56 protein-coding genes and 1 pseudogene (1 of these 57 only partly in view) are annotated in these 56,960 nt (G+C 57.5%); 9 read left to right on the top strand and 48 right to left on the bottom strand.

What is annotated here, in order from left to right; all coding sequences use genetic code 11:
* The 5 genes in view from CDH48_RS05710 to CDH48_RS05690 are tightly spaced (each overlapping or abutting the next) and all read left to right on the top strand, a layout consistent with a single transcriptional unit that may run on beyond the window.
* Positions 1-790 carry the 3' portion of a DUF58 domain-containing protein gene (locus CDH48_RS05710; protein ID WP_100687776.1) on the top strand. 143 nt of this gene lie to the left of the window's left edge, so only the last 790 of its 933 coding nucleotides appear in the window; its start codon lies beyond the left edge, outside the window; the stop codon is at positions 788-790.
* Positions 787-1,257: a DUF4381 domain-containing protein gene (locus tag CDH48_RS05705; protein WP_100687775.1), complete on the top strand. Its 471-nt coding sequence runs from the start codon at positions 787-789 to the stop codon at positions 1,255-1,257. Before CDH48_RS05710 ends, CDH48_RS05705 begins: the two co-directional genes overlap by 4 nt.
* A complete protein-coding gene (locus CDH48_RS05700; protein WP_100687774.1) occupies positions 1,251-2,291 on the top strand; it encodes a vWA domain-containing protein in 1,041 nt (346 codons plus the stop codon). The genes CDH48_RS05705 and CDH48_RS05700 overlap by 7 nt, the downstream gene beginning before the upstream one ends.
* Positions 2,284-4,098, top strand: coding sequence for a VWA domain-containing protein (locus CDH48_RS05695; protein WP_100687773.1), 1,815 nt, complete (start codon positions 2,284-2,286; stop codon positions 4,096-4,098). Before CDH48_RS05700 ends, CDH48_RS05695 begins: the two co-directional genes overlap by 8 nt.
* The gene (locus tag CDH48_RS05690; RefSeq protein ID WP_100687772.1) at positions 4,092-5,849 is read left to right on the top strand and encodes a BatD family protein; all 1,758 of its coding nucleotides are present in this window, start codon (positions 4,092-4,094) and stop codon (positions 5,847-5,849) included. Before CDH48_RS05695 ends, CDH48_RS05690 begins: the two co-directional genes overlap by 7 nt.
* A gap of 35 nt (positions 5,850-5,884) precedes the next feature.
* On the opposite strand, the gene ccmI is transcribed toward CDH48_RS05690, so the two are convergent.
* The 9 genes from ccmI to ccmA form a co-directional block, all read right to left on the bottom strand.
* The gene (gene ccmI / locus CDH48_RS05685) at positions 5,885-7,171 is read right to left on the bottom strand and encodes a c-type cytochrome biogenesis protein CcmI (protein WP_100687771.1); all 1,287 of its coding nucleotides are present in this window, start codon (positions 7,169-7,171) and stop codon (positions 5,885-5,887) included.
* Between the two features lie 81 nt (positions 7,172-7,252).
* Entirely contained in the window at positions 7,253-7,732 is a 480-nt protein-coding gene (locus tag CDH48_RS05680) for a cytochrome c-type biogenesis protein (protein WP_100687770.1), read from the bottom strand.
* The gene (locus CDH48_RS05675; protein ID WP_100687769.1) at positions 7,732-8,268 is read right to left on the bottom strand and encodes a DsbE family thiol:disulfide interchange protein; all 537 of its coding nucleotides are present in this window, start codon (positions 8,266-8,268) and stop codon (positions 7,732-7,734) included. Before CDH48_RS05675 ends, CDH48_RS05680 begins: the two co-directional genes overlap by 1 nt.
* A complete protein-coding gene (locus CDH48_RS05670; protein WP_100687768.1) occupies positions 8,265-10,277 on the bottom strand; it encodes a heme lyase CcmF/NrfE family subunit in 2,013 nt (670 codons plus the stop codon). Before CDH48_RS05670 ends, CDH48_RS05675 begins: the two co-directional genes overlap by 4 nt.
* 39 nt (positions 10,278-10,316) lie before the next feature.
* The gene (gene ccmE, locus CDH48_RS05665; protein WP_100687767.1) at positions 10,317-10,790 is read right to left on the bottom strand and encodes a cytochrome c maturation protein CcmE; all 474 of its coding nucleotides are present in this window, start codon (positions 10,788-10,790) and stop codon (positions 10,317-10,319) included.
* A gap of 15 nt (positions 10,791-10,805) precedes the next feature.
* Positions 10,806-11,045, bottom strand: coding sequence for a heme exporter protein CcmD (gene ccmD, locus CDH48_RS05660; RefSeq protein WP_100687766.1), 240 nt, complete (start codon positions 11,043-11,045; stop codon positions 10,806-10,808).
* Between the two features lie 3 nt (positions 11,046-11,048).
* On the bottom strand, positions 11,049-11,792 hold the full coding sequence (ccmC, locus tag CDH48_RS05655; RefSeq protein ID WP_100687765.1) for a heme ABC transporter permease CcmC: 744 nt from the start codon (positions 11,790-11,792) through the stop codon (positions 11,049-11,051).
* 32 nt (positions 11,793-11,824) lie between these two features.
* Complete coding sequence (gene ccmB / locus CDH48_RS05650) at positions 11,825-12,550, bottom strand: heme exporter protein CcmB (RefSeq protein ID WP_100687764.1); 726 nt, start codon at positions 12,548-12,550, stop codon at positions 11,825-11,827.
* Positions 12,540-13,181 (bottom strand): cytochrome c biogenesis heme-transporting ATPase CcmA, encoded by a 642-nt coding sequence (ccmA, locus tag CDH48_RS05645; RefSeq protein WP_100688087.1) that lies wholly within the window; start codon positions 13,179-13,181, stop codon positions 12,540-12,542. The genes ccmB and ccmA overlap by 11 nt, the downstream gene beginning before the upstream one ends.
* Positions 13,182-13,306: 125 nt before the next feature.
* On the opposite strand from ccmA, the gene fliK reads away from it, so the two are divergent.
* Together fliK and CDH48_RS05635 are read left to right on the top strand one after the other, a co-directional pair.
* Positions 13,307-14,668 carry a flagellar hook-length control protein FliK gene (fliK, locus tag CDH48_RS05640; RefSeq protein ID WP_100687763.1) on the top strand — a complete coding sequence of 454 codons (1,362 nt, stop codon included), beginning with the start codon at positions 13,307-13,309 and terminating at the stop codon, positions 14,666-14,668.
* Positions 14,665-14,997 carry an EscU/YscU/HrcU family type III secretion system export apparatus switch protein gene (locus tag CDH48_RS05635; RefSeq protein ID WP_100687762.1) on the top strand — a complete coding sequence of 111 codons (333 nt, stop codon included), beginning with the start codon at positions 14,665-14,667 and terminating at the stop codon, positions 14,995-14,997. Before fliK ends, CDH48_RS05635 begins: the two co-directional genes overlap by 4 nt.
* Here CDH48_RS05635 and CDH48_RS05630 read toward each other — a convergent pair.
* The 16 genes from CDH48_RS05630 to flhA all read right to left on the bottom strand — a co-directional run bounded on the left by CDH48_RS05630 (position 14,983) and on the right by flhA (position 32,571).
* The gene (locus tag CDH48_RS05630; protein ID WP_100687761.1) at positions 14,983-16,086 is read right to left on the bottom strand and encodes an ATP-binding protein; all 1,104 of its coding nucleotides are present in this window, start codon (positions 16,084-16,086) and stop codon (positions 14,983-14,985) included. The two genes, CDH48_RS05635 and CDH48_RS05630, sit on opposite strands and share 15 nt — an antisense overlap.
* Positions 16,083-18,365: an ATPase, T2SS/T4P/T4SS family gene (locus CDH48_RS05625; protein WP_100687760.1), complete on the bottom strand. Its 2,283-nt coding sequence runs from the start codon at positions 18,363-18,365 to the stop codon at positions 16,083-16,085. Before CDH48_RS05625 ends, CDH48_RS05630 begins: the two co-directional genes overlap by 4 nt.
* Positions 18,366-18,391: 26 nt before the next feature.
* The gene (locus CDH48_RS05620) at positions 18,392-18,784 is read right to left on the bottom strand and encodes a DUF2802 domain-containing protein (RefSeq protein WP_100687759.1); all 393 of its coding nucleotides are present in this window, start codon (positions 18,782-18,784) and stop codon (positions 18,392-18,394) included.
* A gap of 66 nt (positions 18,785-18,850) precedes the next feature.
* Complete coding sequence (locus tag CDH48_RS05615; RefSeq protein WP_100687758.1) at positions 18,851-19,339, bottom strand: chemotaxis protein CheW; 489 nt, start codon at positions 19,337-19,339, stop codon at positions 18,851-18,853.
* Positions 19,340-19,469: 130 nt separating this feature from the next.
* Positions 19,470-20,201, bottom strand: coding sequence for a chemotaxis protein CheW (locus CDH48_RS05610; protein WP_100687757.1), 732 nt, complete (start codon positions 20,199-20,201; stop codon positions 19,470-19,472).
* Positions 20,194-20,991, bottom strand: a complete 798-nt coding sequence (locus tag CDH48_RS05605; protein ID WP_100687756.1) for a ParA family protein — start codon at positions 20,989-20,991, stop codon at positions 20,194-20,196. The genes CDH48_RS05610 and CDH48_RS05605 overlap by 8 nt, the downstream gene beginning before the upstream one ends.
* A 175-nt stretch (positions 20,992-21,166) precedes the next feature.
* A complete protein-coding gene (gene motD / locus CDH48_RS05600) occupies positions 21,167-21,949 on the bottom strand; it encodes a flagellar motor protein MotD (protein WP_100687755.1) in 783 nt (260 codons plus the stop codon).
* A 19-nt stretch (positions 21,950-21,968) separates the two neighbouring features.
* Positions 21,969-22,709 carry a flagellar motor protein gene (locus tag CDH48_RS05595; protein WP_100687754.1) on the bottom strand — a complete coding sequence of 247 codons (741 nt, stop codon included), beginning with the start codon at positions 22,707-22,709 and terminating at the stop codon, positions 21,969-21,971.
* On the bottom strand, positions 22,709-23,845 hold the full coding sequence (locus CDH48_RS05590; RefSeq protein WP_100687753.1) for a protein-glutamate methylesterase/protein-glutamine glutaminase: 1,137 nt from the start codon (positions 23,843-23,845) through the stop codon (positions 22,709-22,711). The genes CDH48_RS05595 and CDH48_RS05590 overlap by 1 nt, the downstream gene beginning before the upstream one ends.
* 19 nt (positions 23,846-23,864) lie before the next feature.
* Positions 23,865-25,982: a chemotaxis protein CheA gene (locus CDH48_RS05585; protein WP_100687752.1), complete on the bottom strand. Its 2,118-nt coding sequence runs from the start codon at positions 25,980-25,982 to the stop codon at positions 23,865-23,867.
* Between the two features lie 18 nt (positions 25,983-26,000).
* Positions 26,001-26,786, bottom strand: a complete 786-nt coding sequence (locus tag CDH48_RS05580) for a protein phosphatase CheZ (RefSeq protein WP_100688086.1) — start codon at positions 26,784-26,786, stop codon at positions 26,001-26,003.
* Positions 26,787-26,806: 20 nt separating this feature from the next.
* A complete protein-coding gene (gene cheY, locus CDH48_RS05575; protein WP_100687751.1) occupies positions 26,807-27,190 on the bottom strand; it encodes a chemotaxis response regulator CheY in 384 nt (127 codons plus the stop codon).
* A gap of 161 nt (positions 27,191-27,351) precedes the next feature.
* Positions 27,352-28,095 (bottom strand): RNA polymerase sigma factor FliA, encoded by a 744-nt coding sequence (locus CDH48_RS05570; protein WP_100687750.1) that lies wholly within the window; start codon positions 28,093-28,095, stop codon positions 27,352-27,354.
* A gap of 29 nt (positions 28,096-28,124) precedes the next feature.
* The gene (locus CDH48_RS05565; protein WP_100687749.1) at positions 28,125-28,937 is read right to left on the bottom strand and encodes a MinD/ParA family protein; all 813 of its coding nucleotides are present in this window, start codon (positions 28,935-28,937) and stop codon (positions 28,125-28,127) included.
* Positions 28,938-29,009: 72 nt separating this feature from the next.
* Complete coding sequence (gene flhF, locus CDH48_RS05560) at positions 29,010-30,329, bottom strand: flagellar biosynthesis protein FlhF (RefSeq protein ID WP_100687748.1); 1,320 nt, start codon at positions 30,327-30,329, stop codon at positions 29,010-29,012.
* Positions 30,330-30,390: 61 nt separating this feature from the next.
* On the bottom strand, positions 30,391-32,571 hold the full coding sequence (gene flhA, locus CDH48_RS05555; RefSeq protein WP_100687747.1) for a flagellar biosynthesis protein FlhA: 2,181 nt from the start codon (positions 32,569-32,571) through the stop codon (positions 30,391-30,393).
* A 233-nt stretch (positions 32,572-32,804) separates the two neighbouring features.
* Here flhA and upp point away from each other — a divergent pair, with 233 nt between their 5' ends.
* Complete coding sequence (gene upp / locus CDH48_RS05550) at positions 32,805-33,443, top strand: uracil phosphoribosyltransferase (protein ID WP_100687746.1); 639 nt, start codon at positions 32,805-32,807, stop codon at positions 33,441-33,443.
* Positions 33,444-33,445: 2 nt separating this feature from the next.
* Positions 33,446-34,702 carry a uracil-xanthine permease family protein gene (locus CDH48_RS05545; protein ID WP_100687745.1) on the top strand — a complete coding sequence of 419 codons (1,257 nt, stop codon included), beginning with the start codon at positions 33,446-33,448 and terminating at the stop codon, positions 34,700-34,702.
* Positions 34,703-34,966: 264 nt separating this feature from the next.
* On the opposite strand, the gene flhB is transcribed toward CDH48_RS05545, so the two are convergent.
* The 23 genes and pseudogenes from flhB to CDH48_RS05430 all read right to left on the bottom strand — a co-directional run bounded on the left by flhB (position 34,967) and on the right by CDH48_RS05430 (position 56,895).
* On the bottom strand, positions 34,967-36,103 hold the full coding sequence (flhB, locus tag CDH48_RS05540; protein WP_100687744.1) for a flagellar biosynthesis protein FlhB: 1,137 nt from the start codon (positions 36,101-36,103) through the stop codon (positions 34,967-34,969).
* Between the two features lie 22 nt (positions 36,104-36,125).
* Entirely contained in the window at positions 36,126-36,911 is a 786-nt protein-coding gene (gene fliR, locus CDH48_RS05535; RefSeq protein WP_100687743.1) for a flagellar biosynthetic protein FliR, read from the bottom strand.
* 3 nt (positions 36,912-36,914) lie between these two features.
* On the bottom strand, positions 36,915-37,184 hold the full coding sequence (fliQ, locus tag CDH48_RS05530; protein ID WP_096781298.1) for a flagellar biosynthesis protein FliQ: 270 nt from the start codon (positions 37,182-37,184) through the stop codon (positions 36,915-36,917).
* Between the two features lie 9 nt (positions 37,185-37,193).
* Positions 37,194-37,958, bottom strand: coding sequence for a flagellar type III secretion system pore protein FliP (gene fliP, locus CDH48_RS05525; RefSeq protein WP_100687742.1), 765 nt, complete (start codon positions 37,956-37,958; stop codon positions 37,194-37,196).
* Positions 37,959-37,966: 8 nt separating this feature from the next.
* Entirely contained in the window at positions 37,967-38,422 is a 456-nt protein-coding gene (fliO, locus tag CDH48_RS05520) for a flagellar biosynthetic protein FliO (RefSeq protein ID WP_100687741.1), read from the bottom strand.
* A gap of 1 nt (position 38,423) precedes the next feature.
* Positions 38,424-38,942, bottom strand: a complete 519-nt coding sequence (gene fliN, locus CDH48_RS05515) for a flagellar motor switch protein FliN (protein WP_100687740.1) — start codon at positions 38,940-38,942, stop codon at positions 38,424-38,426.
* Positions 38,935-39,933 (bottom strand): flagellar motor switch protein FliM, encoded by a 999-nt coding sequence (gene fliM, locus CDH48_RS05510; RefSeq protein WP_100687739.1) that lies wholly within the window; start codon positions 39,931-39,933, stop codon positions 38,935-38,937. The genes fliN and fliM overlap by 8 nt, the downstream gene beginning before the upstream one ends.
* Before the next feature lie 23 nt (positions 39,934-39,956).
* Entirely contained in the window at positions 39,957-40,466 is a 510-nt protein-coding gene (locus tag CDH48_RS05505; RefSeq protein WP_100687738.1) for a flagellar basal body-associated FliL family protein, read from the bottom strand.
* A 172-nt stretch (positions 40,467-40,638) separates the two neighbouring features.
* Positions 40,639-41,817 (bottom strand): flagellar hook-length control protein FliK, encoded by a 1,179-nt coding sequence (locus CDH48_RS05500; RefSeq protein WP_100687737.1) that lies wholly within the window; start codon positions 41,815-41,817, stop codon positions 40,639-40,641.
* Positions 41,818-41,941: 124 nt separating this feature from the next.
* Entirely contained in the window at positions 41,942-42,298 is a 357-nt protein-coding gene (locus CDH48_RS05495; RefSeq protein ID WP_100688085.1) for an Hpt domain-containing protein, read from the bottom strand.
* 44 nt (positions 42,299-42,342) lie between these two features.
* The gene (locus tag CDH48_RS05490; RefSeq protein ID WP_100687736.1) at positions 42,343-44,070 is read right to left on the bottom strand and encodes an ATP-binding SpoIIE family protein phosphatase; all 1,728 of its coding nucleotides are present in this window, start codon (positions 44,068-44,070) and stop codon (positions 42,343-42,345) included.
* Between the two features lie 24 nt (positions 44,071-44,094).
* A complete protein-coding gene (locus tag CDH48_RS05485; protein WP_100687735.1) occupies positions 44,095-44,400 on the bottom strand; it encodes an STAS domain-containing protein in 306 nt (101 codons plus the stop codon).
* Between the two features lie 112 nt (positions 44,401-44,512).
* Positions 44,513-44,956, bottom strand: a complete 444-nt coding sequence (gene fliJ, locus CDH48_RS05480) for a flagellar export protein FliJ (protein WP_100687734.1) — start codon at positions 44,954-44,956, stop codon at positions 44,513-44,515.
* A complete protein-coding gene (gene fliI, locus CDH48_RS05475) occupies positions 44,956-46,392 on the bottom strand; it encodes a flagellar protein export ATPase FliI (protein ID WP_100687733.1) in 1,437 nt (478 codons plus the stop codon). The genes fliJ and fliI overlap by 1 nt, the downstream gene beginning before the upstream one ends.
* A complete protein-coding gene (locus tag CDH48_RS05470; RefSeq protein ID WP_100687732.1) occupies positions 46,373-47,266 on the bottom strand; it encodes a flagellar assembly protein FliH in 894 nt (297 codons plus the stop codon). The genes fliI and CDH48_RS05470 overlap by 20 nt, the downstream gene beginning before the upstream one ends.
* Positions 47,266-48,312: a flagellar motor switch protein FliG gene (gene fliG, locus CDH48_RS05465; protein ID WP_100687731.1), complete on the bottom strand. Its 1,047-nt coding sequence runs from the start codon at positions 48,310-48,312 to the stop codon at positions 47,266-47,268. The genes CDH48_RS05470 and fliG overlap by 1 nt, the downstream gene beginning before the upstream one ends.
* A pseudogene (gene fliF, locus CDH48_RS19570) lies at positions 48,305-50,002 on the bottom strand (flagellar basal-body MS-ring/collar protein FliF). The gene fliG and the pseudogene fliF overlap by 8 nt, the downstream one beginning before the upstream one ends.
* Before the next feature lie 15 nt (positions 50,003-50,017).
* Entirely contained in the window at positions 50,018-50,386 is a 369-nt protein-coding gene (gene fliE / locus CDH48_RS05455; RefSeq protein WP_100687730.1) for a flagellar hook-basal body complex protein FliE, read from the bottom strand.
* Between the two features lie 248 nt (positions 50,387-50,634).
* Positions 50,635-52,092 carry a sigma-54-dependent transcriptional regulator gene (locus CDH48_RS05450; RefSeq protein ID WP_100687729.1) on the bottom strand — a complete coding sequence of 486 codons (1,458 nt, stop codon included), beginning with the start codon at positions 52,090-52,092 and terminating at the stop codon, positions 50,635-50,637.
* Between the two features lie 12 nt (positions 52,093-52,104).
* Positions 52,105-53,367, bottom strand: a complete 1,263-nt coding sequence (locus CDH48_RS05445) for a sensor histidine kinase (protein ID WP_100687728.1) — start codon at positions 53,365-53,367, stop codon at positions 52,105-52,107.
* Between the two features lie 220 nt (positions 53,368-53,587).
* The gene (locus CDH48_RS05440; protein WP_100687727.1) at positions 53,588-55,039 is read right to left on the bottom strand and encodes a sigma-54 dependent transcriptional regulator; all 1,452 of its coding nucleotides are present in this window, start codon (positions 55,037-55,039) and stop codon (positions 53,588-53,590) included.
* Between the two features lie 70 nt (positions 55,040-55,109).
* Entirely contained in the window at positions 55,110-55,463 is a 354-nt protein-coding gene (locus tag CDH48_RS05435; protein WP_100687726.1) for an SOS cell division inhibitor, read from the bottom strand.
* A 73-nt stretch (positions 55,464-55,536) separates the two neighbouring features.
* Positions 55,537-56,895 (bottom strand): DUF1329 domain-containing protein, encoded by a 1,359-nt coding sequence (locus CDH48_RS05430; protein WP_100687725.1) that lies wholly within the window; start codon positions 56,893-56,895, stop codon positions 55,537-55,539.
* Positions 56,896-56,960: the final 65 nt, after the last annotated feature.

Here is a 56,960-nt window from a genome sequence, read left to right as displayed (position 1 = left end):
CGGGCGTGGAATGGCTTTTGCCGAAGTACGGCTGTATCAGCCGGGTGACGATATCCGCAGTATCGACTGGCGCGTTACGGCCCGGCGTCAGGCCCCCCACACCAAACTCTACGAAGAGGAGCGGGAGCGACCGGTGCTGCTGCTGTGTGACCTGGGCCCCACCCTGTTCTTTGCCAGCACTGGTGCCTTCAAGCAGGTACGCTGCGCCCAGCTTGCCGCCATTCTCGCCTGGCTTGCCCTGTCCGCAGGAGACCAGGTAGGTGGTATTGTATTTAACGGCAGCACCCTGACGGTTCAACGCCCGGCCCGGAGAAAAAAATCCGTGCTGCGACTGCTGGATACCCTCGCCACACAACAGCGCCTGTCGCTAGACAACGCATCGTCTGAAATCACACTGGATACCGCCCTCACTGAGGCACGGCGGGTTGCCCATACCGGCAGCCGCATCTTTGTTATCAGCGACTTTCTCGGTATTTCGGAGAACACCGCCTCTTTGCTCGGAGCGCTGGCCAGCCATAACAGCGTCAGCGCCCTGCGGGTTGTGGACCCGCTGGAACAATCCCTGCCGCAAAGCGGTCGCTTTGCCGTGGCCGGACCCGAAGGTCCGGTCTGGTTTGATGCGTCAAACCGCAATTTTCAGCAGGCCTGGCGTAAGAAGGTCAGCGAACATGACGCCAGGTTAAAAAACTGCTTCCGGTTGTCCGGCGTTAATGCAGTGGACATATCAACCCGGGAAACGCCAGCTGGCAGCCTCCAAGCCATACTTGGGCCCGGAGGGCGAATCGGATGATGCCAGACAACCCTCTGAGCCAGCTTCGGGATATTCACCTGCCACAAACCGGCGGTTTCTGGCCGCCGGCACCCGGCTGGTGGTTGCTGGCTGCGGTTTTTCTGATTGTCATGGCGGCCCTGGCCTGGCTGGTTCACCGGCATTATCGCCGAAACCTCTGGCTGAAACTGGCAAAAGCGGAACTGTCCGGACTTGAACGCTCGGCTGTAAAAGAGCCTCAGTGGTTCGCTATGGTGAACTCGCTGCTTAAACGGGTTGCGCGGGAACGTTACCCGGGGGAACACCCGGAAGCGCTGTCGGGCGAACAGTGGGGAGCCTTTCTGTTAAACCATCTCCCGGACGGAAAGATTGCACACCAGCCCACTGTTGAAGCACTGGTCAACAGCACATGGCAACGGCAGCCGACAGCCGAACCGGTACAGGTTCTGGACTTTGCGCGATCCTGGCTGGAGGCACAAAAATGCTGAGCCTCGCGTATCCCTGGGTACTGCTGCTGACTCTGGTGCCTGTACTGCTGCAGTGGAGAAAACCGGCGGCGCATACGGTCGATGCACCGGTATTACCCGTTGGCCACTGGCTCCCGGATCTTCCCGGCGTAACCCGTCAGGGCAACGCCGTGCCGCGCTGGCAACTGCTGGTGCTGTTTCTGGCCTGGGCGTTACTGGTGCTGGCGCTGGCGCGGCCACAGCACGTCGGCGAACAGGTTCAGATGCCCGTGTCCGGGCGCGACCTTATGCTGGTTGTCGATATTTCACCGAGTATGGAAGAACAGGACATGATCCTCCAGGGCCGCAGCATTAACCGCTTGCAGGCCGTCAAGAAAGTGTTGAACGAGTTCATCGCCCGCCGCGAAGGGGACAGGCTCGGCCTTATTTTGTTCGGTACGGAACCTTACGTACAGGCGCCCCTGACTTTTGACCTTGCAACCCTGGAAACGCTGCTTCAGGAATCGGGCATTGGAATGGCAGGCCGTGCAACCGCCATTGGTGATGCCGTGGGCCTTGCCACAAAACGCCTGAGAGACCGCCCCCAGCAGCAGCGGGTGGTGGTGCTGCTGACAGACGGCGCCAACACCGCAGGCGAAATCACACCCGATAAAGCCACGGAAATCGCGGCAGCCGCCGGGGTGCGTCTTTACACCATCGGCATTGGAGCAGAATCCATGGTACGCCGGGGTCTGCTGGGTTCGCGCCGGATTAATCCCTCACGGGATCTGGATGAAAACCTGCTTACCCGCATGGCACAGCAAACCGGCGGCGAATATTTTCGTGCCCGCAACCTGCCGGAACTGGAGCTGATTTACGAAACCATCAACCAACTGGAGCCCATTGAACTGGATGGCAAGTTTTACCGCCCGGTGACGGATCTCTTTTTCTGGCCAGCCGGCCTGGCCGTTGCCCTGTGGATCGGTCTGTTTGTGTACCGGCGCAGCGCCGGCAGACTGGGCCGGGGCCACCAGCCCGGGACCACGTCCGGTGAAGGGAGCATAAACCATGGCTGACTTTCACTTCCTCCGCCCCCTCTGGCTTCTGCTGCTTATACTGGCACCGGTGCTTTACGCGGTTCTCAAGCGCAAAAGCTCCGGCGACAGTGGCTGGTCCGGGCTTATCCCCGAACCCTTTTTATCCCCGGTCATCCGTCGTTATGGTGGTGCGGTACAAAAGCGCGGCTCCATGCTGGTTCCCGCGATCAGCGCCATTGCCATTCTCTCTGTAGCGCTGGCAGGGCCAGCCTGGCGTGAGGCCCCCACGCCCCTGAAAAAGCCCGGAGATGGCCTGGTAATTGCTCTCGACCTGTCCCTGTCGATGCTTGCTACGGACCTGGAACCTGATCGCCTGACACGGGCAAAACGCAAAATCCGTGACATTCTGGCGCTTCGGGAAGGAAGTCTCACCGGGCTGGTGGTGTATTCCGGCGATGCCCATGTGGTGACCCCACTGACCGACGACAGCAACACACTCACCGGCATGCTGAATGTACTCGACCCGGTCATCATGCCGGCGCAGGGCAACCGGGCCGATCTGGCGGTGGCCAAAGCCCGGGAGCTTCTGGAACAGGGCGCTCCCGGCGCGGGTCGTATCCTGTTGATTACCGATGGTGTATCCGAACGCTACCGGGACTCCATAAACAGCACACTGTCGGGCACCGGCTTTACCCTGAGCATCCTGGCAGCAGGCACCCCTGATGGCGGCCCTATTCCCCTGGCCCGGCGTGGTTTTATCCGGGACAACGGTAATGTGGTTATATCACGCACCAACCCGGACAAGCTCGCGCAACTTGCCAACAGCAATGGCGGCGCAAGCCGTGAGTTAACACTGGACGACAGTGATATATCCGCGCTAAAACTCGGCCCCGTGGAATCCGCAGAGTGGCAGGACACAGACACCGGGCTTACCATAAATCGCTGGAAAGACGATGGTTACTGGCTGCTATGGCTGGCCCTGCCGCTTTTGTTACTGGGTTGGCGGCGCGGAGCCCTTACCGCCATGGCATTGATTCTTTTACCCGCCATGCCACAGCCTGCCGCAGCCATGGATTGGGACAGCCTCTGGCAAAGAGAGGACCAGAGAGGTGCCGAACTGATCAGCAAGGACCCCGCCGTGGCCGCCAGGCAACTTGAATCACCGGAATGGCGGGGTTCCGCTCTTTATCGGGCAGAGCAGTATGAAGATGCGGCCAGGGCTTTTTCACAAGCCGATACACCGCGGGCAGATTACAACCGTGGCAACGCCCTGGCCAGGGCAGGCAAACTGGAGGAGGCGATCAAGGCCTATGATGAGGCTTTGGTTCGTAAGCCGGATATGGACGATGCCCGGATAAACCGGGAAATTGTTCAGGACCTGCTCAGGCAGCAGGAGCAGAATTCTGATCGGAACCAGGGCGACAGCGATCAGATGCCTTCCGATTCAAACAGCAGTAACAACCAACAGCAGCAACGCAATTCCGACTCAGCCTCCGGTAACTCAAGCCAGGACCCGTCGGGACAGTCTGACCGGAATGGCGATCAGACACAGGAGCAGAACGGCGAACAGAACAGGGGCAATGAAAAAGACAACACCGGCGCACAGGAACCGGAACATACAGCGGAGAGCGGTGAAACAGCAGGTCAAGGCATGGATACCGAGACCGACGGTGAAGAACCCCTGGGCCAGGCACCAGCTCCGGTGTCAGAAACACCCCTGACCCAAAGCCAGGAGCAATCACTGCGCCGGGTGCCGGATAACCCCGGCGGGCTGCTGCAACGCAAATTCCTGCAGCAATATCAGCAACGCCAGACACCATCCGATGAGGGCGATACACCATGGTAAAACGACTTATCACTGTGGCAACCCGGTTGGCAGTACTGGTGGCCCTGGCGATGCTCTGGTTGCCAGCCCAGGCGAACGAACTCACCGTCGAGCCAGACCGGACCCGGCTTTACGAGGGCGAGGTCCTGACGCTCACCGTCAAGGGCAGCACCAGCATTGATATCAATCTGAGCAATCTGTTTGATTTTGATATCTCCAGCCTGCCCTCACCGGACATTGAAAAGGTGAAGCCGGATTTTGAAATACTGGGCCGTAATCAGCAGTACAGCATTCGCACCGTTAACGGTGACATGGTGGGAGAAATAACCTGGACATACCAGCTTGCTCCCAAATCAACCGGTGAGCTCACCATTCCATCTCTCACGTTCAAGGATTCGGTTTCCAGGCCTGTGACCATCGAAGTGGTGGCCGGCACCCCTCCCGACCAGGCGAACACCGGCCGGGACAGTTTCATAGAACTGGAGACAGACAAAGCCGAAGTTTACGTTCAGGAGCAACTGGTACTGACGGTGCGATTATTCTTCAGGGGCAATCTTATCCGGGGTGAATTGTCTGACCCCCAGCACCCTGATGCGATCATAGAGCCCCTGGGCAAGCAACGGGAATTTTCACGTCAGCGTGATGGCGTGCGCTACCGGGTTGTGGAACGGCGTTATGCCCTGTTCCCGCAAAAGCCACGCCCGCTGAACCTGCCCCCCATTCGTTTTGAAGGCCAGGCGCGGGATGCCGACGGCTCACTGAAGTTCCTGCGGGACAGCGCAACCCTGTTTGAAGTGCCGGTGAAAGACGTACCGGCTGAATTCAGCGGTTCAACCTGGCTACCGGCTACCAGCCTCAGCCTTGCGGAATCCGGCATGCCGCCGGTTCTCAACCTGACTGCCGGAGACAACCTCACACGGACCCTGAGCCTGCAGGCAACAGGGCTGCCCGCAGAAGCCCTTCCACCCCTGCCGGAGTCAGTTCCTGACGGGATTCGAAGCTATCCCGAGGAGCCGCAGCGGAACACCAGCATTGGTCCTGATGGCATTACCTCAACCCTCACACAGACCAGAGCCCTGGTGCCGGTGCAGGCGGGGCAGCTCACGCTGCCGGCAATCCGAATTCCCTGGTGGGACACAGAATCCGACAGCGAAAAAGTGGCGGTTATCCCTGCGCAAACCCTCAACGTAACCTCGACAGAGGGCTCATCGGCGCCGGTTGCAGAGGCGCCCAACGGCAGCCAGGGCACGCCACCGGAAACCGCCAGCAAAGAGGGCCCGGGCAATACCGGCTCGGCACCCGGCAGTAAATTCTGGCAATGGGTCAGTATAGTGCTGGCCGGCATCTGGGTTCTGACCATGCTGGCCTGGTGGCGAAGCCGCAGGATGGCATCGGCGGCTTTGACAAGCACTGACTCTGCGGATGGCGAGAACGAGCGCGACGCCTTTGAACAGGTGCTCGGCGCCGCTAAGAGCGGCCACGCCTCTGCGCCCGGGCTGTTTGTACATTGGGTAAATCTGCATCAGCCCGGCCACGACTTCCGCTCTGCAAGCGACGTTTTTCGCCTTTTCCCTGCACCCGATCTGGAAATGGAACTTCGCTCATTGCAGGCGCACCTGTTCAGTCAGGATCGTTCCGGTGGCAGGAACAGTGCAGAACCGTGGAACGGGACAAACCTGGTCAAGGCACTGCGGCAATTCCGTGAACACATGGGCAGGTCACCGTCGGAAAACGGTTTGCCGCCACTCTACCCCGGCAGTCTTTCGGTGTAGGGGCACAGCTGGCGACTCAGGCAATCAATTGCGGATCAGCTATCGGTCAGTTGCTTGTCAATCACAACCACTACCGGCGACCCCTGCTCTTCCGAAACCGTAACAGGCGAATCCGTGCTGCCCTGCCAGTCGCCAGGCTGGGCGTTGATGTTGCCTGAACGTGTCAGGCGGGCTGTTACAACCACTTCTTCGGCACTGGATATCACCGCCTGAGGTGACATGGCATGGCGGTCATCCAGGCGCATCTCAATGGGCAGCGCGCCTGCCGTCAACCGCACAACGGCCAGGGGTGGCCCGCTCTGGGCATTAGCTGCCCGGGCGAACAGAAACAGGGTGGTGTCGTCAGGGACATCCTGCTTGAAGGCTTCATCGAGCGTTACCCGTACCGTTACGCCTGCCCCTCCGGCATCACCGTCCGGAGCCCGGGAGGCTGCCTGTGCCGCCGGTGGCTGCTCCCCAAGGCGCGTGTATGCCTCCCTTATACCACCCTGAATTGCAGCCAGCTGTGGATGATCAGGTGCTACTTCCTGAATCCGCTCCCAGTACCCGATAGCCTCGCGATAGTTACCCTGGCTGAATGCGTGAATACCCAGTAAGCCAAGGGAGTTAACCTCATCGGGGTTCAGCGCCCGCGCCTCTTCTATGGTGGATGTCACTGCCGCTGTCATGGCGCCCTGGCTGCGAAAAAACTCGGCCTGAGCTGCCAGACCCAGGGCTACGGCCCGGGACCTGTCATCAGAACTGACCGTGTCCGCCAGCTTGCGGAATGCCTGGGCCGCATCATCGTAGCGTTCCAGCCGCATGTACGTTTGCCCGAGCATGGCCCAGCCGTCGGGGTTATCGGGGCCGGCCTCCAGTCGCGCACGCAATTGCTCCGCCAACTGATTCATCTGCGCTGCGCGGGCATCATCCGAGTTGCCCAGCTCCTGCATGGCAATGAATGCCTCAACACTGTCCAGTGCTCCCCACTCTTCATACAGCAGCACGGTGGCGGCAGGAATCAGGAGTATAGATACCAGACCAACCGCCATGGCAGCTTTGCGACCGGGAACCGATTTTGCGGGAGATTCGTTCTCGGGAACGTCATCCAGCATGGAGCCGGCAAGTTCATCGTGAAGCTGGCGATAGGCTTCTTCATCAATAATGCCGGCTTTATGCTCTTTTTCCAGCTCCGCCATGCGGCTGCGATAGGCCACCAGGTTCTGATTTCGCAGGTCCATCTGTTGCCGGTCGCCCCGGCGGTGGAACATTACCGGATAGATGACAAAAGCCAGGGCGAGAATGATCAGTACCGTTGCGGCAATCCAGAAAGTTTGGGTCATGGAGATATCATCACAGGTTTCGAAAATGGATAAAGCAGTACAGGTTACGGTCGGGCGAGCTGTCAGTCCTGGCCAGGGGGATCAGCCGTTACCATTCTGATTTCGCTGGGCGAGCATCCTTTCAGCCCGCTCCTGCTCTTCGGCAGTCAATTCAGGCCCGGCCTTGCCCGAGCGGCGGGAGCGAACGACTACCCCAACCACAACAAGGAGGCCGCCCAGAACTGCAATTGCTGGTGTTGCCCACAGAATAAAGGTTCGGCGGTCCAGATCAGGCTTGTATTTAACAAACTCCCCGAAGCGATCCACCAGAGAGTCGACAATTTCCTCGTTGCTGGCGCCATCCAGCATCATCTGGTAGACAACGTTCCTCATGTCCTTGGAAATGGGCGAGTTTGAATCCGCAATGTTCTGATTCTGGCACTTGGGGCAGCGCAGCTCCGAAATCAGCTCCTGGTAGCGCTGCTCCTCGCTCCGGCTTTCAAACCCGTAAACGGCAGAAACATCGGCAAAGGACATACCGGAAGCCATGGTGGCCAGAAGGAAACACACAATACGGAACATTATCCTTTCTCCCGCGCTTCATTGATCACCGGCAAAAGAACCTGTTCCCACACCTCGCCGTTCACCACACCCACATGGCGATAACGGACAATGCCCGAGGCATCAATCACAAAGGTTTCAGGCGCGCCGTAAACTCCGAGATCAAAGCCCAGCGTACCTTTGGGGTCATAGATAACCGTGCTGTAAGGGTCACCCAGGCGGTCCAGCCACACCAGCGCATCGTCGCGATTGTCCTTGTAATTCAACCCGATAATCGAAACCTTCTTTTCCCGGGCCAGCCACATCAGGTCATCATGCTCATCCCGGCAGGAGGGACACCAGGTGCCCCAGACGTTGAGCAGGGTTATTTCGCCCCGGAACAAACTCTCGTCCAACATACTCTCGGGCTGTTTCAGGTCACGCAGACTGAATGCCGGTACCTGCTTGCCGATTAAGGCCGAGTCCAGCTTTGTGGGATCCTTGCCAATTCCGGCAAACAGAAACACACCCACTGCAACGGCTACCAGGAGGGGCAAGAACAGCAAAAACCGCTTCATGATACCGCTCCGGCGGTGCCCTGGGCACCCGCTTGTGCCGGCGACGTTTCTGGTGAGGCAGTGGCGCTCTCCGCAGCCCGTTCACGGATCCGGTAGCGGCGATCCGATATGGCCAGGAAACCACCTGCCGCCATAAACAGGGCTCCCAGCCAGAGCCAGCGCACCAGCGGCTTGTACTGCAGCCGGATAGCCCAGGCGTTATCAGAAACTCTCTCACCCACGGCAACAAAAATGTCCCGGAACAGGCCGGCATCAATATCGGCCTCGGTCATCACACTCATACCAACCGAATACTGTCGTTTCTCCGGGTGCAGCTCGGCAACACGTTCGCCGTCCAGCATCACATCGAAGCTACCGTACTGGGCGGTGAAGTTCTGCCCGCGCCGCTCGCCGATATCCACAAAGACAAATTGATAATCGCCAACTTCCGCCACATCGCCGGGAACCATGCGCACATCACGTTCAATCCCGTAGTTCGACACAACCGTTGCGCCCGCCATTGTAATGGCCAGGCCGAGATGCCCAAGCACCATGCCGTAGTAACTGCGGGACTGCCGCCTGAGACCATGGATTCTTCCCTTTTTGGATGAGGACTTGTCCCAGAGATCGCGGAATGTTGCAGTGGTGACCCACACGGCTGTAAACACGCCCAAAAAGGCCCAGGGTGTGAACCCGCCGTAACCTGCCATAATGGCCGCAGTGGCCAGCGTACTGATGGCGAGAGGCCAAAGAAGCTTGCGCGCCAGCCAGCCGGCATCGGTTTTTTTCCAGCGTGAAAACACACCCACGCCGAGCAGGAGCCCGGTTGCCACCGCCAGCGGGCTGAAGGTCAGATTGAAGAAGGGCTCGCCAATGGAGATCTTCCCGAGGCCAAAGAAATCGAGAACCAGGGGGTAGAGCGTACCAACGGCCACCAACAAGGTTGCAGACACCAGCAAAACGTTGTTCAACAGCAGGAAGATTTCCCGCGAAAGTGAGCCGTAGCGGGAGCGCACATGAACCACAGGCGCCCGGAAGGCATAGAGCATGAGGCTGGCCAGAACAGTGATCGCCAGTAATACAAGCAGGAAGGTGCCACGCTCCGGATCAGACGCAAAGGCATGAACCGACGTAAGTACCCCTGAACGAACCAGAAAGGTGCCCAGCAGGCTCAGGGCAAACGTGACAATCGCCAGCAGCACCGTCCAGCTTTTAAACACACCACGCTTTTCCGTTACTGCCAGTGAATGCATCAGGGCAGTGCCAGACAACCAAGGCAACAGGGATGCATTTTCTACCGGGTCCCAGAACCACCAGCCGCCCCAGCCTAGCTCGTAGTAGGCCCACCAGCTTCCCAGCGCGATCCCGATGGAGAGAAACGCCCAGGCTACAGTGGTCCAGGGCCGTGACCACCTGGCCCACGCGGCATCCAGACGACCGTTAATCAAGGCTGCAATGGCAAATGCAAAGGCGACTGCAAAGCCGACATAGCCCATGTAAAGCATGGGCGGATGAACAATCAGCCCGAAGTCCTGCAGAAGCGGGTTCAGATCCGCCCCATCGGCAGGCACGTTGGGCAGCAAGCGGTCAAAGGGATTCGACGTAACCACAATAAAAAGCAGGAAACCAACGCTGACCATGCCCAGAACTGACAATACCTGTGAAATCATCACCGAGGGTAAACGCCGGCTGAAAATGGCAACGGCCATGGTCCAGCCGGTCAGCATCAGTATCCAGAGCAGCAGCGACCCCTCATGACCGCCCCACACAGCGCTGAACTTGTAGTACCAGGGCAACATGCTGTTACTGTTGTTGGCCACGTAAGCTACGGAGAAATCGTCGGTTAAAAATGCATGGGTCAGCACTGCAAACGCCAGCCCGACAAACACAAACATGCCCGTGGTCAGGGGCCTGGCAAATGCCTGAAGATTGTCTCTGCCAGTGAGCGAGCCAACCAGGGGTACAACCGCCAGAAGCACTGCCAGCAACAGCGCGAGTATCAGTGCAAGCTGTCCGAGTTCGGGATACATTAAAGCTCTCCAGGAATCAGGCTGTTGGTTGTTACGTGTTTAGTAGCTGGCCGGTTTGACACTGCCAGTTACTGACTTGCCCTCGGCTTTCGATGCCTTTTCCAGGGCGCCGGCAACTTCCGGGGGCATATAATTCTCGTCGTGCTTGGCCAGAACCTGGTCCGCCACAAAGCGGCCCTCGGTGTTGAGCCTGCCCATAGCAACAATTCCCTGCCCTTCCGCAAACAGATCCGGCAGGATGCCAACGTACTCGACCGGTACCGAGGCACTGTAATCGGTGACCAGAAACTCCACTTTCAGGCTGTCGGGATCCCGGATAACCGAACCTTCTTTCACCATGCCACCCGCGCGAATCCTTACATCCACGGGTGCTTCACCGGCGGAAATCTGGGTGGGGTCATAAAACAGGTTGATATTCTGTCGCAGCGCATAGGTTGTCAGCGCCACAGCAACGGAAAGCCCTGCCAGCAGAAACAGAACAATGGTCAGCCGTTTTTTACGGATCGGATGCATTTACATACCTGTCAGTCAGTCTTGGGAAACGTTTACACGCGTAAACGACGCAGAAGGTGCTGGAGACGCCGCCACTTTACTCCTGTCTGCCTCAAACTCATAACCGCGACGGCAGGATTCGATAACCGCCTTCCGGCTTCGCACCGACCCGGCCATGGTTGCAATCATCAGTATAAAAAACACAGCATAACAGGCCCACACGTAAGGCCCGTGACCTTCCATCGCGATAAAAGCGGAAAAGGAATCAAATGCCATGGGTCAGACCCTTCCTTTCAATACGAATTCTCTTACCCAACGGGTACGCTGCTCCCGGGAAAGAATCTCTGTTTGCATACGAATGCAGGCCAGCCAGCCAAAAATCAGGTACAGGCCCAGCACTGACAACAACAGCGGCACCCACATTTCCGCCGGCATGGACGGTTTTTCTGTGAGTTTGAATGTCGCAGGCTGATGCAGTGTATTCCACCATTCCACTGAGTATTTGATAATGGGGATATTCACTACCCCCACCAGCACCAGCACGGCAACGGCGCGCGCAGCGGACTTCTCATCATTAATGGCACGATCCAGCGCAATAACACCGCCGTAAAGAAACAGTAGTATCAGCATGGAGGTCAGCCTCGCATCCCAGATCCACCAGGTTCCCCAGGTGGGTTTGCCCCATACTGCACCGGTAAACAGCGCCAGGAAGGTAAGAGCCAGCCCCACCGGCGCAACCGCCTTTACAAACACATCCGCCAGCTTCATTCGCCATACCAGCGTCACAATCGCCGCAGACGCCATCATGATGTAGATTGACTGGGCTATAAATGCGGTGGGCACGTGAATAAAGATAATCCGGTAACTGTTGCCCTGCAGGTAATCCTTGGGTGCAAACGCCAGACCCCAGATAATGCCTGCCATAAGTAGCACAATGCCGCCTGCCAGCAGCCAGGGCATGAACCGGGTGGAAATCCCGAAAAACCATTTTGGGGAACCCAGTTTGTGAAAAAATTGCCACATCAGATGGTTACCGTCCCAGCGTTTACCTTGTTTTACCCGTTCGACAAGCTGATTTTCAGAGCGGCTGCCGCTGCAAATGGCGCCAGAGTCACTGCCAGCATGAGAAATGCCCCCATTAAAGCCAGGTAGGCTCCCACGGTCGCGCCCTCCGCCGCTGCCGCAACCGTGCCCGTACCGAAAATAAGCACGGGAATGTACAGTGGAATGATCAGCAGTGACAAGAGCACGCCTGCTGAGCGCAATCCCAGGGTCAACGCAGCGCCAATAGCACCAATCAGACTCAGCACCGGCGTACCAATCAGCAGCGTTAGACACAAAACAGCGATGGAGTTCCCGTCCAGATGCACCATTACACCAAGAACCGGAGTCAGAATCACCAGGGGCAGCCCCGTCAGCATCCAGTGTGCCATGGTTTTTGCGAGAATCAGTAAAAACAGAGGCTGTGGCTGGAGCACGAGCTGCTCCAGGGTGCCGTCGTCAAAATCGTGGCGGAACAGGTGATCCAGCGATAACAATACAGAAAGCAAGGCAGCTACCCACAGAATGCCGGCCCCCGCTTCCCGCAAGAACGAAACTTCCGGGCTGACCCCAAGGGGAAACAGGGTAACAACCATGATAAAGAACAGCAGCGGGTTAAGCAGATCCTGGCGCTGCCGGAATGCCACTTTCATATCCCGTGCAAAAACCCCTTTCATGGCCGCCAGAACTCCGACACTGCTACCTGCAAGCTGAACCGCCGGAGGGGCTTTAGCGTTCATCTGTTACACCTCCCGCGCCAAGAACCAGTCTGTGCATGCCCGGCAGTGCCAGATCATGGTGCGTCGTTACCAGCACGGCACCACCTTCCGCGGCCCTCTGCTGCAAAAGTGCCTCCAGGGCCTTTACACCATCTGCGTCAATGGCGGTGAACACTTCGTCAAGCAGCCACAAGGGCTCATCGGCAACCAGCAAGCGCGCCAATGCAACCCTGCGCTGCTGGCCGGCAGACAGATTGCGACAAGGTACGTTTTCATAGCCGGCCAGGCCGGTACCTTGCAGCGCCTGGCTCAATGTGACATCAGATACTGGCCTGCGCCCGGCCATCAGGGCCCGGAGGTTTTCCATCGGAGTAAGCAGGGATTTGATACCCGGGCGATGCCCGAGATAAAGCATGTTCCGGAGAAAAACCTCGCGCTGACCGGCCACCGATGCACCGCACCAGTTAAGCTCACCACTCCACCCATGGTTCAGACCTGCCAGTATTCTCAGCAGAGTCGTTTTACCGGAGCCGTTTGGCCCCTCGACACGGGTAACCGTACCGGGCAGTATGGAGAAGGATAATTCGCGGAACAGTATCCGCTGGTCTCGTTCACACTGCAGATTAACGGCCTGTAGTAACGGCTCGGACATCAGGGCCCCGAAATCAGGACGATGCATACGTTGCATCGGGTGTATTCACGGCAATAGTTGCCAGCGCGGCGTATTATAACGAAAGCCTTAGCAGATTACTCTTGTCTGGTATCAAGTCAGCAGCGATGAAACTACCGAACGGCCAACACCCCATTGCTCCCCCGGCACCCGCTACAAAAACGCCGGCAACCCATTCGGAAACCGGGCAGCCCCGCCCCGAAACGATGCCCCTCTCTGCCCGGCAGCAACTGGACCAGCTTCAGCTGGCGAACCGCGCCACCATACTTGCCCGGGTAGCGGAAGTCATCAACCGCCAGGGCGCGGTAAATACCGAGGTTCTGCTGGATGTGCGGGGTAAACCGCTGCCGGTAAAGGCCGACATTGGCGCTACAGAGCTGAAGCCCGGTGACTGGGTTAAAATAATGCGGGCCGGGAATGAACTGCAACTGCTGGGAAAGCTGGCTGCCACACCGGAAGCCACGATCACCAGAGCCCTTGCCCAGCGCATGCCCTGGCAGCAAAGCCTGGACAGCGGCCTGGCAAAACTGGTGACAGCCCTGGAGCGGGGGTCGCTACCCGATCTCAAACCCGGCCAGCTACCTGCTGCCCCCAGCCCCCAGCCTTTGCCGGAAGCAGCGCGACAGGCGATCGAGACCCTGCTTGCCCGCCTGCCCGCCAGCCAGACCCTGACACCCGGAGCGGGCTCGCAAACCGGTATGGCGCAACAAATGCGGCAGTGGATAGAAGAGAGCGGCCTGTTTGCGGAATCTCGTCTGGTCCGGACGCCGTCCCCGACTTTACCCGATCTCAAACTGGCCATTGGCCGCATGATTACCGGTTTGCTGGCCGAGCAAGGCGGCGACACGACGATGGCGTTCAACCGCCTTACGCCGCTGGCCACCCCCGGGCTGGCCCAGGCTCCGCTACAATTTCCGCAACCGCTGGCCGCAACGCCTGTCACCGGTTCCGAACCTGTCTCGGTGGGCCAGACCCTGAGAATCCTGGCGGGCATGTTAAACCGGATTACGGTTAACCAGCTGCATAGCCAGATACTGTCGGCAAGAGCCGGCGGGGACGCGGCTGCCCCGGTGTCCGCTATGCTCTTGGATCTGCCCTGGGTGACGCCGCAGAACGAACCCAGGGTGGCTCAGCTACGTATGGAACACTATAAAGACAGAGAAGAGTCGTCATCGAAAAGCCGGGATGCCCGGCGGGCCGCCGTCAGTGAATGGCGGCTGAACCTGGCGATTGACCTGGAGCTGGCCGGTGCACTGAATTTTGAGGTATCCCTGCGCCAGCAGGAGGTGAGCGCACGGGTATGGGCAGAAAAACAGGACACTCTTAAGCAGGTTAATGAAGAGTTGCCACTTCTGAGACGCAGTCTCACGAATCTGGGACTGGACGTTACCGAACTTGAATGCCGGCGGGGCAGCCCTTCATACCCGGCAACAAAACTGGAACACAGGCTGGTGGATACCCGCGCATGAAGAAGAAGCAGCATCAAGACCCGCCACCCAGCGCAGCCGTTGCACTGAAGTACGATGGCGAAAAGGCGCCAACCATAACGGCCACAGGCACTTACGAACTGGCAGATGAAATTATCAGGATCGCCAGGGCGCATAATGTGCCCCTGTACGAAAACGCCGAGCTGGCCGGCGTTCTTGCCCGTTTGTCCCTCAATGACGAAATACCGGAAAATCTGTACCGGGTTATTGCGGAAATACTGGCGTTTGCTTTTCACATCCGTGGCCGGACGCCCGAAGACGCCGGCCGGGATGCCTCCACACCCTTTTCTTCAACCTCAGTGGATAAGTGAGCGCAGCGCCCATACCTGCGCCCAGACCTTGCCCTTTCGCGGCGCGATGGCCGTCTCAAAGTAGTGTTTGAGGCGCCTTCTGTCATCGGGATGATCCTTCAGGGCCGAGCCAATGATGTGGTGCATCAATTGCTCTACTGTCATGTTCCCGCCACCGTAATACCAGGCATTCAGACTTGCCGCATGGGCAACCGATACGGCTTCCGCGGTAGAGAGCGCGGCACCCGCCAGGCGGTCCGTGCTGCGGCCATCCATGGTCTGACCGTTACGCAGCTCATGGAACATGGTTACCAGAATTTCGACAACAGATTCATCCAGATCCACACGGATTCCGGCGCGCGCATTGGCCTTGCGCACTTCCCTCAGAACAACGCCGATTTCATCCGGCAGGTTCTTGATCGGGCGGATTTCCTCAAAATCCATGCGGCGTTTCAGGGCGGCACTCATCTCGTGAACACCCGCATCCACACTGTTGGAGGTGGCCACCAGGTTAAAGCCCTCCCGGGCCAGCACAACGCCGTCATCATCGGGAATTTCCGGTACAACCACAACCCGGTCCGAGAGAACCGAGAGGATCGCGTCCTGGAGCGACTGGGGGCAACGGGCAATTTCCTCAAACCGCACCAGCCGGCCTTCCATCATGCCCCGCATCAACGGGCTTGGCACCAACGCCTCAAGGCAAGGGCCTTTCGCAGCCAGTACAGCCTCGTTCCAGCCGTAAAGAAGCTGCCCTACCTGAGTCAGGGCTCCACCCTGCAAGGCCAGAGTGGAGTCGCCGGAAACCGCTGCGGCAAGCAGCTCTGAAAGCCAGGATTTGGCCGTGCCGGGTTCGCCAACCAGCAAACAACCCCGGCTGGTACACAACGAAATAATAATGCGGATAACCATGGCCCGGTCCGCTACAAACTTGCGCTCGATATCGAGGCTGTCATCACCCAGGATAAACTTCTCAACCGCCCTCGGTGACATACGCCAGCCCGGCGGTACAGGCCCGAGATCCATAGCGGCCAATCGTTCAAGTTCATCGTGAAACACAACTTCCGCCGGTTCCCGTTGAGCCGCCTTGTTCTGTTGTTTGACTGCGCTCATAACCTGCTCCTGCGTCCGCCGCGAACTTCCGGCGCCATGCGCTCCCGGGGCAGGATGCGCGGCAGTTCGGACAATGGGATAACACCTTCAATAACATGATCCAGCGCGCTGTCGCGCATGGTCACCAGCCCGGAGTCGAGTGCACGCCAGCGCAGCTCGCCGATTGGCGGCTGGCTGGATATGGCATTACGGATATCGGAATCCACCTCCATATACTCCACAATGGCCACTCTCCCATGGGTGCCACGGCCGTTACACTTATCGCAACCGGAGCCTTCAAAACACCGGAAATCATCCGGTGCCCCGTTGGGAAACACTTCCTCGAGAATGACAGGGTCGGGCGTTGCAGGCTGGCGACAGTGCTTGCAGATGCGCTTGGCAAGACGCTGGGCAATCACTGCCAGCAATTCACCGGCAATGGAGTTGGGATGTATGCCCAGATCGTATAGACGCTGCAGGGAGTCCACTGCATCATTACAGTGCAAGGTTGACAGCACCACGTGGCCGGTCTGGGACGCGCGGATCGCTTCCAGCGCCGTTTCCTGGTCGCGGATCTCGCCCACCAGAATCACGTCTGGATCTTCACGCACGAAGGCCCGCATGGCATCGGCAAAGTTGAAACCGATATCACTGCGCACACGGGTTTGCTGAATATTATCAATAGAGTATTCAATCGGGTCTTCCACCGTGATCACTTTACGGCGGCCATCATCTGCCAGTGTCTGCAACCCTGCATACAGGGTTGTTGACTTGCCCGACCCGGTTGGTCCAACCACCAGTACCAGTCCGGCGGGATTATCAAGCAGGCGCTGGTAATGGGAGCCAATCATTGGCGACATTCCGAGTTCGGCAATGGTCATGGCCCGGCCGGTCTGCGGTAACAACCGGATAACGGCGTGCTCACCGTGAAGCGAAGGCTGGGTCTGTATGCGCAGGTCGTAAGCCATTTCGCCCAGCTGCAGCCGGGAACGGCCACCTTGTGGCAACCTGCGTTCGGCTATATTGAGCTCTGCACGTAACTTGATGACGTTAATCACACCCCTGAGTTCACGGGGCGACAACTGGTACTGGCCCAGATCACGCAGATCGCCATCCACCCGCAAACGGATTCGTACACGCTCGCCGTATTGCTCAATGTGAATGTCACTGGCTTTTTCACTGACGGCATCCAGCAGAATCGCTTCGTAAACGGACACCAGGTAGGGGCTGACGTGGTCGGTACCGGTTTCCTTGCCCAGCGGTTTGTCACGCTGGCTACCGGCACCGGAACCTGTCGTTGACAGCAGCGCCTGGTCCGCCACAAACCGGTTGCCCTTTACCGACAGGTCAAGGGCCGACCAGATACGGCGGAAATCCGTGGGGGTCACCAGACGACATTCGATCACATGATTTGGCCCCATCCGCTCCAGCTGATCGGTGCGGGCATCCGGGTCGTCCGTTACAAAAGTGACTTTTTCGTGGTCCTGCGCCACAGGAATAATCCTGGACAGATCCAGAAAGGTGCGCGAGAAACGCCGGAACAGATCCACCCGCAGCGACGGCAAGAGTTCGTCGGCATCCGCAAAGATCATCCCCCGCTGCTGGGCCAGCGAACGGTAGAGTTCTGTCTCCTCAACGTTCAGGTTGCGACGCAGAACATCCAGTACTCGGCAGTTTTCCATGGCCGCCTCGGTTCTGGCTTTCGCCAGCGCACCCTCGTCAACCATGCCCAGATCAATCAGAATCTGCTCCGAGTTCCGGTTAAAATCCACCCAGCCCAGGGTGCGAACCCGCTCAAGCCTGTCGGAGCGCTTGACGAACATCGCCATGCTCGGCACAGGGCCTGCCTTACCTTCAAGGCAGATCAGATTACCCCCTTCAGCCAGGTAATTTGCCAGCAGGTTACGGTCCGCGATGAAGGTGGTGCAAAGCACCAGATCACACGGCTGGTCCAGGGTGAATCCGCTTTCGGCTGGCTGTGCCAGAACATCCACATTGTGCATACCAAGCCGGAAAAACCGTTCCCGCGCTGCCCTGGCGACGCCCTCGTGCTTTTCCACGTAGATAACACGGTGTGCCAGATGGGACAGTACTGCAGCCAGGTAACCCGATCCGCCTCCCACGTGCATGACCACATGATCCGGCTCGACTTCCGGCATGATGGAAAGAATGTGGCCGACCGTTTCTTCGCGGGGTATGGAGTGGCCGGTTATGGAAGGAATCAGATCCGAACCGGTAACAAAATCATTACGGGAGACAGCAAGAAGGGCCTCCTGGGCCCTCGGGTAAACTTTCTTCATTCAATAGCGTCCGTAACAGCATGGTTTCAGGCCGCCTGACGTTTTCTCAGCGCTGATACAAGCTCGGCCTCTGGACGGGAAATTCCGCACGTGTTCATAAGATCGTCTATATCCGCCCCAAGATCAACCAGCCGGGAGGCCTCATCGTAAGATATGCGCAGCGGGTCATTCTGGCACATCTCATCCACGGTTGTACGCAATTCATGCAGTTGCCGCTCGCACACCACCAGGCGCTGGCCTACCCCCATGCTGCCACTGGCCGTGGCGTGCAGTTCTCGCCCGAGTGTGTCACAACGCTCCTTGAGCATGGCCTTGAGCTGCCTGTTCTGGCGCCCGAGCATAACGCCCTGGGCAAAAACCAGGGAAAGGGCTATGGCGGTCAGCACCCAGGGAAGATAGGAAGGAATTTCAGCCAACATGATGGACGTCTCCGGTTATTGCCACGGGAGGCATCCATCATCAGGTCCGGTCGGTATCGCGCCGGTTTACAGCCCTGCGATTTCAGCCCATTCGTGGTCTGACAGCATTTTGTCGAACTCGACCAATATGATCAGTTCGCCATCCTTATTGCACACACCCTGGATAAACCTGGCACTTTCCTCGTTACCCACGTTTGGTGCAGTCTCTATTTCACTCGCTTTCAGGTACACAACCTCGGCCACGGAATCCACCAGAATCCCCATTACCTGATCGGCGGATTCCATAACCACTATCCGGGTGGCATCCGTCACATCGGCATCCGCCAGCCCGAAACGGCGACGGGTATCGATAACGGTCACCACATTGCCCCGGAGGTTGATGATGCCCAGTACGTAATCCGGAGCGCCCGGCACCGGCGCAATCTCTGTGTATCTCAGCACTTCCTGGATCTGCATAACGTTCAGACCATAGGTCTCATTATCCAGCCGGAAGGTCACATACTGCAGTACCTGATCATCCTGGGCCTGATTTTGCTGTCCGCTCGGGGATGCCATAACCTGAATCTCCTGTTCGGCTGCCCGGCGGGCAACCTGATCGTCAAAAAAACATCATCAGCGCCCAATACTATAATTAAGGGCACAAACCGTGCCAGCACGGCAAAGTTTCATTCCGTAACCGGGCTGTTCAACTTAAATCAAGATGATGCTCCCGCTCGGCCCGCACCAGCAAATCTGCCATGGTGCGCACATCCACCAGGGCACACATCTGTTCGATAACCGTTCCGGCCAGCCAGGGGCGCTTGCTGCGGGCCGTGCGCCAGCGCACATCGCCCGGGCTCAGGGTGAAGGACTGGGCCACGTTGTCACAGGCCAGCCCCCATTCACTGTTATCCAGGCGGATGACAAACCGGTAGTTGTCCCGGGCATTGGCAGGAACGCGCCCGGCCATTATCCACTCGGCCGTATCCACAACCCTCAGATTCTGATCAGCGGCAGGGCGAATGCCCATATACCAGCGTGGGCTGCCGGGAATGGGCCGTATCTCCTCTTCAATACGGTAAATGGCGCCCAACAGAACCAGGGGAACCGCAAGCTGCAGGCCAGCCACCGTGAAGATCAGGCATTCGAACGGGCGCTCTGACCATTCCGGGCGCGATACGGGCGCTTCCGGCGAAGAGGCCTCCGTCATCTCCGGCGCTGGGGCCGTCACAGGCGCAGGCTCGGAAGTCTGCACCGGGCGGGCTATTGTCTGCGGCACAGATTCAGGCGCAGGCTCTGATCGGGTTTCGGGTGCCGGCTCAGGCTCGTGAATCTCTTCTCGCAAAGCGGTATCTGTGGCTGTGTGCAGCAGTTCATCGAGATAACTGGCAATCGCGCTGGCCGGATCCGCCAGCCTTGTCAATTTTTCGTCAGCCATGCTGACGTTCCTTGCGCGCGCCGGTGCGCTCAAGCAGGTCATCCAGAAGATGCCGGTACGCCCTGACTCCGTGGGTCTGTGCGTCCAGTTTCGAGGGTATAACGCCTGCCTGGCTTGCATCACGGAATTTTGTATCGACGGGCACAGCAAACTTCCACAGGTTATCCCGGTGGGTTTTACGCAGCAGGTTCAGGCTTTTTACCGAGGCCTGTGTGCGCCGGTCAAACAGGGTAGGCACAATGGTGTAAGGCAATCTGTTTTTCTGGGAGCGCATGATCATCTGCAGGGTATGCAGCATGCGCTCAAGGCCTTTGATGGCAAGGAATTCTGTCTGTACCGGAATGATCAGGTGCTGTGCCGCTGCCAGGGCATTGACCATAAGCACACCCAGAGACGGCGTATTATCCAGAATAACGTAGTCGAAATCGTCCCAAAGCTGGGTAAGCGCCCGGGATACAATAAGTCCCATGCCCTCAACGCCGACCATACGGCGCTCCAGCGTGGCCAGCGCCGTACTGGCTGGCAACAAGGCCAGTCCCGGGCAGCCGGTTTCCGTGACAAGCTGGGCCGGAAGCCCCTCAGGCACCTTGCCCTGATGCTGGAACAAATCAAAAACACTGTGCGCCAGCGTGTCCGGATCGTACCCGAACCAGCTGGTCAGTGAGCCGTGAGGGTCGAGATCCACCACCAGAACACGCTCACCACGCTCCGCCAACAGGCCGCCCAAAGCAACCACCGTGGTCGTTTTACCCACACCGCCTTTCTGATTGGCTACTGCCCAGATTCGCACGTTTTAGCTCCGGCAACTGCGTTGTTACGCCTGTTTGACATGGTTTGTACCCGGTTTATCGGCCGGTTCTTTCGCAACTTGAACGGAGTGCAAACCGGCAGGCGGTTGCCGCCTGAATGCATCCCGGTGCAACAATACAGGAACCGTGCCAAGGCCCCGGCCCGGCAATATCACCTCAGCGCACAACACCCCGGACATTGGCTTCGCGGGAAATCAGAAGCACAACGCGCCGGTTGCGGCGGCGCCCTTCTTCCGTGTCGTTGCGGGCCAGGGGCTGGTGCTCTCCATAACCAACCGCGGCCATGCGCTCTGGCTCAATGCCTTCCATACTCAGCATGCGTACAACCGCAGCGGCCCGCGCCGCGGACAATTCCCAGTTGGAGGGAAAACGCTGGGTGTGGATGGGCTGGTTATCGGTGAAGCCTTCAACTTTTATGGCGTTATCCCGATTCCTGAGAACCCGTGCAACCTTATCCATGACATCAAAGGCATCATAGTGTGGCTCGGCATCGCCACTGCCAAACAGCAGGCTATCCGGCAGATTCAGCGCAAGCCAGCGGTCATTGGTTTCAAGGGTGACCACCCCACGGTTAATCAGGTCATCAAACTCCAGCGCTAACTGGTCTGCCATTGTGCGCAGGGCCTCTGTGCGCGCCCGGGAATCCTGCTCCCGGTTACGCGGCGCTTCTGTAACCGGCGGGGGGATCACATCCTCAGACGGACCAACCTCGGGGCGCGGTGGCCGATCCCCGATTTCGATGGGCTGAAAAGACCGCTGGGGCGCGTTGAAAACGCCTGTCAGCGTTTCCGAAAGTACCTTGTACTTGCCCTCGTTTACGGACGAAACCGAATACATCACCACAAAAAAAGCAAACAGCAGGGTAATGAAATCCGCATAGGAAATCAGCCAGCGTTCTTTGTTGTGCAAATCGTCCTGGGGTTGCCTGCGACGCCGCATAAATAGGAACCGGGTTTGCTTACTGCAGGAAACCCCGCAGCCGCAATTCAATGGATTTGGGGTTTTCCCCCTCCGCAATGGCGATAATGCCGTCAATCATCATGTCTTCGTATCTGGAACGCTCTTTGACCAGCCCCCGGAGCTTGTTGGCGATGGGGAAAAACAGCAGGTTGGCCAGCGCTACACCATAAATGGTTGCCACAAATGCAGTGGCAATTCCGCTGCCGAGCGACTCCGGATCTTCCAGGTTGGTCATAACCTGAATCAGCCCCATGACAGCGCCGATGATACCAATCGTGGGCGAGTAGCCACCCATGGCTTCAAACACCCGGGCCGATTCCAGATCCCGCTGCTCGCGGCAGTCGAGATCGATTTCCATGATACTGCGGATGGTTTCGGTTTCTGCTCCATCAACCAGCAGTTGCAGACCTTTACGGGCAAAATTCTCCGGCTCTCTCTCGGCCAGCCCCTCCAGCCCCAGCAGGCCCTGCTTGCGAGCCTTCACGCTCCAGTCAATCACTTTGCCAATACCATCTTCAATGCTGATATAAGGCGGAACAAACACCCACTGTGCCTGGCGGGCTGCCCGTTTCAGTACAGGCCAGGAGGTCTGGAGAATTGTCGCCGCCAGGGTACCGCCAATGACAATAATGGCCGCAGGGCCATTGAACAGCGAACCCAGCGCACCACCCTCCAGCAGATTCCCGCCAAGAATGGCGGCAAACGCCAGCACAACACCCAGCAGGCTGAGAATATCCATCAGCACACACCCTCAACCAGTCTTGGCCCTATCTCATCAAGAGGCAGGACTTCATCGCTCAGACCGGCTTTCGCTACTGCCATAGGCATGCCGTAAATCACTGAGGTTTTTTCATCCTGGGACCAGATTGGCGAACCACTCTGTTTCATCATGCGGCAGCCTTCCCGGCCATCGGCTCCCATTCCCGTAAGAATCAGACCCAGGGTTTTGCCGGGGAACGCTCGCGCCAGAGAACCGAAGGTGACATCCACCGACGGCCGGTAATTAAGCCGCTCATCACCCGGCAGGATGCGTACCCGTGGTTGACCACTGCGGTTTTCAATCATCATTTGCTTACCGCCCGGTGCCAGTAATGCCAGTCCCGGGCGCAGCATGTCACCGTCTTCTGCCTGTCGCACTTCTATACGGCAGAGCTTGTTCAAACGCTCCGCAAAAGCCGGTGTAAAACTGGCGGGCATGTGCTGAACCAGCACAACCGGCGCGGGGAAGGACGCTGGCAGGGCGGTCAGCACGCGCTGGAGCGCTACCGGCCCTCCTGTAGACGTACCAATAGCTACAACCGAATAATGTCGCGCCGGGTTTTTTCGGGAGGAACGCCTTGCCGGCTCATCCTGTGCCGGCGGTATGGCCTGGTCACGAGCCGCCACCGGCTTTCCGGCAACAGGCCGTGTAGCCCCTTCAGGGCGCGCACCAGGCGTCGAAGCGGGTCTTGGAGCCTGTGCTGCGCGGGCGTTGGGCCGGCTGCGGGCAACATCAAGCACTCGTTCTATCAGGATTTTCTGGAGTTGACTGCTATTCCGGGCTATTTCCTCGAAATTTTTGGGCAGGAAGTCCACTGCACCGGCCTCCAGTGCATCCAGCGTAACCCTGGCACCCTCATAAGTGAGGGAGGAGAACATAAGTACCGGCACGGGATTTTTCCTCATGATTTCCCGCACGGCCGAGATACCGTCCATAACCGGCATCTCGTAGTCCATGGTAATGACATCAGGGCGCAACGACTGGGCCAACTCAACGCCCTCCCGACCGTTGGCGGCAACGCCTACCACACGGATCTGCCCGGACGACGTCAGGATCTCCGTCAGCCGTTTGCGGAAAAAGCCTGAGTCGTCAACGACCAGGACCGAAACTGTCATCCATTTCTCCTACCGAACATCAGCTGTAATGCTGCAGCAAACTCGGAACATCAATAATGAGCGCAATACGCCCGTCGCCGGTAATTGTCGCACCGGCCATGCCCGGGGTTCCCTGAAGCCCGCGCCCGAGGGGTTTGATAACCACCTCCTCCTGGCCAACAAGCTGATCAACAACAAAACCCACCTGACGTGTGCCCATGGCAACAATGACAACGTGCCCGTTCTCCGGCTCGGCCTTTCCGGCAGCGCCTTTAACCAGCCAGCGTTTTATGTGGAACAGCGGGAAAACCCTGTCTCTGACAACAATGCACTCGCGGCCGTCCACAATGTTGGTGCGGGTCAGATCCAGATGGAAAATTTCCACCACATTCACCAGCGGCAGCGCAAACGACTGATCGCCGAGCATGATCATGAGTGTTGGCATGATTGCCAGCGTCAGGGGCACCTTGATGATAATCCGGGAGCCTTTACCCGGGGCAGATTCGATGCTGAGCTGGCCATTCAGCTGGCTGATCTTGGTTTTCACCACGTCCATGCCAACACCACGGCCCGAAACGTCAGAAATCTGCTCCTTGGTGGAAAAACCCGCGGCAAAGATCAGGTTGAAACACTCCGTATCGGTCAGACGATCTGCGGCATCCTGATCATAAATCCCCTTTTCTACAGCTTTGCGACGGAGCACCTCCGGATCCATGCCGGCGCCATCGTCAGCGATAGACAGGAGAATATGGTCGCCTTCCTGCTCGGCGGAGAGGGTGACCGTACCCTGCCGTGGCTTACCGGCTTTCTCCCGCACATCGGGTGCCTCGATGCCATGGTCAACCGAATTACGTACCAGGTGCACAAGAGGGTCTGAAAGTGCCTCCACCAGGTTTTTATCGAGGTCGGTATCTTCCCCGTGCATGACCAGATTTACTTCTTTTTTCATGCCCCTGGCAAGATCGCGCACAACACGGGGGAAGCGACCGAACACCTTTTTAATCGGTTGCATGCGCGTTTGCATGACGGCGGCCTGCAGATCCGTGGTCACTACATCAAGGCTGGATACCGCCTTGTGCATGTGCTCGTTTTCGCTTTCAGAGCCCAGCCGCTGGAGCCGGTTACGCACCAGCACCAGCTCGCCCACCATGTTCATGATGTCATCAAGGCGCTTGGTGTCTACCCGCACCGTGGTTTCCGCTGCAGGCGCTGAGTCTCTGGCCGGGGACGCCGGGGCTGCCTTTTTGGCGGCTGTATCGGTCGCAGGCTTTGGTTCCGGCTTTGTCTCAGACGCTGGTTGCACAGGCCCGGGGTTCTGGCGGGGCGCTTCGGCCGGTTCGTTTGCAGAATGCCCGGTTGTCGGACTTCCACCCTTGCCGTGCAACTCGTCCAGCAGCTTTTCAAATTCGTCGTCGGTGATCAGGTCATCATCACCCTTCGCTGCCGGCCCGGCAGTATCTGTGGCCCCGGCTCCGGTGTTGGCAGCCGGTTTTGCTGCGAACTTGCCCTTACCATGCAGCTCGTCCAGCAGGGCTTCGAATTCTTCATCTGTGATTTCGTCGCTGGAACTGCTCCCGGAGCCATCGCTGCTGTCAGCCGGCGGCTCCCGCTCCGGTTTGCTCCTGCTGTCAGCACCTGCGTCCGAAGCCTGGCCATGCAGGGCATCCAGCAGCTGCTCAAATTCTTCATCGGTGATATCGCCACTCGCAGGACCCGGTTCCGCAGGTTCAGAACTGGCTTCCGGCGCGCGGCTTGCCGGCTCCGCACCCTGGGGCTGGGCAAGCGCATCCAGTGCGGCGATCAGTTCATCCGGGGCGGGCGTAAGTTCCTCCCGGTTACGCACCTGCTCAAACATCGTATTCACGTAATCCAGCGCCTCAAGAACAACGTCCATCAGCTCGGGATCAACCTTGCGTTTGTGGTTACGCAAAATATCGAATACGTTCTCGGCGGAGTGGCAACAGTTAACCAGAGCCTCCAGTTGCAGGAAGCCTGCACCGCCTTTAACGGTATGGAATCCGCGGAATATGGCGTTGAGCAGATCACCGTCATCAGGATGTTGTTCAAGATCCACAAGCTGCTCAGACAGCTTCTCGAGAATCTCTCCGGCTTCTACCAGAAAATCCTGCAGGATTTCATCATCGGCATCAAACGCCATGGACTAACCTCTTGATATTCAGAAACCGAGACTGGACAGCAGGTCATCTACGTCGTTTTGTCCCGAGACTACATCTTCGCGCTCTTCTGTCTTCATCTGGGGCCCGACCCCCTGCTCCGCAGAGACTTCTTCGTGTTCCAGCCGGTGCACGGTGCCTGTGAGCTGATCAACATGGCTGGCCATAACCACCAGGCTGAGCATCTGTTCTTCAACTTCTTTAACCAGAGCGGTTACACGCTGAATGACCTGGCCGGTAAGGTCCTGAAAATCCTGTGCCAACAGGATTTCGGAAAGGTTGTTATATACCCTGTCTGCATCTTTGGAGACACTCTGGAAAAAAGCGTCAATACGGCCGTAGAGTTCGCGGAATTCAGCCGGCTGCATCTCACGACGCCCCAGCCGCTGCCACTCTTGCCTTAACGAGGTTGCGTTATCGCGAACGGTGTGGGCGACGGGCATGCTTTCTTCAACAAGATCCATGGTGCGGTTGGCAGCCTGGCTTGTCATCTGGACAACGTAGGCCAGCCTGTCCGATGCGTCTGTCATCAGCGACAGGACTTCTTTTTGTTCCGGGCTTCGTGGATCTATCTGGAAGTTACGGATTGCCTCATGCAGGGTTCGTGTCAGCCGGCCCACCTCGCGATAAAGGCTTTGATCCCTGACCTCATTCAATTCGTTGATCAGATTCATGGCACCGGCATAATCGCCACTTTCAACGCATTGAGTGAGTTCTGCCGCCTGGTGCCGGAGTTTTTCGGTCACTTCCGGCTCAAGATCCCGCCGGATCTTCTTGTTATCGCTCATACGGCTCATCCGATGTCCGGTTACTGAATTCGCTCAAAAATCTTCTCGATTTTTTCCTTGAGAACCGCCGCTGTGAAAGGCTTTACCACATACCCATTCACACCGGCCTGGGCAGCTGCAACAATCTGGTCGCGCTTGGCTTCAGCAGTAACCATCAGTATGGGAAGGTCTTTCAGATTTTCATCGGCGCGAACCGTTTTGAGCAGATCAAAACCGGACATTCCCGGCATGTTCCAGTCTGTTACCAGGAAATCGTACTTGCCGCTTTTCAGCATGGGTAAAGCGGTATTGCCGTCGTCCGCCTCGTCAGTGTTGGTGAAACCCAGATCGCGAAGCAGGTTCTTGATAATCCGCCGCATTGTGGAGAAATCGTCCACAATGAGTATTTTCATGTTCTTGTCCAAAGGGACCTCCAGTTAGTAAGACCCGGAATTCGTTTGACCCTTGCGCTCGAAGTTTGGCAGGCCGCTGATTTAACCTTGTATTGTCTGATCTTTACTGAGCTTGTAAAGCGTCGGTTACCAAATACTACACGCCACCTGAACTCTGAAACCTTTTGCGGCGTTTAATCATGTTCTTCAAGCCGCCATTCAGAAAGCCTGCTGCGCAGCCGTAAAGCCGCCTGACTGTGAATCTGGCTGACCCGGCTTTCACTGACGCCCAATACCGCACCGATTTCCTTCAGGTTGAGCTCCTCCTGGTAATACAGGCTCAACACCAGTTTTTCGCGCTCCGGAAGCTGCTCAATGGCGGTCGCCAGATTATTCCGGAACGTATCAGACGTCAGACCATCCAGTGGATTATCACTGGCCTCTGCTTCTTCTATCGGCAGATCTCCGGATTCATTGAGCTCATCAAGGCTAAAAAGTCGCCCGCTGTTGGCATCAGACAAGGAGGCATGATATTCGGAAAGCTCCATACCGAGCTCTTCGGCCACCTCCGCATCCTGGGCTTCCCGGCCCGTCCTGTCCTCAACCGCCTTGATAGCGCGGGCAATCCGGCGGGCATTACGGTGCACCGAGCGCGGCACCCAATCGCCTTTGCGAATCTCATCCACCATGGCTCCGCGAATACGTATACCGGCGTAGGTTTCAAAGGTTGCGCCTTTGGTTGCGCTGTAGCGCTGGGCAGCCTCCAGCAATCCGATCATGCCTGCCTGCATGAGGTCGTCAAGCTGCACCGAAGCCGGTAGCCGCGCCAGAAGATGAAGTGCGATTTTCTTGACCAGGGGCGCATGTGTTTCGATCAGCTCTGCAGGGCTGTTTACGCCAGCCTGGTTATAGATTCCCAGATTTTTCGCCAATGTCATGTATCCGGTTTTGTTTTACAGGATCCGTTTCAGACTTCGACGAGCCGCTCAACAAAAAACTCAAGGTGCCCGCGGGGAGATGACGGCAGCGGCCAGCTTTCCACCTTGTCAGCCAGTGCCTTGATAGCAAGCGAGGCTTTGGCCCGGGGGTAAGCGTCCAGTACGGCCTTCTGGCGCTGAACCGCTTTTTTCACAGCTTCGTCGTAAGGCACCATACCCACATATTGCAGCGCCACATCAAGGAAGCGCTCAGTAACCCGGGTCAGTTTTTCAAACAAATGGCGGCCTTCCTGCTCACTACTCACCTGGTTGGCAAGAATGCGGAAACGATTGGTGCCGTAGTCACGGTTCATCAGTTTAATCAGGGCGTAGGCATCCGTAATGGATGTGGGTTCATCGCAAACCACCAGGAGCAGCTCCTGAGACGCCCGCAGAAAACTCACCACCGAGTCGGAGATGCCGGCGGCAGTGTCCACGATGAGGACATCAATCTGGTCGCCCAGTTCACTGAACGCGTTAATCAGGCCAGCGTGCTCCATTGCGCTGAGCTGAGTCATGCGCTGGGTTCCGGAAGAGGCCGGTACGATTTTGATCCCACCAGGGCCATTCACCAGAACGTCCTTTAAATCACAATCTCCCGCCAGCACATCCTGCAGGGTGCGGGTGGCGGTGACGCCAAGCAGCACATCAAGATTTCCCAGGCCGAGATCGGCATCAAGCAAAACCACACGCCTGCCTTTTTGTGCCAGAGCAATGCCAAGGTTAACCGAGATATTACTTTTGCCAACACCGCCCTTACCGCCGGAAACCGCTATCACCTGTACCGGATGTGGTTTGCTCATACTGTATATTATCTCTTGCCGCGTTTAACCGGATACGGCCCATGGCCGCACAAAACCCGGATCTTCATCGCCTCATGCAGTTTCCCGCGGGCGTTCTGTGCCAGATATTCCCTCTGCAGAAGCCTGCCGCTGAAGCAATTTAAGACGCTCAGCTGCCAGACGCACAAGCGGAACGGCCTCGGCATGATGCAGGTCTCCCGGGATCTTTTGTCCATCCGTGTAATATGCCACCGGCAAACCGGTTTCCATTACAAAACCCAGAGATTCACCCAGAGTCAGGGCTTCGTCAATTTTTGTCATTACACAGCCCGTCAAGCCTGCCATCTTATAGCAATGCCAGACGGATTTCATGATGCGCGGCTGGCTGGTTGCGGAAACCACCAGATGCGTACGTATGCCGTGATGACTGCGGGCCAGTTCTGACAACTGCTCCTGGTATCCCTTGTCGGAGCTGGTCAGCCCCGCAGTATCAATCAGTACCAGATGACGATCCGACAACTCGTCAAGAATATCATCCAGCGTGTTGCTTTCGTCCACAACGCGAACCGGAACATTCAGAATACGACCAAAAACGAAAAGCTGCTCGTGCGCGGCAACCCGGTACCTGTCTGTAGTGACCAGCGCCAGCGAATCGGCACCATGCTTCAACACATAGCGTGCAGCCAGTTTACCTATGGTGGTGGTCTTGCCGGAACCGGTCGGGCCAACCAGCGCGTATACGCCGCCTACGTCCAGCCATTCCTGCCGGGGTGTGCGCACGCCGGTGACAAGCATTTTCAGTGACTGCTTCCAGCCGTCGTCCAGTTTACCGCCCTTGTGACGCCGGGAAAGCGACCCGGCCAGATCCGGGCTCAGGCCAAACTCCTGCAAGCGCTCCGCCAGCCGCTGTTGAACCGCACTGGTGCCGGGTTTTTCCGGCTCATCGCGCTGGCCACTGACAAGATCCCGCAAAGAGCTTATTTCCGCGCGCATGCGGGCAAACTCATCGGAATAATCCGCATTGCTGTTGATGCCACCGGGCGCCGGATCATCAAGTCCCTCGCCGGCTTGTTCGTCCAATCCCGTGAAGGTTGCCTCAGCATAACCCCGGCCACGCGCTGCCCGGCTTTCCCGTACTTCCCGAATACGGGTACGTGAGCGGCTCAGTTCCTCTTCCAGCCGGCGGTGGCGTTCCGCCTGCATTTCTGCAAGGCGGGCTCCGTTCGTCGCCTCACTGGCCTGCTCGCCAAGGCTCTGCCGCGCCATGTTTTCGTCGTAGTCCAGAGCGGTGACGATTTCAACACCACCGTCTACCCGGCGATTGGAAAGAATGACAGCGTCCGGCCCCATCTGTTCGCTGACCTGTTTCAGCGCTTCGGCCATACTCTTGGCAAAAAAACGTTTCACTTTCATGATATTGCATCCTCCACCGGCAACGCTGTTGCTGCGCTGTCCGTCTTTTCAGCCGCGTGTATTACTGTCCCACGGACGCCACGATCGTAATCTGTTTGTTATCCGGTATTTCCTGGTAGGAGAGCACGTGTAACCGCTCTACACCGTAACTGGCGAACCTGGCAAGCACCGGGCGCAAGGGGCCGGAAACCAGCAGAATGGCGGGCTTGCCCAGCATCTCCTGGCGCTGCACGCTGTCCTGCAGAGAGCGCTGCAGCTTCTCTACCATATTCGGCTCCAGAACCATGCCAATATCCTCCTGGCCGCCAGATTGTTGACTCTGCTGTACAGACTTAAGCAATAACTGTTCCAGATCGGGGTCCAGGGTAATAACCGGTATTTCCTGTTCATTGCCACAGATGCTCTGAACAATCATCCGGCGCAAGGCCTGGCGCGCCACCGTAGTCAGCAGTTTCGGATCCTGGCTCTTGGGATGCACGTTCACCAGAGCTTCGGCGATAGAACGCATATCCCGGATTGGCACCTCCTCCTTGAGCAGGTTCTGCAGCACCCTCAACAGCAGGCTGATGGACAGGGTCGTGGGCACCAGTTCTTCCGCAAGCTTGGGCGAAATTTTCTCGAGTTGGTCCAGCCATTTCTGGACTTCTTCGTGCCCCAGCAGCTCATGGGCGTGCTTCTGCAGAACCTGGTTAAGATGCGTAGCCACAACCGTGCTGGCGTCCACCACGGTGTAACCCAGCGTCTGGGCCTGGTCCTTCTTCTCCGGCTCGATCCAGCTCGCATCAAGCCCGAAGGCCGGGTCTTTGCCTTCTATTCCCTCTATTTTTCCAAACACCTGGCCGGGATCTATAGCCAGCTCCCGGTCGGGGTGGATTTCGGCTTCTGCGATGGTTACGCCCATCAGCGTAATGCGGTACACATTGGGCATCAGATCCAGGTTGTCGCGTATGTGCACCGAGGGCATCAGAAAACCCATGTCCTGTGACAGCTTTTTACGCACGCCTTTGATGCGGCTGAGCAGTTGGCCACCCTGGGATTTATCAACCAGGGGTATCAGGCGGTAGCCGACTTCCAGGCCGACAATGTCCACTGTTGCGACGTCGTCCCAGCCAAGCTCGCGGGTTTCTCCCGGCGCAGGTAACTGACGCCCCTGATCCCCACCGGCATCGCCCGCCAGAGGCAGGTCGCGGGCACCGGCGCCGGACACAACGCCCGCGCCGCCACGGCTGGGGAAAGTGCCGCCTTCTTCGACCGTCTGCCGGTCTTTTTTCCAGATAAACCAGGCACCGGCAGCAGCAAGCCCGCCAAGCCCGAGGAAGGCAACGTGGGGCATACCAGGAATCAGACCCAGCAAAATCAGAATAGCCGCAGCAATGGCCAGGGCCTTGGGCGCCGTAAACATCTGCTTGAGAATCTGGCCACCCATATCCTGGCTGGACGTAACCCGGGTGACCATGATGGCGGCGGACGTTGAAAGCAGCAGCGACGGAATCTGGGCAACCAGGCCGTCGCCAATGGTGAGCAGGGCATAACGCTCCATGGCCAGGCCAAAATCAAGGCCATGCTGGATCATGCCGATGGAAACCCCACCAATAATATTGATGGCGAGGATCAGCAGGCCGGCAATGGCATCGCCTTTTACAAACTTGGAAGCACCGTCCATGGAGCCGTAAAAGTCCGCTTCCTGCGCTATCTCCTCGCGCCGGTGCCTGGCCTCATCCTGGTTGACCAGTCCCGCGTTGAGGTCGGCATCAATGGCCATCTGCTTACCGGGCATGGCATCCAGGGTAAAGCGTGCGCTCACCTCCGAAACCCGGCCGGCACCTTTGGTGACCACCAGGAAGTTAATGATCATCAAAATGGCAAATACCACGAGACCAACCGCATAGTTGCCGCCAATCAGCACCGCACCAAAGGATTCAATTACCTTACCTGCAGCATCACCACCCTCATGGCCGTTGAGCAGGACAATCCGCGTGGATGCCACGTTCAGCGCCAGACGCAACAGGGTTGCCACCAGCAGCACCGTAGGAAAAGAGGCGAACTCCATGGGGCGCAGTGCGTACACACACACCAGCAGTATGACGATCGAAAGCGTGATATTGAATGTGAAGAACACATCCAGCAAAAAGGCCGGCATGGGCAGGATCATCATGCCCAGAAGCCCCATCAACATGACGGGTATGCCGAGGTTACCCCGCGTCAGGGATTTGACATTATTCAGGACTAAAGCTCTGTCCATGCCCGAAGCATCTCCGATTTGCGGTTTCTGAAGGCGTTAAAAAGGTCGGAATTCTGACGCCAAAGTGTCTTTACTCCGGTAACCGCAAGATCCATACCACTGTGTTCAAATTTTCGTTTCACAGTTGGCTTTGCCTGCCTGACTCACCTTCCAAGATGCGTTATCCTTGCGCCACTTGATTTGCGACATTGAATCCCAACCCCCACATCCCGGACCAAGAAGCAGGTGAGACCATGCCGATCCACGAGGTAAAACACCCCCTGATCCAACACAAGCTCGGCCTTATGCGCCGTGCCGACATCAGTACCAAGAATTTCCGTGAACTGGCACAGGAAATCGGGGCGCTGCTCACCTACGAGGCCACCAAGGACTTTAATCTTCAGGAAAAGACCATTGAGGGCTGGGCCGGGCCAGTGACTGTGGAACAGATCCACGGGAAAAAAATTACCATCGTGCCCATTCTGCGGGCCGGGCTCGGTATGCTGGATGGCGTGCTGAGCCTGGTGCCTGTGGCACGGGTCAGCGTTGTGGGCCAGATCCGCAACGAGGAAACGCTGGAGGCCAATACCTACCTGGAAAAACTGGTGGGCGAACTGGATCAGCGTATGGCACTGATTGTTGATCCCATGGTTGCCACCGGTGGTTCAATGATTTCTACCATTGACCTGCTGAAAAAGGCCGGAAGTACCGAAATTCGGGCACTGGTGCTTGTGGCAGCTCCGGAAGGCATAAAGAAGGTTCTGGACGCACATCCCGACGTTTCCATCTATACGGCGTCTGTTGACGAGTGTCTGAATGAAAAAGGCTATATCCTGCCCGGGCTTGGTGATGCCGGCGACAAAATCTTCGGCACCAAGCAGAAGGACGTCTGACCATGGAAGACCACTCTTCGGACTCCACCTGGAAGCAGGCTATCGCAGGTTCCCAGATGCTGCTGGTCGCCTTTGGCGCCCTGGTGTTGATGCCGCTGATCACTGGCCTTGATCCCAACGTTGCACTGTTCACCGCCGGCATAGGCACACTGATTTTCCATATAGTAACCGGCGGGCAGATTCCCATTTTCCTGGCTTCGTCTTTTGCGTTTATCGCACCGGTTATCGCCTCCAAGGGAAAATTCGGCCTCGAGGAAACCCTTGGTGGCCTGATGGCTGCAGGTATCCTTTATGTTCTGCTCAGCGGCGCAATCCGACTGCGCGGCACCGGTTTTGTTACCCGCCTGCTGCCGCCCGTGGTTATCGGCCCGGTTATCATGGTGATCGGCCTGGGGCTGGCGCCTGTGGCGGTGCACATGGCCTCTGGTCGCACCGGTGATGGCGCCACCCAGCTGATTCCGCAGGATACAGCCCTTTGGATCGCGATGATTTCCCTGGCTGTAACCATTGTTGCTTCGGTCTGGGCCAGGGGCATCTTTCGCCTGATTCCGATTATGTTTGGGGTGATTGTCGGCTACGTTCTGTCTGCATTCGCGGGCATTGTTGATACTACGCCCATCCAACAGGCCCCTTGGCTTGCGGTTCCCGCCTTCGTGGCGCCGGCGTTCAGCTGGGGTGCCGTCCTGTTCATGGTCCCGGTTGCCATCGCCCCGGCCATTGAACACATCGGGGATATTCTGGCGATTGGTAACGTGACCCGGAAAAACTATCTGGAAAAACCCGGCCTGCACCGGACCCTGCTGGGTGACGGCCTGGCCACCAGCGCTGCCGCCATGTTTGGCGGGCCACCCAACACGACTTACTCTGAAGTAACCGGTGCGGTAATGCTGACCCGCAACTTCAATCCCAGGGTTATGTGGTGGGCGGCGTGCACTGCCATCGTCCTGGCCTTTGTCGGCAAATTCGGCGCTGCCCTGCAGACGATTCCGGTGCCGGTTATGGGCGGCATCCTGTGCCTGCTGTTCGGTTCTATTGCGGTTGTTGGCATGAGCACGCTGATTCGCCACCAGGTTGATCTTTCTCAGGCGCGTAACCTGGTTATCGTGGGTGTTACCCTGGTGTTCGGCATCGGCGGCATGGTTCTGGGCCACCTTGAGGGTATCGCCCTGTGTGCAGTGGCCGCCATCATCCTGAACCTGATACTCCCAGGCAGCCGCGAAGCCTGGGGTAAGGCGATTTACGAGAACAGAGGAGACTGACCTCAACGGTAGCCTGCCAGTTTGGTGCGGGCTGTCATGCGGGGCTGCCTCCCAAAAAACGCTACGAGACCTTTAAGTCTGTCCCTAGCCTTCCAGTGCTAGTGCAAGCTGCCATGTGGGGCCCCTCCCAAAAACCGTCAAGCGCCCATGGATGGGCTCGTAGCGTGTCCTGGAAAGGCCAGCCACCACCACTCTCCCCCAAACCCGCAGACTGGGAACCCAAGCCATCAGCCAGACCTCAAAGCCAGCAGGACAAAACCGAGGTCAAATATCCCGCCGCAAATCTGAGGGAATCGGAAAATCAGGCATGCCAGGCTTAGGCCCACGCCCCTTGCGGAACTGCCGCAGCTGAAACACGTAAGCCAGAACCTGCGCTATGGCCATGTAAAGACCATCAGGAATTTCGTCGCCGATGTCGCTATTGTGATACACAGCCCGGGTTAACGGCGGCGTTCGCAGAACTTCGACTTTGTGCTCGCGGGCAATTTCCATGATCTTGAAGGCAATTTCATCCGCACCTTTAGCCACAACCATAGGCGCCGCCATGGAGTTTGAATCGTACTTCAGCGCCACCGCATAATGGGTCGGGTTGGTGATGACCACGTCCGCCGTGGGAACATCCTGCATCATACGGCGCTGGGCCATTTCGCGCTGGAGCTGGCGGATCTTGCCTTTGACTTCCGGCTTGCCTTCCGTGTCCTTGTACTCGTCCTTGACTTCCTGCTTGGTCATTCTCAGTTTTTTCTGGTGATCATAAATCTGGAACGGCACATCAATCATGGCAATGATGATAGTGGCGCAGGCAAGCAGGAAGAAACTCCAGCCCAGAGTCCAGAGCACGTGTTCCATGGCTGGCACCGCCGGTTCTTCGGCAATGGCCAGCAAGTCTTCCGTGCGAATGTCCAGTATGAGAATCGCCAGGGCCATCACCAGACCGACTTTGGCGATGGCCTTGACCAGTTCTATCAGGGAGCGCGTGGAGAACATCCGGCCCAGGCCTTTGATGGGGTCCATGCGATTGAGTTTGGGGGCTATGGCTTTGCCGCTGAACAGTAAACCGCCTATGCCAATGGAACCGGCGATGGCGGCTATAAGCAGGAGTACAAGGATGGGCGAGAGCGCCCAGGCTGCTTCTTTGGCAGCCGCCATCAGTTGAATGCTCATGTGCCGGGTATCGAATACCGCGGAGCGTTCAAGCACAAAGCTATCACGCATGATGGCTTCCAGTGAGGCACCCAGATGGGTCCCGAATATCAGCAAGCCACCGGCACCGGCGATCAGAACCGCCATGGTAGCCAGCTCTTTTGAGCGGGCAGTCTGGCCATCCTCCCGGGCTTTTTCGAGCCTTCGGGGGGTGGCCTCTTCGGTTTTTTCCTGACTGTTGTCGTTTTCTTCAGCCATTTTTTAACTCTTGGGCCATGGGTCAGGGTTGTCCCTGAAGGCCCCGCATAAACTCAAAGGTTTGTCGGGTGTAGGCTTCAAAGTGCGGCAGAAAATTGGCATGCAGCACCCATATGGCAAACAATCCAAAAATCAGGCCAATCGGAAAACCCAGGGCGAAGATATTCATCTGCGGCGCGGCGCGGGTCATTACGCCGAATGAGATGCTTACGATAAGTACCGCGGTCACCGCAGGCAGAGCAAGGAGCATGGCGGAGGTGAACATCCAGCTTATTCTGTGGGCCAGTTCCCAGACCCCTACCTGGCCCAGGCCCTCCATACCAACCGGCAGGGTCCGGAAGCTTTCGATGAACACTTCAAACGCTACCAGATGGCCGTTCATGGCCAGAAACAGCAGGGTAACCGTAATCGTGTAGATCTGCGACAGCACCGGCACGTTGATACCATTGGCGGGGTCAACCATGGATGCGAAGCCCAGGCCCATCTGCATGGCAATCATCTGGCCGGCAATCACAAAAAGCTGCCAGAGCGCAGTCAGTGCAAACCCCATGCCTACGCCGATCAGGATCTGCTGCAATGTGATAACAACCGCATCAGCACTCAGGGCTTCAACCCGGGGCGCTTCCGGAATCATGGGTACGATCAGGATGGTCATCAACAGCGCCAGCCCCAGCCGAACCCTGGCCGGCACCAGCTGGGTACCGAAAATGGGTATGACCATCAGAAAGCTGGCAAGCCGGAACAGCGGCCAGAGGTGCTGGCCAACCCACTGGCCCAGTATGTCTGCACTGAACTCAGCCGGAGTCATGAATCAGCCGATCAGGAAAGGAATGCTGGAGATCAGCCGGTGCGCATGATCCAGAAGTTTGGTCAGCATCCAGGGGCCCATGACAATAATCACGATGAGCGTAACAAGAAGGCGTGGCAGAAAGCTCAGGGTTTGTTCGTTGATCTGTGTCGCAGCCTGGAAGGTACTGACAACCAGGCCTATCACCAGCCCGGGGCCAATGATGACGGAGGCCAGTAGCACAATCATCCACAGGGCTTCCCGCACTATGTCGATAACGGTTTCGGGAGTCATGGCTTCCTCCTATATGCCATAACTGGCGGCGAGTGTGCCCATGATCAGGGCCCAGCCGTCTACCAGAACAAACAGCATGATTTTGAACGGCAGCGAAATGATGATTGGCGACAGCATCATCATACCCATGGCCATGAGTACACTGGCCACAACCATGTCGATAATCAGAAACGGGATAAACAGTATAAACCCGATCTGGAACGCGGTTTTGAGCTCGCTGGTCACGAACGCCGGCATGAGTATCCAGAAGGATACATCCCGGGCTGTATCGTATTGCACGTCGGCGATACGCATGAATAACGCCAGATCATCTTCCCGGGTCTGCTCCAGCATGAACTTCTTGAAGGGCTCGCTGGCGAGCTCTACCGCTTCAAGGGAGGTCACTTCCTCCTGCATATAGGGCTGCAACCCCGCGCGGTTAGCTTCTTCCAGTACCGGCTTCATGATAAAAATACTCAGAAACAGGGCCAGCCCGAGGAGTATCTGGTTGGAGGGGGTAGCCTGCAGGCCCAGGGCCTGGCGCAGGATTGCAAACACCACGATGATGCGGGTGAAGGACGTCATCATCATCAGCATGGCCGGCAGAAACGTCAGCGCTGTCATCAGCGCCAGAATCTGCAGTGTTACCGAGTATTCCTGAACGCCCTCACCTTCACCCGGCTGAACCGTGAACGCGGGAATACCCGGCAGGTCCGCCAGCGCCAATGGAGCCCAGAACAGGCCGGCGAGTACCACAAGGATTGCAATGAGTCGTTTGGGGGTTGCCGCTGTCATGGGCCGGTTCATTCCTTGTTCGGAGCTGTCCAGGATTTTCCGATCATACTTTGCAGGCGCCGGGCAAAATCCCCGGAGTTGCCACTGCCGGCATCCACAACCGGCTCTTCAAACACCTGCAGCGTGCGTATGGCCGATGGTGTGATCCCCAGAAGGATCTGCTGGCCGCCCACTTCAATCAAGGCAATGCGCTCGCGGGCTCCGATGGCCATTACAGAAACGACCTTGATGGCATTGTTGTTCATTCCGGTCATGCCGTTCATACGGCGGATTATCCAGGCGCAGCCGTAGATAATCGCAATCACCGCCAGCAGGCCCGCGCCCAGGCTAAGCAATGTGCCCAGGGTGTCCGGTGCGTTGCCGCCGGTGGTTGCTGCAGCGCTTGGCCTGGCTTTCGCTGCCTCCTCCGCAAACACGGGTGTGGCCAGCACAAGCAATGATGCTGCTGTCGTTTTTAACCACATGTTATTTCTGCAACCGCTTGATGCGTTCACCGGGGCTGATCACATCGGTCAGGCGAATGCCAAACTTTTCGTTCACCATAACCACCTCACCGTGGGCAATGAGCGTGCCGTTCACCAGCACATCCAGCGGCTCGCCCGCCAGCCGGTCCAATTCAATTACCGAGCCCTGGTTCAGCTGCAGGAGATTGCGGATGGGTATCTGGGTATTGCCCACCTCCATGGAGATGCTGACAGGAATGTCCAGAATCACGTCCAGGTCCGGTGCTGGCCCGTCTCCCTGCCCGCCCGTGGCGCCTTCGTCAAACTCTTCCATGGGCGCGGTAACAACATTGTTGTCGGCATTGTTTCCCGTGCGGTCACCGGCAGCGGTCTTTCCCGCCTCTTTCATGGCCCGGGCCCACTCATCATCCCGGGACCCTCCGGAGCTTTCATCACCGGACTCTTCCATGGCTGCCTCCCATTCGGCCGCCAGCTTTTCGTCCTCGCTCAGCTCCTGACCATCTTTGTTGTCTTCAGCCATTACGTTCTACCTTCAGTTGTTTTTTCACTTTTCGGCGCTCTGCCCGTTCATGAATTCTCAGCGCCAGTTTGCCGTCCCGGGTTCCCATGGTTGCCTTGTATATCGGAATGCCATTCGCGGTTACTGTGAGGTATTCGGGCACTTCTACCGGTATGATATCGCCGGCTTTGAGTTTTGCGACTTCGCGCAGGGAAATGCGGCGCCTGCAAACCGTGGTGTTTACCGGTACTTCCACTTCTTTGATGTCTTCCTGTAGCGCGCCCACCCAGCGTTCATCCACATCGTCGATGTCGCTTTGCACGCCGGCATCCAGTACATCCCGGATAGGTTCGATCATGGAATAGGGCAAGGCAAAGTGCAGCTCACCCCCGCCGCCGTCCAGCTCAATGTGAAAGGTGCTGACCACGACAACTTCACTGGGGCTGACAATATTGGCCATGGCCGGGTTTACTTCGGAATTCAGGTACTCAAAGTCCACTTTGATGACTGCCTGCCAGGCTTCCCGCATATCGGTAAAAACCTGATTGAGCACCATCTGTACAATCCGGTTTTCCGTTGGCGTGAACTCACGCCCCTCGATTTTGGCATGCCGCCCTTCGCCGCCGAAAAAGTTGTCAACCAGCTTGAACACCAGCTTGGCATCCAGAACAAACAGGGAGGTGCCCCGAAGCGGGCGCACTTTGCAAAGATTCAGGCTCGTGGGCACGTAGAGCGTGTGAACGTATTCACCGAATTTCATGATCTGTACGCCGCCGGTGGAAACATCCGCATTACGGCGCAGAAGATTGAACAGGCTGATGCGAGTGTATCGGGCGAAGCGCTCGTTGATCATTTCAAGGGTGGGCATCCGGCCCCGGACAATACGATCCTGGCTGGCGAGATCGTAGGACTTTACACCGGTTTCATCGCTTTCTTCATAGGTATCAATGTCACCTTCATCCACGCCATGAAGGAGCGCATCAATTTCATCCTGTGACAGTAAATCCTGCATACCTTATCCTGCCGCTGAAAAGCCTATTGAACCACGAAGTTCCGGAACAGTACCCGATTTATGGATGGCTCACCCTCCTGCTCCAGCACCTGATTGACCGTGGCCAGCATGGTGTCTGCCAGGCCCGCGCGCCCCTCTGGCGTTTGCAGCTCGGTAAAACTGCTGCTCCCCAGCACCGTAACCAGCTGGCTCCGGATCAGGGGCAAATGCAGTTTTGCCGCAGTCAGCGCCTGAGGATCCTTCGCCTCAAAGGACAGATACACCTGGGCGTATCGCTGGCGTCCCTCCCCCTGCACTGTTGTTACCAGGGCTTTTTCAATACCCATGTAAACACTGGGTGTAAACACTTCTTCCGCCACCGCATTTTCGCCTGCAACATCGTCGCCCATTCCGGGTATGCCGTCACCCAGAAACCACAGGGTGCCTGCAATGGATAGCGCTATTGCCAGGATCAGCGCCACGGCTATCAGGATAATGAGCTTGAGTTTTCCTTTCCTGGCCGGTACTGCCTCAGCTGTGCTGCTTTGTGCCATAGTCTTTTCCGCCAGAAATCCGTCGGTGATCGTGCTGTTCGATGACTTTCACAATTTAGCTGCAAAGGGCGGGCCAAAAGCCCCAAACCTCCGCTCAGGACCGCAGTTTAGCGTTGCATGGAGAGATGGGCAAAGCGGATTGGCGCCTGTGGCCAGGTCCAGGCGCTGGCATTCACGCAAAAATATCGACTGTACCCTTCCAGCCAAGATCAAGACTGCCCGTTTGTATCTCATCACCGCCATTGTCGAGAACTGTGCCCCTGGCGCCTGAACCGGCGAAGGCAGCCTCTCCCTGTTCCCCACCCTGCTCGCCGTGCTGATGGCCGGGGTTGTCGGAAACATCAAACTGGGCGAGAGCAAGGCCCTGCTCTCCCAGCATATCCCTGAGCCGGTGGGAATGCAGTTCCAGCTGGTCCCTCACCACAGGGTTGGCTGTGTGCACGGTGATGTTGGCCTGGTCATTCTGAACGCGAACCCGCACCTCCATGGGGCCCATGTCCGGCGGAGTCAGGTGAATTTCGGCCATCGACAGGTTTTTGGCTGTCAGCCAGCTGAGCTTGCCCATCAGCTTGTCGCCCCACTCTGCGTGATTTACGGGCACATCGATTGATGTTGCGTAGCCTCGCAAGGGCGCCTGAGCCTCTGTCAGCATTTTACCGGTTGCGGTAGCGCTTTGCTGGGCGGCCACCTCCAGCGCCGATTCAAACCGGGTGCCGGTCAGAAGGCGGGCGGGGTCCGTAGCCAGTGTTTTTTCCCCGGCCAGCGGCACCGGGCCATCGGCCATCTGGAGGCCCGCTGTCAACCCTCCACTAATGCCCGGAGAAGTTTGTCCGGGCTGCCCGGCAAACAACCCGGCGGCCTGATTGATCGGCTGGCCATTCACCGAGACGCCAGGATTACTGACTGCTGTGGCCGTTTGTCCGTTTGCAGGTAACAAAAGCGCCTGCAATTCTGTAAAGGTTACAGGCGTTGTGACAGCCTCCATATCGGGCAAGGGCGCTGCGGTTTCGCCAGCAGTCTCTGTGCCTGCGACGCTGTCTTCACTGGCGGAAACCGGGTTACCGCCCTCACCCGGGTCACCGGTTTTCCGGTTTCGATCAACCTGGTTTGATGCCTGTGTGGCGTCTGCTTTATTCGGGTTATCCGAGCCCGCTTGTCGCGTATCCCGGGGTTCATCACTGCGCCCGGATTGCTGGCGATCAAGGCGCTTCTGCTCCGCACGGGAGACAGCCTGGTACCGGGTTTCGCCGGAGCCACTGTCCCGGGAGTCACGGCCAGAACCGACTTTTGAAGAACCAGCATCGCTCTGCATCCCGGGAGCAGGAGTATTGGGGAGAACCATCTGTGCCATGGCAACCTCTTGCCGCTTTTAATTGCAAGGCGCCTGATCCGGCCCGTTTCGGGGCCATTTCAAAGGCGGTTTCCCGAACAGTTGCAAAAGCAATGCCAGCACCCCCATGCAATGCACTTGAAAGCTACCTGGCATCTCCTGCCATGAGTGATTCAAGCGCACGAGTCACCCGCTGAAACTCGGTTTCGATCGCTTCCAGTGCTGGAGCCGCATCGTTCAGACGGTTTTCCAGCCCGGCTTTCTCCGCATCCCGGCACAGTTCTCCAAGGCGGGGAGCTCCGATATTGATGCAACTACCCTTGAAGCTATGGGCTGTCCTGGCAAAAGCGTCTGCGTCCGCTTCCCTTATGGCTGCTTTAAGATTATCAATCCGCTCTCTCGAATCATTCAGATACGTCTGAATCAATATGCCGAACTCGTCTTCCATTACATCCTGAAGCTCGGCCAGAGCTTCTTCATCAAGGTGTGGTGTATCAACCATGACCAACTCCCTTGTTGCTATTGAAATGACCTGCCCGGTGCTCTTCAGGGGCACCATTCGTATACAACTTCCACCCGGTTTCCCTCCCCGTAGTATCTGACAGATTCCGCCAACCGTTTTAACAGCACAAGCCCTCGCCCGCCGTAGCGAGGGCCGCTATGGGCAACCGCCGCAGACTGCAAAGCCGGATGATTGCGGAAGTCGAACCCTGAGCCACTGTCTTCGCAAACAACATGCAGGCGCCCACCCGGCCCCACAGGTTTGTGGTGGAAACGGAAGCGGATATAATGCCCGCCCACACGGCCCAGGCGAACAGTGCGCTCTTCGTAATAACGGTCGAAGCCAGCTTGCGTATATTTCCATTCAGACGGCAACTCAAGTACGCCGTGCTCCAGCGCATTATTGTACAGCTCAGACAGCAGCGTATAAATTTCTCCGCTTTTACGCCTGAGCCCGGGCACTTCCATGCAGATGTGGAACAAAAGCGGCAAAGGGCTGAACTCCCCCAGCGTGCGCTCACGGACTTCATACTCGCAGGTCCATTCTGTCGGGCCGGCAAGGGAAGAAGGCTCCAGGGCATCCGGTAAAACAGCCAGCCCGGCTTCATCAATCATTTCCAGGCAGAACAGGGTCAGATCGTCGCCAAAGTTCAGTTGCCCGGTGAACTGTTCTATTCCTCTCATGAGCGCATCGAACGGATGCCCTTCATTGCCGGCATTTTCAAGAGCGAGGCGCACACCCTCTTCGCCAAAAAGGTTCCCCGCCGCATCAGAACACTCCAGCACGCCATCAGTCATCAGCAACAAGCGGTCACCGGGGCGGGTTCTGACAACGTCCATTTCCGCCTTGAACTGATCAGCGCCAAGAATGCCCAGGGGTAAATGCAAAGAAGGCAGGCTGTAACGCTCAGTGGACGAACGCACCAGCCAGCCATCCGGCAGGCCTCCGTTCCAGATTCTCAGCTGGTTAAACGCAAAATCAGCCTCAACCATCACACCGCAGCAGAACATGTCTTTAGGCAGTATGCGCGCGAGTTTCTGGTTAATTTCCCGAAGAATATCGGAACCGTCAAAACCTTTACCGGCCATGCCGTAAAAGGTCTCTGCCACGGGCATGGCACCAATGGCCGCAGGCAATCCATGGCCGGTAAAGTCTCCCGCAAAAACAAGCATGCCCCCGGCAGGGCGTGGCGAGGCAAAGAGTACATCGCCACTGAAAACCGAAAGGGGAGACGCGTGGTAGCGAATGTTGGCAGCATCCAGGCACCCGGTGTGGGCGATATTGTCGAAAACCCGCCGGGCCACATGCTGTTCTTCCAGCAATTGCCGGTTACGCTCACGCATGGCGTCTCGCTGGCGTGACAATGCCTGGTGCAGAAGGCGCATCCGGTTAAAGGCGCTGATCTTGGCTTTGATCATCAGCCGGTTATAGGGTTTGCTCAGAAACCCGTCCCCTCCCGCCTCAAGGCATTGAGCCAGGTCACCGGCTTCTGTCAGGGAGGTAACAAAGATAACCGGCACCATCCGCTCACCCGCCAGCCGTTTGATTTGCCGGGCGGCCTCCATACCATCCATGGCGGGCATAAGGGCATCCAGCATCACAATATCCGGTGCTCCGGATTGAAAAAGTCTGACGGCGTCGCGACCATTGGCGGCATCAAGTACATCGTGGCCAAGACCTTTCAGCAACGTTTTCAGAATCAGGCGGTCACTGTCGCTGTCATCAGCAATCAGGATTTTGAGGGGGCCATTTTCCGCTCCGGGCTCATCCATGAGTCACTCCTGCTGCCCGAACGCTCACCGGATGGTGAAGAGCTGCTCAAAATTGGAAATGGTCAGTATCTTGCGCACATCCTTATTGCAGTTTTCAATAGCGATACTGGCGTTGTCGCCCCCGGCATAGTCCCGTAACAGGAGCAGCATGCCCAGAGCGGAGCTGTCGAGATAGGTTGCCTCGGCTAAATCAACAATATAACCACGGACATCTGTGCCGCCATGCTCGTAGGCATCGCGAAAGGCCTGGTGGGTGCTGAAATCAAAGCGGCCTTCTATTCTGATAATCAAAGTCTGACCGTCGTGACTGCGGCTGGTCTGAATCGGCATCCGCAAAACCTCCGGTGGTGATCACTGAATCATACTGCCACCACAATTCTGGCGACCTGTGTCTGTATAAGGATAGCCCAGCGCTGCGAGTTTGCATGCAGCGTGGCCTGGCTCAGCGACGACGGCGCGCAAAAGCCCGGCCTGCGGCTTCATCTGACCGTTTCTGTTCCTGAAGATCCTGTTCCCGGAGCTCCTGCTGGCGACAGGTTTCTATATATTTCTCCATACCGCGCTTGCGCTCCCAGGCTCGCTGCCATTCCTGCCGACGGGCTTCGAAAGCCGCTTCGGCCTGAGCCAGCTGCGCCTGTTGTTGCAGAATAACCTGGTCAAGCTGGGCAATGAATGCCTGCCATGCCTGCAACCGGCTCACCTGCACCACGCCGTGCTGACTGTTACGGATCTGATCCCGGTATTCCTGCTGGTAGCGGTTCAGGTTCGCCACCTGTTCGCTGTGCTGTTCCACCAGCTTGCGGGCCTTACCCATCTGTTCAAGGGCTTCCTGCTCTTTACGTTCTTCCAGAGCAAGTACAACGGCGAGGCGTTGGGAACGCAGCATCAACTGACACCTTTACCGGCATTGGCTGAGGCAACGTTGGCTGAGGTTCTGCTGACATTGGCAGAGGCAGGATCAGGCACAGCCGATTTTCTGCGCTCTGGTGAGCGGCGCTCGGGCACCACCGACAAGAGCCCTTCAATACTTTCGGACAGCGAGGCACGTTCGTTAAGACCCTGCTGCAGGAACTGGCGCATATTACCAATGTGGGTGATGGCGAAGTCGGTTTCCGGGTCGGACCCTTTTACATAGGCGCCCACACTGATCAGATCCCGGGCCTGCTGGTAGCGCGAATAAACCTGCTTGAACCGCTGGGATCGGGAGAAATGCTCGGTTTCGGTTACCTGGGGCATTACCCGGCTGATAGAGGCCTCTACGTCGATAGCGGGATAATGCCCTTCTTCTGCCAGCCGGCGCGAAAGCACAATATGGCCGTCCAGTATGGCCCTGGCAGCGTCCGCGATGGGATCCTGCTGGTCGTCACCTTCAGTGAGCACAGTATAGAACGCTGTAATGGAGCCACCCCCGGGCAGACCGTTGCCGGTACGTTCCACCAACTGCGGCAGCTTGGCGAATACAGACGGCGGGTAGCCTTTGGTAGCCGGCGGCTCACCCACGGCCAGGGCAATTTCCCGCTGGGCCTGGGCGTACCGGGTAAGTGAGTCCATCAGCAAAAGCACACGCTTGCCCTTGTCCCGATAGTATTCAGCGATCCGCGTGGTGAGCATGGCGGCGCGCAGGCGCATCAGGGGTGAGTCATCTGCCGGGGAGGCAACAACAACGGATCTCGCCAGGCCTTCCTCGCCCAGAATATCTTCAATAAACTCCTTTACTTCCCGGCCCCGCTCACCGATGAGCCCGACAACCGTAATGTCTGCATCAGTAAAGCGGGTCATCATGCCCAGCAGCATACTTTTACCCACGCCACTGCCCGCAAACAGGCCCAGGCGTTGCCCCTGGCCTACGGTCAGCAGGGAATTGATGGCCCGGATACCCACATCCATGGACTTGCGCACCGGCGCGCGGTTCAGGGGGTTAATAATATCGCCGGTCAGGGGGACTCTGGCCTCGGCCTGAAGCGGGCCTTTGCCATCAAGGGGCTCACCACTGCCATCCATCACACGGCCAAGCATCAGCGGCCCGACGGGAACACGGCTGGCTGCAGCCAGCGGCACCACCCGGGCACCTGGCCTGAGGCCTTCAATGGCCGTCAGCGGCATCAGGTAGACTCTGTCATCCTCAAAGCCCACCACTTCCGCTTCAACGGTGCCTGTGCCCTGGCCTTTGATCTCACAACGATCACCCACAACCATGGGGCAACCCACACACTCCAGAGTCAGCCCCACCATTCTGGTGAGGCGGCCCGACAGCTCCGGCTCCGGGTCTTCACGCAGATAGGTTTGATAGCGATCCAGGCGATCAGCCAGAGTGAGTGTCATCGCGCTCACCTTCAGCCGGCGTGTCTTTGCCTGCTTCTTCCCCGGGAACCTGGCCCGGCGAGCTCAGCACGTCCCGCTGGAAATTTGTCAGATCATCCATCATCGCGCCCAGTTCTTCAGCATCACCGGCTTCATTCTCGTCTGTCTGCTGCTCCAGCATGGTCTGGACAGCACGCTGAAAGCGCTTTTCAACCGTAAAATCAACGAGGCTGTTACGGGTTTCAACCCGGCAACCCCCTGGCAGAACCTTGTCATCTTCCACAACCGAGGTGGTCGCTTCGAAGCGCTCAGCCACGTCGCGTACAGCGCTGTAGTCATTCGGGTGCACGTAAATGCGGACATTCTCTGCCGTCGAAGGCAGGGCTTCCACGGCCCGGCGCACCACCTGCCGGATTTGCGAGGAATCAATGGTGAGCTCGCGGTAAACCACCGCCCGGGCGAGCACCATGGTGAGGTTCAGCAGGGAGGTCTCAAGCTCATCCTGGTGTTGCCGGATTGGCAGAAGCAATTCGCCCAACATCTTTTCAAGGCGCGCCAGGCTTGCGGATACCTCTGTGCGGGTTTGGTCATAGCCTTCCTTTCGCCCCTGCTCCCGCCCCTCGGCCAGCCCGGCCTCCAGGCCTTCTTTATGACCTTGTTCGTAGCCTTCGGCACGGCCTTCTTCTATGCCCTGCTCACGACCTTCCAGAAGGCCGTCTTCCCGCGCAGCCTGGCGAATGTCGGCCAGATCTCCCGCTGTCAGGGGTTTGACGTTGCGTTCTTCCTCGCGGGCAACCTCATTGCCGCGAGCATCCAGCAATGGGAGTTCCCACCGCTCGTAGGCAGTCAGCTCTTCTTTCGGGATTCGGCCGGGATCTCTGGAAGTATCTTTCATCACATCATTTCTTCGCCGGCACCGCCGAGCGTGATTTCTCCCGCTTCAGCCATGCGTCGGGCAATGGTGATAATGTCTTTCTGGGCCGATTCCACTTCGCTGACGCGCACCGGCCCTTTCGCTTCCAGGTCGTCCTGCAGAAGCTCAGCCGCACGCTTGGACATGTTCTTGAAAATCTTTTCCTGAACGGCATCGTCGGCACCTTTCAGGGCCACCACAAGAACTTCCGAGGACACCTCCCGCAGCAAGGCCTGAATACCCCGGTCGTCAATATCCTTGAGGTTATCGAACACAAACATGAGATCTTCAATGGTGGTGGCCAGGTCCGGATCCATGTCCTTGATCGAGTCCAGCAGAGTCCCTTCGATGCTACGATCCATAAAGTTCATGATGTCGGCAGCCCGTCTCACGCCACCGATGCGACTGGTTTGTGCCGACGCGCCTCCGGAAAACTGCTTTTCCAGTATGTCGTTCAGCTCCTGCAGCGCCTGGGGCTGGATGCTTTCCAGTGTGGCCACACGCATCATCACATCCAGGCGCACCTTCTCGTCCAGTGTTGCGAGAATTTCTGCCGCCTGATCCGGATCAAGATAGGAAATAACAATGGCCTGAATCTGCGGATGCTCATAGCGGATGATGTCACCAACCGCTCTCGGCTCCATCCATTTAAGGGTGTCCAGGCCGGTGGTGTTGCCACCGATGAGAATACGGTCGATCAGGCTGGCCGCCTTGTCGTCGCCCAGTGCCTGGGTAAGCATGGCCCGTATATAGTCATCGTTGCCCACGCCGAGACCCGTCTGACCGCCCACTGCCTCTACGAACTGATTAAGCACATAAGTGACATCGTCTTTGCTGACGTCCTTCATCTGGGCCATGGCCACACCCACGCGCTGAACCTCTTTGGGGCCCATATGCTTGAGCACTTCAGCGGCATCGGCCTCGCCCAACGACATCAGCAGGATCGCAGCCTGCTCTACCCGCGGAATTTTCCGTTGGGGTTTCCGGGGCGCATCACCGCCCGCCGCCTGTGCGGATTGATCAGTCATCAACATTCACCCATTGACGCATCACCTGGGAAACCCTGGTCGGGTCCTCGGCAATGAGCCCCTTCAGAGCATTCAGCTGCCTATCATAGCTGTCTGTAGCGCCCGGCAAAAGGAGGTCGTCCTGGGACGACATGGCCTGGCGCAAAGCATCGTTGCCATCAGCGTCGCCATAACCACCGGCACCGAACTCATCATCCCGCTCACGGCGCCCGCCACCGGACAGGCTTTTCAGCGTCGGGCGCAGCAAGCCCAGTACCAGCACCAGAATAACCAGCCCGGCCAGTATCTGCTTCATCAGGTCCCAGAACCAGGGCTGCTCCCAGAAGCCGGGGCTTTCAAATTCCACCGTTTCTTCCGGAGCAAACGCCGTATTCATGACGGTGACACTGTCGCCACGGGCAGCGGAATAGCCAACTGCGTCCCGCACCAGCATGCTCAAGCGCTGCAGCTCCTGCTCCGGCCAGGCTTCATAAGTCACTGCGCCGGTGTCCGGGTCTACCACTTTCATATCATCAACGGCAAGCGCAACGGTCACTCGCCGCACGCGCCCGAGCTCCTGCCGGGTATAGCTTACCGTACGATCCATTTCATAGTTACGGGTGGATTCCTTACGCACATTCACGGGCGCTGGCGGCGCTGCACCCTCCCCGTCACCGGTGTTTGCTTTAACCTGTTCGGGCACCGTGGCACCAGCAGGAGGCTGATTGGACAGTGCGCCGGGAACACCGCCGTTAAACCCGGCAACACGCTGTTCTGTCAGATCGCGCTCGCTACGAACTGCCTGTTGTTCCGGATTAAACAGTTCTTCTGCCTGCTCTACCGACGAGAAATCCAGATCGGCAGAGACTTCCGCCCGGTAGCGCCCTTCCCCCACAATCGGGGCAATCAGGGAAGCAACACGGCGTGTGAGGCGCTCCTCCAGCCGCGACGTGTATTCGTACTGGTCCTACATGCGCTCACCATCGCCGCGGCTTTCCTTACCGGTCAGCAAGTTACCGTTCTGATCCACCACCGTAACCTGATCCTTGTTCATCATGGGGATGCTGCCGGCGACCAGATTCACGATAGCCGCAATCTGCTCCTGTTCAGGCCGGCGACCGGCAAAGACCTCAAGAAACACTGAAGCAGAAGGATCCCGCGCATCCCTCACAAACACGGAACGCTCTGGAATGGCCAAATGAACCCTGGCACCACGGACACCGCGCATGCTGCTGATGGTACGGGCCAGTTCGCCCTCAAGACCACGGCGGTAGCTGACGGTTTCCATGAACTGGGAGGTTCCCAGGCCACGGTCTTTGTCCAGCAATTCGTAGCCCATGGTTTTCTGATCCGTTACGCCTTCGGCTGCCAGCTTCAACCGGGCGTTATAAACCTGATCGGAGGGCACCAGCAGAGCACCGGTGCGGGTATCCATTTTGTAGTCGATACCGTTGCTGTCGAGGATTGTGGTTACGTCCTGGGGATTATAGGCAGACAAATCGCCCACCACCGGCTGATAATTCGGCTCCTGAGCCCAGAGAACAACCGCGACGCCCAGTGCAACGCTGGCAGCAAGACCTACCATCAGGCCAATCTGGCGCAGAAGATTCAGTCGGTTAAATCCCAGAAACAGGTCACTGTTACTCTCGGAGCTGCCGCCACCCTGGGTTGTGGGCATATTTGCAGTGGTTTCTGCAGGAACGCTGGCCATGTCTGTGCTCCGTTATCAGATCGGCATGTTCATAATGGTTTCGTAGGCCTTGACCACGCGGTTGCGCACCTGGGTCAGGGCTTCGAAAGAGACAGAAGATTTCTCGGCGGCAATCATCACGCGGGTGATATCCACGCTGGGGTCACCCATATCGTAGGCTGTCCGTAAATCGTTGGCATTTTTCTGAACCTCGTTCACGTTATTTACAGCCTTGCTCAGCATATCACCGAAGCTTGGTGTCTCCTGAACCTGATCTACCTGGCGCGGGCCATCAATGCGACCACGCACCGATTGACCCTGCTCAATACGCAGATTCTGTTGCATTTGAGAACGCAGAGAACGGATATCGGACAGAACACTGTTGATGTCGGCACGCTGAACCATAACTTTCTCCTGACACCGCCCCGCAGGGCAGGCTTGCTGGTCTGACTGTATTGACCAGGGATAAGCAATGGTCAGGCCAGAATTTATTTCCTTTTATTTACCAACAAGTTGAGTTATTCGAAGCCATGCACCAACTCTGCAACGACGGGGTTTTGACAGGTACAAAAAAAGGCACCCGAACGAGTGCCTGCTAAAAGGAGGGGGTACATCATAGGATGGACGCGTCCATCAGGGGCGCCCGGGAAACCTCAGGCCAGGGCCAGTTCCGAATCAAGATCAATGCCGGCCTCACGCATTTGTGCCAGTTTGTACCTCAGCGTCCTGGGGCTTATACCCAGCTGCTCTGCAGCCCGGTTGCGGCGCCCACGCTCTTTCCTGAGCGTCTGAATGATAATACGGAACTCCTGCTGACGCAGATCATCCCCCAGTGATCCAGCCTCCATGGATGCCGGATCCGAGGGGCCTGCTTCCTGAGTCACAGGCGCTGCAGAAACAGGCTGCTCCTGAGGCTCCGTGAAAGGCACTTCAACAACTGGCGCCGGCATTGCCGCTGCCTGGCCCGCGAAGCGACCACTCACACCCATATCGAGACACAGGTCTGCCGCATGAATCACATTCCCCTGGTGCAGAACCAGTGAACGCTGGATTGCGTTATCCAGTTCCCGCACGTTACCGGGCCATTGGTGCTGAACCAGTGCATTGCGGGCATCGGCAGCAAAGCTGATGCCGGTCAGCTTCATCTTGCGGCAGTGCTTCTTCAGCAAAAACGTTGCCATGGGCAGTATGTCCAGCGGCCGTTCCCGAAGGGGCTGCCAGTGCATGGGAAATACGCTGAGCCGGTAGTAAAGGTCCTCCCGGAACCGCCCTTCCCGCACAAAATCCGCCAGATCCCGGTTGGTGGTGGCAATCACCCGCACATCCAGGGAAATGGTTTTTCGACCGCCCACACGCTCCACTTCCCGCTCCTGCAGCACCCGCAGCAGCTTGGATTGCAGCCCGGGATCCATCTCGGATATTTCGTCCAGCAGAATCGTGCCACCATTGGCCTGCTCGAACTTGCCGGGGGCGGATGCCACCGCGCCGGTAAAGGCGCCTTTCTCATGGCCGAAGAGAATCGCCTCAAGCATGTTTTCGGGAATAGCCGCGCAGTTAATGGCGACGAACGGCTGGTCTGCCCGGGGCGATTGCTGATGTATGTACCGTGCGAGAACTTCCTTACCGGTGCCGCTCTCCCCGGAAATCATCACTGTGGAATCACTGCCGGCCACTTTGGCTGCCAGCTGGAATATACGCTTACTGGCCGGGTCTTCCGCCACCGGCTCATCGTCGGATTTCTGACGGCTGCCGCCGACCACCTTGGTGACTGCATCAACCAGCACCTTCGGCTCAAACGGCTTCACCAGATAGTCCACGGCACCGGATTGCATGGCGGAAACCGCGTGGCTGATCTGCCCGTATGCGGTGATCAGCATCATCGGCAAACCGGGGTACAAGCGCTGTACCTCGCCCAGCAAATCATGGCCGGAGAGCCCGGGCATGTTGACATCGCTGACCACCATATCAACCGGCGCTTCAGCCAGTCGTGCCAGTGCTTCGTGGGCATCAGACGCCTCGCGTACGCGAAACTTCGCGAGCTCAAGTGTGGTTACCAGCGCCTCGCGCAGGTCGCGGTCATCCTCAACAATCAGAATCTGGGCCTTGGCCATGGTTGCCTCCGATCAGACAGTATTACGTAAAGGGTTGCGTGAAAGGTTATGCAATAACGGCAGGCGCAGAGTCGCAATGGCGCCGCCCTGGCCCGGTGATTCAATGGAAAAACGCCCCTGATGGGCCTTCACAACAGCTTGCACAACCGCCAGGCCAAGCCCGGTTCCGTGGGATTTGGTTGTATAAAACGCTTCCGCCAGCCGATTAGCCTCCGCCTTGGCGAAGCCCGGGCCGTTATCCATAACACGCACCAGCAATTCACCTGCCTCCGAGGTAACCTGGATAGCCACGGCAGTAGCACCGGCCTCAAGGCTGTTGTTCACCAGATTGGTGCAGGCTCCCACCAGCGCATCCCGGTTGCACATCAATCGGCAGTCTGCGGATAGATCATTCTTTAAAATAATTTCCGGGCCGCTTGCTGGTTTAAGCCCGTCCAATGCGGATTCCAGAGCGGAAACCAGCATTGCGGCAGACAGCTCCTCCGCCAGCCGGGTTTCGCCACGGGCAAAAATCAGCATATCCCGCACCTGCTGCTCCAGGTGGGTAAGCCGCGACATCAGCCGGGAGGTACAGCGCTGGCGCATTTCCTCATCGAGATCGTCCTGGATTAAATGACCACCGTAAAGAATGGCGGCAGACAAAGGCGTGCGAATCTGGTGTGCAAGCGAGGCCACCATTTTGCCCATGGCCGAAAGCCGCTGGGCATGGGCCAATTGTGATTGCAGGTGGCGGGTCTCGGTAAGGTCGGTCAGCAGAATCAGCTGCCCGAGCTGGTTCTCCATGGTGCGGATCTCGATACTCACCCGGCGCCCGTCCTTGAGAGACACTTCATGGCCATCGTCCCGGCGCGGCGAGAAACAGCGGCCAATCACATCCACCCAACGCTCGCCCTCAAGAGGCTCTCCCAGCAAAGCAATTGCCGCAGGGTTGCTCTGGGACACCACGCCCTGGCTGTCCAGAACCACCACCCCCGCAGGCAAAGCGTTCAGCAGGGTCGACAGCCGGTCTGCCAGCTGTTCTTTCTCTTCCAGCTCCTGCTGCCGCTGCAACGACTCCTGGCTCAACTCACCGGATAACTGGTTAACCCGGGATTCCAGTGTGCGATAGGAATCGGTAATCTGCCGTGACATCCGGTTGAACATTTCCAACGCAGAATCCACCGCCTCGTCATCCTGCTGCGGAAACAGCGCTCTCACCTTATCGTTAGCATCCGCCGCCGCATTGGCCTGAGCCCCGTGCTCCGCCGACTGAATGACAAACTGTGCCTGACTCATAATCTGACTCCCGATCAGCCCGCAAAGCCGGACTACACCCTTAGGACGATTCATTTACAAGCCACAATGCCAGCTTCGTGCCAACTAGGTTTTTTTGTTCAATATCAGTGGGTAAGGAATTAACGGAATGACAGAGTGACGGTTTTATGGCACCCTGAAAACAAGAAAACGCCAAAGGCCCTAAACCTTTGACGTCTTGCTGTCACCAACCAAAGCCTGCTCAGGACTCCTCGGATTCATCCTCCCGAAGCCCGTACTTGCGGACCTTTTCCACCAGTGTCGTTCGCCGTATCCGCAGCTTCTCCGCCGCCCGGGCAACCACGCCGCCGGCTTCATCCAGCGCCTGCTGAATCAACTGCTTCTCCAGATTCGACAGGTAATCCTTCAGGTCAATACCATTCACCGGCAACAATGCTGGCGCATCCAGCCCAACCAGGCCAGGGATGTTCGACGGCATCCCGGCGTCTTCCACCGGCCGGTTCTCATCATAATCATCCACATACCGGAACTTTTTCGGCAACTCCTGCACGCCGATCACACTGTAGGGATGCATGATAGCCAGCCGTTCCACAAGATTTGCCAACTCACGAACGTTGCCCGGCCAATCGTGCCGGCAGAGGCTCATGATCGCGGCCGAGTTCATCCGTAAGGATCCGCGTTTCTCTTTCTCCATGCGGGAAATCAGCTCATTGATCAACAGGGGTATATCTTCCACTCGCTCACGCAGTGAGGGTACCTCAATGGGGAACACATTCAGCCGGTAATACAGGTCCTCCCGAAACTCCCCGGTTTCAATCATGTCCTCAAGATTCTTGTGGGTCGCCGCAATTATGCGAACATCCGCAGAAATCGTCCGGTTGCTGCCGACACGCTCAAAGGTACGTTCCTGCAAAACCCGCAGGATTTTTACCTGCATGTTCAGGGGCATGTCGCCAATCTCGTCCAGGAACAAGGTGCCGCCCTCCGCCATCTCAAAGCGCCCGACGCGCGCAGTAATGGCTCCGGTAAAAGCGCCCTTTTCATGGCCAAAGAGCTCACTCTCCAGCAACTCTGCCGGAATAGCCCCGCAGTTTACAGGGACAAACGGCCTGTCACGGCGCGATGAATGGTAATGGAGATTTCTGGCAACAACTTCTTTACCGGTACCGGACGGCCCGGTGATCAGCACACTTACATCCTTGTCGGCTACCTGCTCCATGAGCTGACGAACCTGCTGCACCTTACGACTGGTACCAACAAGGCTACGAAAAAGCTGCAGGTTCCGCTGCTGGCCACGCTCATTGGAACGACGGAACTGATCGCAAAAGATCTGGGCCCGATAGAGCGAATCAACAAACTTGGTGTAATTCAGAGGCCATTCCATACGGGCAATGATGCGAGCGGCATCCGCCTCGGCCAACCCCTTAAGCTCAGGGTCACCCACCATGAGGAACGGAACACCCTTGACAAGCCTGCAAACCGTTTCAATGGTGCCGACAATACCCGGGTCTGTGCCGTTTACCACAGCAACAGAAATATCCGCCAGGCTTTCCTCATCACCGGATTCCAGGAGTGCCCAGGCATCTTCCCCTGTAACAACCTGCTCTTCGCCAATGAATTCCAGAATCGTCGACATATCCCGACGCCTCGATTCATCCCTACTCAGCACCAGCACCGTGTTATTTTTCGACATTCACGAGAATCTCTTCGGAAATTTGTGCGGTATTTAAGACTGTAAAACCGAAAGAGTCAATTTTATGACGCTATTTGGGACGATTTGTCGAAACATTCTGATAGGCCTTGGCGGCACTACGGTTCCGGGTCATCCCTTTCAAGGCTTGCTCGGCTTCTGCTCTGGCCTGGGTGGCACCTGCGTCCGCCGCATCCACAAACTGCCGCAGTTTTTCCAGCCTTGCGCGCACCGGTTCCGGATCCATCTGTCCGGCTTCCAATGCGGTCACCAAAGGCTTGACGGTGGGCTTTACCTGCGCATTGAGGCTGGCAAGTGCGTCCCAGTCCCGGTCGGCGAGCGCCTGGCTTAGGTCGGCTATCAATTGATCGAGGCTATCAAGAAGGGCCTGATGCTCCGATGAAGGGGGGGTACCCGGGTTGGCCACAGTGCTTCCTCCTTAACAGGCTAAAAAACGACAAGCCCGGGCGGATCACGGGCAACCCGCCCGGGCTAAAAACTCAGCGGCGCGCTGCCCGTCGTGCAGAAGAAGCCGTGAACTCGCTACCGCGAAACCCGGGATCAAAATCGTAGGCCGGGTAGTTGTTGTCCAGGCCATCAATATAATACCGCCGGGCTTTCAGATCGTACGTCATCTCCATGGTAGTCCAGAAAACCGGCTCCTGATAATAGCTTATGTTATGAGCCTCGGATACTCGCCAGAGATTGCCTGCCTCGCCGTACTCTTCCGACATGAGAATCTGCCAGCTGTCTTCGTCTACATAGAAAACACGGCGGTCGTAGATGTGCTTGATACCGGTGCGGCGGGTTGCCTCCACCACCCACACCCGGTGCAATTCATAACGTGTCAGCTCCTGGTTGATATGGCCGGCACGGATAACATCGTCCGGTCGAACCGACTGATCGTGCAACTTGTAGGCATTATAGGGTACATACAATTCCCGTTTGCCCTTCAGCTCCCAGTCATACTGGTTGGGCGCGCCGTTATACATGTCTTTCTGGTCGACCGAGCGCAGGGACGATGAGTTGGGCAGGTCCGTCTCGTAGGCAAGGTTTGGCGACCGCCTCAGGCGTCGTGAGCCCGCATCATAACGCCAGGCAAGGCGTGGCGAGCGCACCTGATCCAGGGTTTCGTGTACCAGTGTGATGGTACCGGCAAGATTTGAAGGTGAAATCGTATCGGTCTTGAGGTAGAAAATCTTGTTATCAATATCAGCCAGTTCCGTGCCTTTCTTGCTGTACGGAAAATAATAATCGTACTGATTCACTACCGGGTTGTACGAACCGTCAACCTGGGGTGTCGCTGAAGCACTGCGGAATGATACCTCTTCACCACGGTAACGCAGAATATGATTCCACATGACCTCCAGGCCGTTTTTGGGAATTGGAAAAGGGCTGGTCATGATGGTATTGCGAACCCCGTTTCCATTGTCCAGAACCTCTGCGCTCAGCGCATTTTCATAGAACTTCTCATACACATGTTCCGGAAATGCAGCCGTACGCCGGGTTTTGTAAACCGGCATGAAGAAATCCGGTTTGTACTGTTCAAGCATCCGCAGCGAGCCTTCGGAGAGCCTGTCCTTATACAGGTGCATATTGTCGGCAGTGATGACAAACAACGTTTTGTCTTCGGGGAACGGGTCCACTTCAACCTGGCCGTCGCGCCAGTTGGCCGGGGCTTCCCGAAGCCCTCCGGTCCATTCCGGAATACTGCCAGAGGCATTGCCACTGCGCTCGGCCCCGACTGGCGTCAGTTCCTGTTTGAGCCGCTCTGCTTCCGTTACTGATACGCCTGACAATACATGCCCGGAAAACCCGAACGAAAGCACCGCAATACATGCAACAAACTGGCTCCGCATTCCCAAACCCCTCCAGACAATTCAAAAAACCGAAACAGGGGCGCTTTTTGCCAAATTCAAACAAT

The organism is Marinobacter aromaticivorans (assembly GCF_002806975.1).
Classification (GTDB): domain Bacteria; phylum Pseudomonadota; class Gammaproteobacteria; order Pseudomonadales; family Oleiphilaceae; genus Marinobacter; species Marinobacter aromaticivorans.
Note: the sequence above shows the minus strand (reverse complement) of the source record. Positions and strands in the feature narration are given on the sequence as shown.

Excerpts from the sequence above, each read along its gene's own strand:
- CDH48_RS05705 (WP_100687775.1), top strand. The coding sequence starts at position 787 with ATGATGCCAGACAACCCTCTGAGCCAGCTTCGGGATATTCACCTGCCA.
- CDH48_RS05700 (WP_100687774.1), top strand. The coding sequence starts at position 1,251 with ATGCTGAGCCTCGCGTATCCCTGGGTACTGCTGCTGACTCTGGTGCCT.
- CDH48_RS05695 (WP_100687773.1), top strand. The coding sequence starts at position 2,284 with ATGGCTGACTTTCACTTCCTCCGCCCCCTCTGGCTTCTGCTGCTTATA.
- CDH48_RS05690 (WP_100687772.1), top strand. The coding sequence starts at position 4,092 with ATGGTAAAACGACTTATCACTGTGGCAACCCGGTTGGCAGTACTGGTG.
- ccmI (WP_100687771.1), bottom strand. The coding sequence starts at position 7,171 with ATGACCCAAACTTTCTGGATTGCCGCAACGGTACTGATCATTCTCGCC.
- CDH48_RS05680 (WP_100687770.1), bottom strand. The coding sequence starts at position 7,732 with ATGTTCCGTATTGTGTGTTTCCTTCTGGCCACCATGGCTTCCGGTATG.
- CDH48_RS05675 (WP_100687769.1), bottom strand. The coding sequence starts at position 8,268 with ATGAAGCGGTTTTTGCTGTTCTTGCCCCTCCTGGTAGCCGTTGCAGTG.
- CDH48_RS05670 (WP_100687768.1), bottom strand. The coding sequence starts at position 10,277 with ATGTATCCCGAACTCGGACAGCTTGCACTGATACTCGCGCTGTTGCTG.
- ccmE (WP_100687767.1), bottom strand. The coding sequence starts at position 10,790 with ATGCATCCGATCCGTAAAAAACGGCTGACCATTGTTCTGTTTCTGCTG.
- ccmD (WP_100687766.1), bottom strand. The coding sequence starts at position 11,045 with ATGGCATTTGATTCCTTTTCCGCTTTTATCGCGATGGAAGGTCACGGG.
- ccmC (WP_100687765.1), bottom strand. The coding sequence starts at position 11,792 with ATGTGGCAATTTTTTCACAAACTGGGTTCCCCAAAATGGTTTTTCGGG.
- ccmB (WP_100687764.1), bottom strand. The coding sequence starts at position 12,550 with ATGAACGCTAAAGCCCCTCCGGCGGTTCAGCTTGCAGGTAGCAGTGTC.
- ccmA (WP_100688087.1), bottom strand. The coding sequence starts at position 13,181 with ATGTCCGAGCCGTTACTACAGGCCGTTAATCTGCAGTGTGAACGAGAC.
- fliK (WP_100687763.1), top strand. The coding sequence starts at position 13,307 with ATGAAACTACCGAACGGCCAACACCCCATTGCTCCCCCGGCACCCGCT.
- CDH48_RS05635 (WP_100687762.1), top strand. The coding sequence starts at position 14,665 with ATGAAGAAGAAGCAGCATCAAGACCCGCCACCCAGCGCAGCCGTTGCA.
- CDH48_RS05630 (WP_100687761.1), bottom strand. The coding sequence starts at position 16,086 with ATGAGCGCAGTCAAACAACAGAACAAGGCGGCTCAACGGGAACCGGCG.
- CDH48_RS05625 (WP_100687760.1), bottom strand. The coding sequence starts at position 18,365 with ATGAAGAAAGTTTACCCGAGGGCCCAGGAGGCCCTTCTTGCTGTCTCC.
- CDH48_RS05620 (WP_100687759.1), bottom strand. The coding sequence starts at position 18,784 with ATGTTGGCTGAAATTCCTTCCTATCTTCCCTGGGTGCTGACCGCCATA.
- CDH48_RS05615 (WP_100687758.1), bottom strand. The coding sequence starts at position 19,339 with ATGGCATCCCCGAGCGGACAGCAAAATCAGGCCCAGGATGATCAGGTA.
- CDH48_RS05610 (WP_100687757.1), bottom strand. The coding sequence starts at position 20,201 with ATGGCTGACGAAAAATTGACAAGGCTGGCGGATCCGGCCAGCGCGATT.
- motD (WP_100687755.1), bottom strand. The coding sequence starts at position 21,949 with ATGCGGCGTCGCAGGCAACCCCAGGACGATTTGCACAACAAAGAACGC.
- CDH48_RS05595 (WP_100687754.1), bottom strand. The coding sequence starts at position 22,709 with ATGGATATTCTCAGCCTGCTGGGTGTTGTGCTGGCGTTTGCCGCCATT.
- CDH48_RS05590 (WP_100687753.1), bottom strand. The coding sequence starts at position 23,845 with ATGACAGTTTCGGTCCTGGTCGTTGACGACTCAGGCTTTTTCCGCAAA.
- CDH48_RS05585 (WP_100687752.1), bottom strand. The coding sequence starts at position 25,982 with ATGGCGTTTGATGCCGATGATGAAATCCTGCAGGATTTTCTGGTAGAA.
- CDH48_RS05580 (WP_100688086.1), bottom strand. The coding sequence starts at position 26,786 with ATGAGCGATAACAAGAAGATCCGGCGGGATCTTGAGCCGGAAGTGACC.
- CDH48_RS05570 (WP_100687750.1), bottom strand. The coding sequence starts at position 28,095 with ATGACATTGGCGAAAAATCTGGGAATCTATAACCAGGCTGGCGTAAAC.
- CDH48_RS05565 (WP_100687749.1), bottom strand. The coding sequence starts at position 28,937 with ATGAGCAAACCACATCCGGTACAGGTGATAGCGGTTTCCGGCGGTAAG.
- flhF (WP_100687748.1), bottom strand. The coding sequence starts at position 30,329 with ATGAAAGTGAAACGTTTTTTTGCCAAGAGTATGGCCGAAGCGCTGAAA.
- flhA (WP_100687747.1), bottom strand. The coding sequence starts at position 32,571 with ATGGACAGAGCTTTAGTCCTGAATAATGTCAAATCCCTGACGCGGGGT.
- upp (WP_100687746.1), top strand. The coding sequence starts at position 32,805 with ATGCCGATCCACGAGGTAAAACACCCCCTGATCCAACACAAGCTCGGC.
- CDH48_RS05545 (WP_100687745.1), top strand. The coding sequence starts at position 33,446 with ATGGAAGACCACTCTTCGGACTCCACCTGGAAGCAGGCTATCGCAGGT.
- flhB (WP_100687744.1), bottom strand. The coding sequence starts at position 36,103 with ATGGCTGAAGAAAACGACAACAGTCAGGAAAAAACCGAAGAGGCCACC.
- fliR (WP_100687743.1), bottom strand. The coding sequence starts at position 36,911 with ATGACTCCGGCTGAGTTCAGTGCAGACATACTGGGCCAGTGGGTTGGC.
- fliQ (WP_096781298.1), bottom strand. The coding sequence starts at position 37,184 with ATGACTCCCGAAACCGTTATCGACATAGTGCGGGAAGCCCTGTGGATG.
- fliP (WP_100687742.1), bottom strand. The coding sequence starts at position 37,958 with ATGACAGCGGCAACCCCCAAACGACTCATTGCAATCCTTGTGGTACTC.
- fliO (WP_100687741.1), bottom strand. The coding sequence starts at position 38,422 with ATGTGGTTAAAAACGACAGCAGCATCATTGCTTGTGCTGGCCACACCC.
- fliN (WP_100687740.1), bottom strand. The coding sequence starts at position 38,942 with ATGGCTGAAGACAACAAAGATGGTCAGGAGCTGAGCGAGGACGAAAAG.
- fliM (WP_100687739.1), bottom strand. The coding sequence starts at position 39,933 with ATGCAGGATTTACTGTCACAGGATGAAATTGATGCGCTCCTTCATGGC.
- CDH48_RS05505 (WP_100687738.1), bottom strand. The coding sequence starts at position 40,466 with ATGGCACAAAGCAGCACAGCTGAGGCAGTACCGGCCAGGAAAGGAAAA.
- CDH48_RS05500 (WP_100687737.1), bottom strand. The coding sequence starts at position 41,817 with ATGGCACAGATGGTTCTCCCCAATACTCCTGCTCCCGGGATGCAGAGC.
- CDH48_RS05495 (WP_100688085.1), bottom strand. The coding sequence starts at position 42,298 with ATGGTTGATACACCACACCTTGATGAAGAAGCTCTGGCCGAGCTTCAG.
- CDH48_RS05490 (WP_100687736.1), bottom strand. The coding sequence starts at position 44,070 with ATGGATGAGCCCGGAGCGGAAAATGGCCCCCTCAAAATCCTGATTGCT.
- CDH48_RS05485 (WP_100687735.1), bottom strand. The coding sequence starts at position 44,400 with ATGCCGATTCAGACCAGCCGCAGTCACGACGGTCAGACTTTGATTATC.
- fliJ (WP_100687734.1), bottom strand. The coding sequence starts at position 44,956 with ATGCTGCGTTCCCAACGCCTCGCCGTTGTACTTGCTCTGGAAGAACGT.
- fliI (WP_100687733.1), bottom strand. The coding sequence starts at position 46,392 with ATGACACTCACTCTGGCTGATCGCCTGGATCGCTATCAAACCTATCTG.
- CDH48_RS05470 (WP_100687732.1), bottom strand. The coding sequence starts at position 47,266 with ATGAAAGATACTTCCAGAGATCCCGGCCGAATCCCGAAAGAAGAGCTG.
- fliG (WP_100687731.1), bottom strand. The coding sequence starts at position 48,312 with ATGACTGATCAATCCGCACAGGCGGCGGGCGGTGATGCGCCCCGGAAA.
- fliE (WP_100687730.1), bottom strand. The coding sequence starts at position 50,386 with ATGGTTCAGCGTGCCGACATCAACAGTGTTCTGTCCGATATCCGTTCT.
- CDH48_RS05450 (WP_100687729.1), bottom strand. The coding sequence starts at position 52,092 with ATGGCCAAGGCCCAGATTCTGATTGTTGAGGATGACCGCGACCTGCGC.
- CDH48_RS05445 (WP_100687728.1), bottom strand. The coding sequence starts at position 53,367 with ATGAGTCAGGCACAGTTTGTCATTCAGTCGGCGGAGCACGGGGCTCAG.
- CDH48_RS05440 (WP_100687727.1), bottom strand. The coding sequence starts at position 55,039 with ATGTCGAAAAATAACACGGTGCTGGTGCTGAGTAGGGATGAATCGAGG.
- CDH48_RS05430 (WP_100687725.1), bottom strand. The coding sequence starts at position 56,895 with ATGCGGAGCCAGTTTGTTGCATGTATTGCGGTGCTTTCGTTCGGGTTT.